54 protein-coding genes are annotated in these 55,747 nt (G+C 59.9%); 24 read left to right on the forward strand and 30 right to left on the reverse strand.

What is annotated here, in order from left to right; translation table 11 throughout:
• Nucleotides 1–66 precede the first annotated feature (66 nt).
• Both tnpB and tnpA read right to left on the reverse strand, forming a co-directional pair.
• Nucleotides 67–240: an IS66 family insertion sequence element accessory protein TnpB gene (gene tnpB / locus OE747_RS19155; RefSeq protein WP_263830113.1), complete on the reverse strand. Its 174-nt coding sequence runs from the start codon at nt 238–240 to the stop codon at nt 67–69.
• Complete coding sequence (gene tnpA / locus OE747_RS19160) at nt 237–605, reverse strand: IS66-like element accessory protein TnpA (RefSeq protein WP_263830114.1); 369 nt, start codon at nt 603–605, stop codon at nt 237–239. The genes tnpB and tnpA overlap by 4 nt, the downstream gene beginning before the upstream one ends.
• Before the next feature lie 20 nt (nt 606–625).
• Between tnpA and OE747_RS19165 the strand changes: the two genes are divergently transcribed.
• Nucleotides 626–1,114 carry an efflux RND transporter permease subunit gene (locus OE747_RS19165; protein WP_263830115.1) on the forward strand — a complete coding sequence of 163 codons (489 nt, stop codon included), beginning with the start codon at nt 626–628 and terminating at the stop codon, nt 1,112–1,114.
• A gap of 150 nt (nt 1,115–1,264) precedes the next feature.
• Here the strand turns inward: OE747_RS19165 and OE747_RS19170 are convergent, their stop codons facing one another.
• Genes OE747_RS19170 through OE747_RS19220 form a run of 11 tightly spaced genes read right to left on the reverse strand, consistent with a single transcriptional unit; the run spans nt 1,265 to nt 14,133 of the window.
• Entirely contained in the window at nt 1,265–2,104 is an 840-nt protein-coding gene (locus OE747_RS19170) for an FAS1-like dehydratase domain-containing protein (RefSeq protein ID WP_263830116.1), read from the reverse strand.
• Nucleotides 2,105–2,114: 10 nt separating this feature from the next.
• Nucleotides 2,115–3,278: an acyl-CoA dehydrogenase family protein gene (locus tag OE747_RS19175; protein WP_263830117.1), complete on the reverse strand. Its 1,164-nt coding sequence runs from the start codon at nt 3,276–3,278 to the stop codon at nt 2,115–2,117.
• A 4-nt stretch (nt 3,279–3,282) separates the two neighbouring features.
• Nucleotides 3,283–4,077 (reverse strand): citryl-CoA lyase, encoded by a 795-nt coding sequence (locus tag OE747_RS19180; protein WP_263830118.1) that lies wholly within the window; start codon nt 4,075–4,077, stop codon nt 3,283–3,285.
• Nucleotides 4,077–4,991 carry an SDR family NAD(P)-dependent oxidoreductase gene (locus tag OE747_RS19185; RefSeq protein WP_263830119.1) on the reverse strand — a complete coding sequence of 305 codons (915 nt, stop codon included), beginning with the start codon at nt 4,989–4,991 and terminating at the stop codon, nt 4,077–4,079. The genes OE747_RS19180 and OE747_RS19185 overlap by 1 nt, the downstream gene beginning before the upstream one ends.
• Before the next feature lie 12 nt (nt 4,992–5,003).
• Entirely contained in the window at nt 5,004–5,963 is a 960-nt protein-coding gene (locus tag OE747_RS19190; RefSeq protein ID WP_263830120.1) for a hydroxymethylglutaryl-CoA lyase, read from the reverse strand.
• Between the two features lie 4 nt (nt 5,964–5,967).
• A complete protein-coding gene (locus OE747_RS19195) occupies nt 5,968–7,974 on the reverse strand; it encodes an acetyl/propionyl/methylcrotonyl-CoA carboxylase subunit alpha (protein ID WP_263830121.1) in 2,007 nt (668 codons plus the stop codon).
• A 9-nt stretch (nt 7,975–7,983) separates the two neighbouring features.
• On the reverse strand, nt 7,984–9,591 hold the full coding sequence (locus OE747_RS19200; RefSeq protein WP_404818341.1) for an acyl-CoA carboxylase subunit beta: 1,608 nt from the start codon (nt 9,589–9,591) through the stop codon (nt 7,984–7,986).
• Nucleotides 9,588–10,979, reverse strand: coding sequence for a phenylacetate--CoA ligase family protein (locus OE747_RS19205; RefSeq protein WP_263830123.1), 1,392 nt, complete (start codon nt 10,977–10,979; stop codon nt 9,588–9,590). Before OE747_RS19205 ends, OE747_RS19200 begins: the two co-directional genes overlap by 4 nt.
• A 26-nt stretch (nt 10,980–11,005) precedes the next feature.
• Nucleotides 11,006–12,166: an acyl-CoA dehydrogenase family protein gene (locus tag OE747_RS19210; RefSeq protein ID WP_263830124.1), complete on the reverse strand. Its 1,161-nt coding sequence runs from the start codon at nt 12,164–12,166 to the stop codon at nt 11,006–11,008.
• Between the two features lie 9 nt (nt 12,167–12,175).
• Nucleotides 12,176–12,955, reverse strand: coding sequence for an enoyl-CoA hydratase/isomerase family protein (locus OE747_RS19215; protein WP_263830125.1), 780 nt, complete (start codon nt 12,953–12,955; stop codon nt 12,176–12,178).
• Nucleotides 12,952–14,133 carry an acyl-CoA dehydrogenase family protein gene (locus OE747_RS19220; protein WP_263830126.1) on the reverse strand — a complete coding sequence of 394 codons (1,182 nt, stop codon included), beginning with the start codon at nt 14,131–14,133 and terminating at the stop codon, nt 12,952–12,954. The genes OE747_RS19215 and OE747_RS19220 overlap by 4 nt, the downstream gene beginning before the upstream one ends.
• Nucleotides 14,134–14,259: 126 nt before the next feature.
• Between OE747_RS19220 and OE747_RS19225 the strand changes: the two genes are divergently transcribed.
• Together OE747_RS19225 and OE747_RS19230 are read left to right on the forward strand one after the other, a co-directional pair.
• Entirely contained in the window at nt 14,260–16,260 is a 2,001-nt protein-coding gene (locus OE747_RS19225; RefSeq protein ID WP_263830127.1) for an FAD-dependent oxidoreductase, read from the forward strand.
• Nucleotides 16,261–16,282: 22 nt separating this feature from the next.
• Nucleotides 16,283–17,803, forward strand: a complete 1,521-nt coding sequence (locus OE747_RS19230) for a class I adenylate-forming enzyme family protein (protein ID WP_263830128.1) — start codon at nt 16,283–16,285, stop codon at nt 17,801–17,803.
• Nucleotides 17,804–18,266: 463 nt separating this feature from the next.
• Here the strand turns inward: OE747_RS19230 and OE747_RS19235 are convergent, their stop codons facing one another.
• Nucleotides 18,267–18,971 carry a glutathione S-transferase family protein gene (locus tag OE747_RS19235; RefSeq protein WP_263830129.1) on the reverse strand — a complete coding sequence of 235 codons (705 nt, stop codon included), beginning with the start codon at nt 18,969–18,971 and terminating at the stop codon, nt 18,267–18,269.
• On the reverse strand, nt 18,968–19,402 hold the full coding sequence (locus tag OE747_RS19240) for a DoxX family protein (RefSeq protein WP_263830130.1): 435 nt from the start codon (nt 19,400–19,402) through the stop codon (nt 18,968–18,970). Before OE747_RS19240 ends, OE747_RS19235 begins: the two co-directional genes overlap by 4 nt.
• A gap of 98 nt (nt 19,403–19,500) precedes the next feature.
• On the opposite strand from OE747_RS19240, the gene OE747_RS19245 reads away from it, so the two are divergent.
• A complete protein-coding gene (locus tag OE747_RS19245) occupies nt 19,501–19,929 on the forward strand; it encodes a MarR family winged helix-turn-helix transcriptional regulator (RefSeq protein WP_084658444.1) in 429 nt (142 codons plus the stop codon).
• Nucleotides 19,930–20,016: 87 nt separating this feature from the next.
• Here the strand turns inward: OE747_RS19245 and OE747_RS19250 are convergent, their stop codons facing one another.
• The 6 genes from OE747_RS19250 to OE747_RS19275 all read right to left on the reverse strand — a co-directional run bounded on the left by OE747_RS19250 (nt 20,017) and on the right by OE747_RS19275 (nt 25,671).
• Complete coding sequence (locus tag OE747_RS19250) at nt 20,017–20,517, reverse strand: DNA-3-methyladenine glycosylase I (RefSeq protein WP_263830188.1); 501 nt, start codon at nt 20,515–20,517, stop codon at nt 20,017–20,019.
• A gap of 305 nt (nt 20,518–20,822) precedes the next feature.
• Complete coding sequence (locus tag OE747_RS19255; protein ID WP_088652155.1) at nt 20,823–21,278, reverse strand: PaaI family thioesterase; 456 nt, start codon at nt 21,276–21,278, stop codon at nt 20,823–20,825.
• Nucleotides 21,279–21,299: 21 nt separating this feature from the next.
• Complete coding sequence (locus tag OE747_RS19260; protein ID WP_028288568.1) at nt 21,300–22,025, reverse strand: AraC family transcriptional regulator; 726 nt, start codon at nt 22,023–22,025, stop codon at nt 21,300–21,302.
• Entirely contained in the window at nt 22,009–22,863 is an 855-nt protein-coding gene (locus OE747_RS19265; protein ID WP_263830131.1) for an SDR family oxidoreductase, read from the reverse strand. Before OE747_RS19265 ends, OE747_RS19260 begins: the two co-directional genes overlap by 17 nt.
• The gene (locus tag OE747_RS19270) at nt 22,860–24,797 is read right to left on the reverse strand and encodes an AMP-binding protein (protein ID WP_263830132.1); all 1,938 of its coding nucleotides are present in this window, start codon (nt 24,795–24,797) and stop codon (nt 22,860–22,862) included. The genes OE747_RS19265 and OE747_RS19270 overlap by 4 nt, the downstream gene beginning before the upstream one ends.
• Nucleotides 24,798–24,909: 112 nt before the next feature.
• Nucleotides 24,910–25,671: a glucose 1-dehydrogenase gene (locus OE747_RS19275; protein ID WP_263830133.1), complete on the reverse strand. Its 762-nt coding sequence runs from the start codon at nt 25,669–25,671 to the stop codon at nt 24,910–24,912.
• 125 nt (nt 25,672–25,796) lie between these two features.
• Between OE747_RS19275 and OE747_RS19280 the strand changes: the two genes are divergently transcribed.
• Nucleotides 25,797–27,161: a TetR/AcrR family transcriptional regulator gene (locus OE747_RS19280; protein WP_263830134.1), complete on the forward strand. Its 1,365-nt coding sequence runs from the start codon at nt 25,797–25,799 to the stop codon at nt 27,159–27,161.
• Here OE747_RS19280 and OE747_RS19285 read toward each other — a convergent pair.
• The 6 genes from OE747_RS19285 to OE747_RS19310 are packed head-to-tail and all read right to left on the reverse strand — an operon-like array spanning nt 27,143 to nt 32,132.
• The gene (locus tag OE747_RS19285; protein WP_028093915.1) at nt 27,143–27,544 is read right to left on the reverse strand and encodes a PaaI family thioesterase; all 402 of its coding nucleotides are present in this window, start codon (nt 27,542–27,544) and stop codon (nt 27,143–27,145) included. The two genes, OE747_RS19280 and OE747_RS19285, sit on opposite strands and share 19 nt — an antisense overlap.
• Nucleotides 27,544–28,026, reverse strand: a complete 483-nt coding sequence (locus OE747_RS19290; protein WP_263830135.1) for a PaaI family thioesterase — start codon at nt 28,024–28,026, stop codon at nt 27,544–27,546. The genes OE747_RS19285 and OE747_RS19290 overlap by 1 nt, the downstream gene beginning before the upstream one ends.
• Nucleotides 28,027–28,038: 12 nt before the next feature.
• Nucleotides 28,039–28,842 carry an enoyl-CoA hydratase-related protein gene (locus OE747_RS19295; protein ID WP_263830136.1) on the reverse strand — a complete coding sequence of 268 codons (804 nt, stop codon included), beginning with the start codon at nt 28,840–28,842 and terminating at the stop codon, nt 28,039–28,041.
• On the reverse strand, nt 28,835–29,695 hold the full coding sequence (locus tag OE747_RS19300) for an SDR family NAD(P)-dependent oxidoreductase (RefSeq protein WP_263830137.1): 861 nt from the start codon (nt 29,693–29,695) through the stop codon (nt 28,835–28,837). Before OE747_RS19300 ends, OE747_RS19295 begins: the two co-directional genes overlap by 8 nt.
• 9 nt (nt 29,696–29,704) lie before the next feature.
• Nucleotides 29,705–30,904: an acyl-CoA dehydrogenase family protein gene (locus OE747_RS19305; protein WP_263830138.1), complete on the reverse strand. Its 1,200-nt coding sequence runs from the start codon at nt 30,902–30,904 to the stop codon at nt 29,705–29,707.
• Between the two features lie 13 nt (nt 30,905–30,917).
• Nucleotides 30,918–32,132, reverse strand: coding sequence for an acyl-CoA dehydrogenase family protein (locus tag OE747_RS19310; protein ID WP_263830139.1), 1,215 nt, complete (start codon nt 32,130–32,132; stop codon nt 30,918–30,920).
• A 135-nt stretch (nt 32,133–32,267) separates the two neighbouring features.
• Here OE747_RS19310 and OE747_RS19315 point away from each other — a divergent pair, with 135 nt between their 5' ends.
• From OE747_RS19315 to OE747_RS19365, 11 genes are all read left to right on the forward strand, one after another.
• A complete protein-coding gene (locus tag OE747_RS19315; RefSeq protein ID WP_263830140.1) occupies nt 32,268–33,053 on the forward strand; it encodes an enoyl-CoA hydratase-related protein in 786 nt (261 codons plus the stop codon).
• Between the two features lie 21 nt (nt 33,054–33,074).
• A complete protein-coding gene (locus OE747_RS19320; RefSeq protein ID WP_263830141.1) occupies nt 33,075–34,874 on the forward strand; it encodes an acyclic terpene utilization AtuA family protein in 1,800 nt (599 codons plus the stop codon).
• Between the two features lie 12 nt (nt 34,875–34,886).
• Entirely contained in the window at nt 34,887–36,356 is a 1,470-nt protein-coding gene (locus tag OE747_RS19325; protein ID WP_263830142.1) for an acetyl-CoA carboxylase biotin carboxylase subunit, read from the forward strand.
• Nucleotides 36,356–36,859, forward strand: a complete 504-nt coding sequence (locus OE747_RS19330) for an acetyl-CoA carboxylase biotin carboxyl carrier protein subunit (protein WP_263830143.1) — start codon at nt 36,356–36,358, stop codon at nt 36,857–36,859. The genes OE747_RS19325 and OE747_RS19330 overlap by 1 nt, the downstream gene beginning before the upstream one ends.
• Nucleotides 36,860–36,861: 2 nt before the next feature.
• A complete protein-coding gene (locus tag OE747_RS19335; RefSeq protein ID WP_263830144.1) occupies nt 36,862–38,469 on the forward strand; it encodes an acyl-CoA carboxylase subunit beta in 1,608 nt (535 codons plus the stop codon).
• Between the two features lie 154 nt (nt 38,470–38,623).
• Nucleotides 38,624–39,352, forward strand: a complete 729-nt coding sequence (locus OE747_RS19340) for a TetR/AcrR family transcriptional regulator (RefSeq protein WP_263830145.1) — start codon at nt 38,624–38,626, stop codon at nt 39,350–39,352.
• Nucleotides 39,349–39,777 (forward strand): cobalamin B12-binding domain-containing protein, encoded by a 429-nt coding sequence (locus OE747_RS19345; protein WP_263830146.1) that lies wholly within the window; start codon nt 39,349–39,351, stop codon nt 39,775–39,777. The genes OE747_RS19340 and OE747_RS19345 overlap by 4 nt, the downstream gene beginning before the upstream one ends.
• A gap of 15 nt (nt 39,778–39,792) precedes the next feature.
• Nucleotides 39,793–41,481: an acyl-CoA mutase large subunit family protein gene (locus OE747_RS19350; protein ID WP_263830147.1), complete on the forward strand. Its 1,689-nt coding sequence runs from the start codon at nt 39,793–39,795 to the stop codon at nt 41,479–41,481.
• 4 nt (nt 41,482–41,485) lie between these two features.
• Nucleotides 41,486–42,454: a methylmalonyl Co-A mutase-associated GTPase MeaB gene (meaB, locus tag OE747_RS19355; protein ID WP_263830148.1), complete on the forward strand. Its 969-nt coding sequence runs from the start codon at nt 41,486–41,488 to the stop codon at nt 42,452–42,454.
• Entirely contained in the window at nt 42,444–42,872 is a 429-nt protein-coding gene (locus OE747_RS19360; RefSeq protein ID WP_263830149.1) for a PaaI family thioesterase, read from the forward strand. The genes meaB and OE747_RS19360 overlap by 11 nt, the downstream gene beginning before the upstream one ends.
• 72 nt (nt 42,873–42,944) lie before the next feature.
• Nucleotides 42,945–43,784, forward strand: a complete 840-nt coding sequence (locus OE747_RS19365; protein WP_263830150.1) for a TauD/TfdA dioxygenase family protein — start codon at nt 42,945–42,947, stop codon at nt 43,782–43,784.
• Between the two features lie 24 nt (nt 43,785–43,808).
• Here OE747_RS19365 and OE747_RS19370 read toward each other — a convergent pair whose 3' ends face one another.
• The 3 genes from OE747_RS19370 to OE747_RS19380 all read right to left on the reverse strand — a co-directional run bounded on the left by OE747_RS19370 (nt 43,809) and on the right by OE747_RS19380 (nt 46,152).
• Nucleotides 43,809–44,210, reverse strand: coding sequence for a PaaI family thioesterase (locus OE747_RS19370; protein ID WP_263830151.1), 402 nt, complete (start codon nt 44,208–44,210; stop codon nt 43,809–43,811).
• Nucleotides 44,207–44,710, reverse strand: a complete 504-nt coding sequence (locus tag OE747_RS19375) for a PaaI family thioesterase (protein WP_263830152.1) — start codon at nt 44,708–44,710, stop codon at nt 44,207–44,209. Before OE747_RS19375 ends, OE747_RS19370 begins: the two co-directional genes overlap by 4 nt.
• A 330-nt stretch (nt 44,711–45,040) precedes the next feature.
• Nucleotides 45,041–46,152, reverse strand: a protein-coding gene (locus OE747_RS19380; RefSeq protein ID WP_263830153.1) for an IS3 family transposase whose coding sequence is annotated in 2 segments (ribosomal slippage) — nt 45,041–45,897 and nt 45,897–46,152 — 1,113 coding nt in all. Because the reading frame shifts where the segments join, the coding sequence is not laid out codon by codon here.
• A 190-nt stretch (nt 46,153–46,342) separates the two neighbouring features.
• Between OE747_RS19380 and OE747_RS19385 the strand changes: the two genes are divergently transcribed.
• The 8 genes from OE747_RS19385 to OE747_RS19420 all read left to right on the forward strand — a co-directional run bounded on the left by OE747_RS19385 (nt 46,343) and on the right by OE747_RS19420 (nt 55,348).
• Nucleotides 46,343–47,533: a lipid-transfer protein gene (locus OE747_RS19385; RefSeq protein ID WP_263830154.1), complete on the forward strand. Its 1,191-nt coding sequence runs from the start codon at nt 46,343–46,345 to the stop codon at nt 47,531–47,533.
• A gap of 24 nt (nt 47,534–47,557) precedes the next feature.
• Entirely contained in the window at nt 47,558–48,388 is an 831-nt protein-coding gene (locus OE747_RS19390; RefSeq protein WP_263830155.1) for an SDR family NAD(P)-dependent oxidoreductase, read from the forward strand.
• A 147-nt stretch (nt 48,389–48,535) separates the two neighbouring features.
• Nucleotides 48,536–49,165, forward strand: coding sequence for a TetR/AcrR family transcriptional regulator (locus OE747_RS19395; RefSeq protein WP_263830156.1), 630 nt, complete (start codon nt 48,536–48,538; stop codon nt 49,163–49,165).
• A 3-nt stretch (nt 49,166–49,168) separates the two neighbouring features.
• The gene (locus tag OE747_RS19400) at nt 49,169–50,767 is read left to right on the forward strand and encodes an acyl-CoA carboxylase subunit beta (RefSeq protein ID WP_263830157.1); all 1,599 of its coding nucleotides are present in this window, start codon (nt 49,169–49,171) and stop codon (nt 50,765–50,767) included.
• Nucleotides 50,768–50,776: 9 nt separating this feature from the next.
• Nucleotides 50,777–51,571: a crotonase/enoyl-CoA hydratase family protein gene (locus OE747_RS19405; RefSeq protein WP_263830158.1), complete on the forward strand. Its 795-nt coding sequence runs from the start codon at nt 50,777–50,779 to the stop codon at nt 51,569–51,571.
• Entirely contained in the window at nt 51,568–53,571 is a 2,004-nt protein-coding gene (locus OE747_RS19410; RefSeq protein ID WP_263830159.1) for an acetyl/propionyl/methylcrotonyl-CoA carboxylase subunit alpha, read from the forward strand. Before OE747_RS19405 ends, OE747_RS19410 begins: the two co-directional genes overlap by 4 nt.
• Nucleotides 53,568–54,734 carry an acyl-CoA dehydrogenase family protein gene (locus OE747_RS19415; protein WP_263830160.1) on the forward strand — a complete coding sequence of 389 codons (1,167 nt, stop codon included), beginning with the start codon at nt 53,568–53,570 and terminating at the stop codon, nt 54,732–54,734. Before OE747_RS19410 ends, OE747_RS19415 begins: the two co-directional genes overlap by 4 nt.
• Before the next feature lie 47 nt (nt 54,735–54,781).
• Nucleotides 54,782–55,348, forward strand: coding sequence for a biotin transporter BioY (locus tag OE747_RS19420; RefSeq protein WP_263830161.1), 567 nt, complete (start codon nt 54,782–54,784; stop codon nt 55,346–55,348).
• Nucleotides 55,349–55,747: the final 399 nt, after the last annotated feature.

The raw sequence follows: 55,747 nt of genomic DNA on the forward strand, positions 1-55,747 counted from the left end.
CCGGTTCGCAAACCAGGCTGCATCGAGCTCCTGCTCAAGGGAAACCCTTCCTCACTGCAGACTTTTTCAGCGGCCTGTTAGCCGATCACCTTTGCGCCCCCGGAACGCGAAGACCGCGCCGCTCGCGGGCTTCTGGCGCAGCACGTCCTGCGCTAGAGCGGATAGCCCTGCAATCCCCTTCCTCATGTCGGTCGCGCCACAAGCAAGGTAGACGCGGACCCCGGTGCCTGGGCCGATCATGCGGCATCCACCGCCCGGATCAGCCGGGTCAGGGCCTCGCCATCCATGCTGCTGTCGAAACGGAGGCAGCGACCATTGGCAAGTCGTAGTTCCACAAGGACCGGCCGAGACGGCGTAGGGGATTGTGCGGGTTCGGACATTGCGCCGAAATCAACCGGTAGGAAAACCGCCCCGCGATCCGGTGACCACAGCCCCTTCTTCCTCAGGTCACGGCGCCAGCCGTAGATCTGCGACCGCGTGAGCTCGTATCTTTGGGCAACCTGCGTGACCGAGGCCCCGCCAACACCCACCTCAAGCAAGATCTCGAGCTTCTCATCGTCACTCCACCGCCGGCGTCGCTCAACGCCCAGAACTTCGCCCAGCATGGCCTCTCCCGCTAAGACACGTGCATAATACGTCTTTATGCACGTGTCTTAGCGCGCCCTGCCTTCGTCAGGCAGGCGGCCTCAATCGGGCCGTTACTTATCAGTCGTTCATGACGCCGCTTGTGGCGATGGCCGCTGTTCCTTTGGGGATGATCGGCGTATTCCCCGGCCACTGGATCATGGGGGCCGATTTTTCAGCCACCTCGATGGTTGGGATCATTGCGTTGGCCGGGGTGGCGATCCGCAGCTCGCTTCTGATCATCGACTTTATCCGTGAAAACCAGAGCCAGGGCATGGCGCTGCAGGAGGCGGCCTATCAGGCCGGAGTCGTCCGGGCGCGCCCGATCCTTCTGACCACGCTTGCCGTCATCCTCGGCTCGGCCATCATGCTGACCGACCCGGTGTTTGGCGGGCTTGCGATCAGCCTGATCTTTGGAACCGGCGTGTCTTCGGCGCTCACGATCATCATCGTGCCAGTGCTTTATTATCGGGTAAAAAAGAACGGTTGAAAACTGAAACCCTTGATCGGTCCGAAGCCGCCGCAGGACCCGCAACGCAAGGTCGATCTGACCCGCAGCCAGTGGTATCTGTGCAATCGAGCAAGAGGGGATAGCCCTCATTCCCGACCCGACGCCTTCAGATGGCCCAACCAAGTCCGACTACATATCTGAAAAGTCAGCCGAGAAACTGCGCAGGCCTGTTTGGTCCTGGCACCAGACCGTTCCACCGGCGTCGGTTTTGAGGCTGTGCAGTTGCAATTCGCAGGGCAGGGTGAGCGGCGCGAGTCCGCGGAACGAAAACCGGTTGGGCGATGTTTTCAACGCATCCGCCGCCAGATTCAGAAGCAGCGTGGCCTGCAAGGGGCCATGCACAACAAGCCCGGAATAGGCTTCGGTTTCGGTGGCGTAGATGTGGTCATAGTGAATGCGATGGGCATTGAACGTCAGTGCCGAATAGCGAAACAGCAGAACAGGATCCGGGGTCAGGATCGATCTGAGCGTGGCGGGGTCACCCGCGTCAGGTGCGCTCTCGACCGTCCGAGGGGCGGAAATTTCACGATAAACGATCGTTTGCTGCTCCCGGATACAAAGCCGGTTGCCACTCAGATACTCATGTTCGACGATCACAAAGACCAATGGTCCACTGCGGCCCTGCTTGGCCACAGTATCCCTGATCGACGAGCGGCGGGTGATGGTTTCGCCGGTTTTCAGCGGCGCGATATGCGTAACATCGCCGCCAGCCCACATGCGGGCGGGCAGCGGAACAGGGGGCAGAAATCCACCTCTCGCGGCATGGCCGTCTTCTGACAGGGCGGCAGCTGGCACGGTATCAAGGGCAATGCACCAATGAATCCCCAGCGGGACATCGCCCGCTCCGTCCCAAAGATGCGGACCGAGCGTGGCGCGGAATTTGTCGATCAACCCCTGCGTCAGAACATCTTCCTTGGTCTCGGTGCGTCCCAGCCAGGGCGCCAGCGCGTCAAGGTCGATCTCACCCATGTTTCTGGCCTCAGAAGGATCGTGGCATGCCGAGGATATGCTCGCCGACATAGGACAGGATCAGGTTAGTCGAGATCGGGGCCACCTGATACAGCCGGGCCTCGCGGAATTTGCGCTCGACATCGTATTCCCGCGCGAACCCGAAGCCGCCATGGGTCTGGATGCAGGCATTGGCCGCTTCCCAGCTGGCCTCCGAAGCCAGCAGCTTGGCCATATTCGCCTGCGCTCCGCAATCCAGCCCGGCATCGAACCGCCTGCAGGCTTCAAAGCGCATCAGATTGGCGGCCTCGATGTTCACATAGGACCTGGCGATAGGAAATTGCACGCCCTGGTTCTGGCCGATGGGACGGTCAAAGACCACGCGGTCGCCGGCATAGGCGCGGGCCTTGTCAACGAACCAGTATCCATCACCGATACATTCCGCCGCAATCAGGGTCCGTTCGGCATTCAGCCCGTCGAGGATATGGTAGAACCCGCGCCCTTCGGTGCCGATCAGGTTTTCCGCCGGAATCTCCAGATTGTCAAAGAACAGCTCGTTGGTCTCGTGCCCGGGCATATTGGCGATGGGGCGAACCTCCATGCCGTTGCCGACGGCCTCTTTCAGATCGACCATGAAGATCGACAGGCCCTGCGACTTTTTCTTGACCTCGCTCAGCGGCGTGGTGCGGGCCAGAAGGATCATCAGGTCAGAATGCTGGATACGGCTGATCCAGACCTTCTGGCCATTGATCTCATACCGGTCACCCTTCTTGACCGCGGTGGTCTTCAGTTTGGTGGTGTCCGTGCCGGTTGTGGGTTCGGTCACGGCCATGGATTGCAGGCGCAGATCGCCGCTGGCGATACCGGGCAGGTATTTCTGCTTCTGCTCGTCCGACCCATGCCGTAGAAGCGTGCCCATGTTGTACATCTGCCCGTGGCAATGGCCGGCATTGCCGCCGCCGCGATTGACCTCTTCCATGATGATCGAGGCCTCGGTCAGGCCAAGGCCCGAGCCGCCATATTCCTCGGGGATCATCGCGGCAAGCCAGCCCTCGCGGGTCAGGGCCTCGACAAACTCTTCAGGATAGGTTTCGTCCGCGCCATGCTGGCGGTGGTATTCAGGCGGGAACTGCGCGCAAAGTGCGCGCAGCGCGTCGCGCAGATCGTTATGGGTGTCGGGTGCCGAGGTTTGCATATTCTCAAGGCGTCCCCGGCCCGCTGGTTTCCAGGATTTCCTCTTCAACCCTCTGCCAGATGTCATAGGAAATCGGATTTTCGCTTTCCTCCAGGATATGACCGACCAGCCCGATGGACCGGGCCATCACGCCAAAGCCGCGCACGATCTTCCAAGGGAAGCCGAATTCACAGCAGATCGCGCCAATCGCGCCGGTGGCGTTGATCGGCAGCATCTTGCCCGATTTCGCCTCGGCCACCTCCTGAATTTTCTGGATCAGCGCGATATATTCGCCCAATTTGCCGTTTTCGGCCGCGATCTGAAACAGTCGCGGAGTGCGCGGATCAACCGGTTTGTGCACCGGATGGCCCAGACCGGGCACGATGGCGCGGCGGGCGCGGAACTTCTCGACCGTTTCCAGCGCGATCGCATCCAAATCCGCGCCGGTGTCCAGCTTGTCCTGCGGCAGCGCCGCGTAAAGCATCTTCGACGCGCCCTCCATCGAGCCGACAAAGACCGTGCCCAGCCCACAAAGCCCGGCAGCCACAGCGGCCTGGAGCGATTCCGGCGCGCCCATATAGGTCATGCGCGCCGCGATAGCCGACGGCGTGATGCCATGTTCGACCAGCGTGATGACGATGGCGTTGAACACCCGGCTTTCCTCGGGCGTGGCTTTGCGACCGGTCAGTTGCAGAAACGCCAGATCGCCCAGGTTCATGTGGCCCAGGATCTCGCTCGGCAGGTCCAGCCCTCGCACGCTGATCCTGTCGGCGGTGCTCCAGGCGATGTCGGAGGTCAGTTTGTCCTTGCGTTTTCCCATCAGACCGGATCCCACGAAAAGACGTCCGCCGATACTTCGAGCGGCGTGAATTGCGATTTGATCGCAGGAATAGCGCGCTCGGCGATTTCATCGGCGGTCCAGCCGTCGCCGGAATGGACCGAGCGCACCGGGCGGGGCTGGTTAAACAGGAAAATCTCGTTGTTGCGCACCGCAAAGATCTGTCCGCTGACACCCTCGGCCTTGTCGGACATCAGGAAACAGGCCATCGGCGCCACCTTGGCCGGTGTCATCTGTTTCAGCTTTTCGACCCGGGCCACCTGTTCCGGGGTGTCAGTCTTGATAGACGAGATCATCCGGCTCCAGGCGAAGGGTGCGATGCAGTTCGAACGCACGTTCCAACGCTTGAGGTCCAGCGCCACCGATTTCGAGAAGGCCGCGATGCCCAGCTTTGCCGCCGCATAGTTGGCCTGGGCCAAGTTGCCGATCAGTCCCGAGGTCGAGGTCATGTGCACCAGAGCGCCGCCTTCCTGTTCGCGGAAATAATCCGCCGCAGCACGGCTGGTGTTGAAGGCGCCGTAAAGATGAACCTTCACGACTGCGTCGAAATCCTCGTAGGTCATCTTGTGGAAGAACCCGTCGCGCAGGATGCCGGCGTTGTTCACAACGGCGTCGATGCGGCCGAATTCCTTGACCCCGGCTTCGATCATCGCGCGGGCGGCATCGGGATCAGTGACCGAGCCGCCATCAGCAATAGCATCGCCCCCTGCGGCCCTGATTTCTTCGACGACTTTCTGCGCCGCAGTTTCGGTCTGACCGGTGCCTTTCAGCGATGCGCCCAGATCATTGACAACCACCGCAGCGCCTTCCGCCGCAGCCATCAGCGCAATATCACGCCCGATACCGCCACCCGCGCCGGTGACAAGAACAACCTTGCCGTCAAGTGCTTTTGTCATCTTCTTCCCTCCTCAGCTTGCGTTACGGTATTTGTCCAACCCGCCGGTATGCATGACCCGGCCCATGAGCGGCACGCCGATGATCTCTTCCGCTTTGACCGCCGCTGCGATCAGCTTGTCCAGATCAATGCCGGTTTCGATGCCGAGCTCGTGACACAGGAACACCGCATCCTCGGTGCAGACATTTCCTGCGGCCCGCGCGTGGCCGTGGCCCGCGAAAGGACAGCCACCAAGACCGGCGACCGAGCTTTCGAACATGTCAACACCCATCGACAGGGCCGCATGGACATTTGCGATGCCAAGTCCACGCGTGTCATGGATGTGCATACCGATGCGCGCCTCGGGCGCCATCTCGCGCAGCGCGCCGATCATGCGTTTGACTGCCTCGGGGTTCCCCCAGCCCATTGTGTCGGCGACCACGAGGATCGGCACGGGGATGTCCTCTTCCTCGCACAATTGCAGAATGAACCGGAAATCGTCCAGAATGCGCTCTTGCGGGATTTCGCCCTCGTAGTTGCAGCCGAAGGCGGTCATCACATAGGCTGCATCGACGGTATAGCCCTCTTCCTTGTAAAGGCGCACCCAGTCGCGTTGTTTTTCCCGCATTTCGGCGGACGAGCAGTTGTTGTTGGCTTGGGCAAACTTTTCGGAAGGATAGAACAACAAGCGCGGGTCGATATCGACCTCATGCGCCGTCAGCGCCTTGCGAAACCCTTTGTCGTTCAGCCACAGAGAGGTGTAATTCACGCCCGGCTTGCGCTTGATACGCTGGAACAACTCTCCGGTGTCTGCCATCTGCGGCACGTATTTCGGGCTGACGAAACTGCCGACCTGAATGCGCTTCAGACCGGTTTCGCTGAGCATGTCGATCAGTTCGATCCGCTCTTCGATCGGATAGATCTTTTTTTCGATCTGGAATCCCTCGCGCGGGCCTTCCTCGCGGAATTCGACGAATTTGGGAAAGTCGCTCATTTGGTCACTCCTCAAATGGCAGAATCTCGGCGATGACCTGGCCGCGGTCGACCATGTCCCCATTCGAGACGGTGATATTGGTGGCGATGCCGGCAGCTGCTGCGCGGATCGAGATTTCAAGTTTCATGGATTCCATGACGGCGACGATGTCGCCTTCGGAAACGGATTGTCCCTCAGTGACCTTGACCTCGACAATCATACCGGTGAGCGGGGATGCCACGGCGCGATCCGCCACCGCGTCTGCGCCCGCGAAATCAAGCGGTGCGGCCGGATGAAAGACCAGGCGGCCTTCGGGCGTATCCATTTCGATCACACCGGCATGCAGCCGGGCGTCGATCACGAAGACTGCATCGCCTTCGCCAAAGCGCCAGCGGCCTGGTGCGATTTCCCGTGCACTCAGGGTGATAGCGGCACCATCTTCCGCCAAAACGGTGTATCGGTGTCCGGGTTTGACTGGGCCCACACGCAGTTCTTCCGAGACACCATCCGCGCCCGTCAGCGTCACGCGCTGTCCCGCTTCGAGAGCGTCGCCGCCAAGACCCAACCGCCAGCCCGTGAAGGTGTCGCGATTGGCCCATGGTTCGGCCGCCGCATCCTGCCGTCCCGCAGCCACGAACAGCGTCGCGGCCGCTGATTTCCACAGCGCGGGCCGGGCAGGGGGGACAGGTTGCGTCAGCGCGTCGATGCGGCCGTCGATCCAGCGGGTGTGCACCTGCATCTTTTCAAAATCGGGGTCGCGGGCCAGCGCGCTCAGAAAGGACCGGTTGGTTTCGACACCTTCGACCGCGACATGGTCAAGCGCGGTGGCCAGACGTGCCAGTGCAGTTTCCCGATCGGACGCGTGTACGATCAGCTTAGCGATCATCGGGTCGTAGTAGGGCGTGACGGCATCGCCTTCCTCGACGCCGCTGTCGATACGCAGGCCCGACGGCAGGCTGAGCGTTGTCAAGGTGCCGGTCGAGGGGGCGAAATGCATCGCTGGATCTTCGGCATAGAGCCGCGCTTCGACCGCGTGTCCGTTGATCTTGAGGTCGTCCTGCACCAGCCCGAGGCCCGCGCCTTCGGCAATGCGCAGGTGAAGCGCGACAAGGTCCAGCCCGGTGATCGCTTCGGTGACGGGATGTTCTACCTGAATGCGCGGGTTCACCTCAAGAAAGAAATATTCGTCCCCCGCGACCAGAAATTCGACCGTACCCAGCCCGCGATAATCCAGCGTTTCGCCCAAGCGCACCGCGTCATGCGCGATCTCGTCCAGCAGTGTCCGGGGCAGGCCCCAGGCCGGTGCCTCTTCGATGACCTTCTGGTGACGACGCTGAAGCGTGCAATCGCGTTCGAACAGATGCACCACATGGCCCTTGCCGTCGCCTGCGATCTGCACTTCGACATGGCGCGCCTCGGGTAGGAAACGTTCCAGCAAGAGCCCTTCGGAACCGAAGGTTGATTTCGCCTCGCGCAGCGCGCCCTCGATGTCTTCTGTCAGCGTGGCTTCGTCGGTCACCAGCCGCTGGCCGCGCCCGCCACCGCCACCGACCGCCTTCAAAAGGACCGGCAGGCCCATCTTGCGCACCTCGGTGGCAATTTCGGTCGGGTCGGACCGTGCGCCTTCGGCGCCCGAGATCACCGGCACGCCAGCGGCCACAGCCGCGTCCTTGGCGCTGGCCTTGTCACCGAAACGTTCCAGCGTTTCCGGTGTCGGCCCCATGAAGGTCATGCCAGCGGCCTCGACGGCGCGGGCAAAGTCGGGGTTCTCGGCCAGGAATCCGTAGCCGGGATGAATTGCATCCGCGCCCACCGAGCGCGCGGCATCGATCACCGCGTCGGTCTTCAGGTAACTTTCGGAGGCCGGTCCGCCGCCGATACAGACGGATTGGCCGATCTCACGGACATGAAGGGCATTGGCGTCCGCCACGGAATGTACGCCCACAGGAGCAATGCCACTGGCCCGCGCGGTGCGCGCGATCCGGCAGGCAATTTCGCCGCGGTTGGCAATGAGAAGCGTCTTGATCTTCATGGCTCGCCCTCACATCCTGAACACGCCAAAGTTGGTTTCGTCTTTGGGCCTGCGGGAGGTGACATCCAGCATCAACGCCATCACGTCGCGGGTTTCACAAGGCTCGATCACACTGTCGATCCAGAGGTTCGATGCGAAATTATAGGCGCCTTGGAAGTCTTCGTATTCCTTACGGATAGGAGCCTTGAATGCCTCCTCCTCCTCAGGCGTCCAGCTCTTGCCTTCGCGTTCGTTGATCTGCGCACGGACCTGCGCCAACACACTGGCGGCTTGTTCCGGCCCCATGATGGCTGCCCGGCCCGTAGGCCAGGCGAACATCGCGTCAGGCTGGAACGGGCGGCCCAGCATGGCCAGATACCCCGCCCCGTAAGAACCGCCGGTTATGATCGTGAACTTTGGCACCCGGGCCGAGGACATAGCGGTGATCATCTTGGCACCCGCCTTGGCGATGCCCATCTGCTCGACTTCACGGCCCACCATGAAGCCATTCACGTCGGCTAGGAACAGCAAGGGAATGTCACGCTGCACGCAGAGATTAATGAAATGTGTGGCCTTCAGTGCGGCCTCGACGAAAAGCACGCCGGTATTGGCAAGGATGCCGACCTCGTGGCCATGGATGCGGCCCCAACCGGTCATGAGCGTGTCGCCGTAAAGCGGCTTGAACTCGTGAAAATTGCTCTCATCGACCAACCGAGCCACGATTTCGCGGTTGTCGGTCGGTACCTTGGGGTCGCGGCTGATGAGTCCATAAATCTCTTCGACCGGGTAGGCGGGCGCACGGGGCGCTTCGGGCGTCTTGCGGGGTTGGGGTTTTTCGCCAAGATGGCTGACAATTTCGCGCGTGATGGCCAGAGCATGGGCGTCATCTTCAGCCAAATGGTCGGTCACGCCGGAGACGGACGAATGCATCTTGCCGCCACCCAGTGTCTCGGCGTCAACCTTTTCGCCTGTCGCGGCAAAAGTCAGTTCCGGCCCGCCCAGATACATGAAGCCTTGGCCGCGCACGATCACAATCTCATCGCAGAGCGCGGGAATATAGGCACCGCCAGCGGTGCAGGGGCCCATGACCACGGCGATCTGCGGGATACCATCGCCTGACATCCCAACCTGCTGGTGAAAGATCGAACCGAACTGGCCTTCATCGGGAAAGATGTTTTCTTGGTCCGGAAGGAAAGCACCGCCGGAATCGACGAGCGTGATGACCGGAAGGCGGTTTTTCCAGGCGAACTTCTGGGCGCGCACATGTTTGCGAGATGTCATGCCGAAATAGGTGCCACCCTTAACGGTGGCATCATTGGCGATGATCATGCACTGGCGGCCCTCGATCACGCCAATTCCGGTGATGATGCCGGCACCCGGGGGCACACCATCATATTGGTTCAGCCCGGCAAGCTCTCCGACTTCAAGAAAGGGCGTGCCGGGATCGATCAGCCGTTCGATCCTTTCACGCGGCAGGATCTTGCCTTTCTTCACATGCCGTTCGCGTGCCTTTTCGGGGCCCCCGACGCGTTGGGTCAAGCGAAGGGCGTGCAGTTCGGCAATCTTTGCGCGATACTGCGCGTCGTTTTCCCGGAAGTCATTAGACCCGGTGTCAAGAAGGGATTTCATTCGTGTCATGGCAGGTCGGGATATTCTCTCAGAACGAAGGCGACTTTAGCAGCACCGGGTTTTTCGAAAGTGTCGGGCGCGACCAGGTGAACGTCAGCCTTGAAGACAAGGGAATCGCGCAGGCGCTGCTCGATTTTTTTCTTCAGCGCGGGATCATCGACCGGATCGCGACCGGGACCGCGTTCGACGATCACGATCAGCGCGCCCTGTGTCGTGTGGCCTTCGAAATCGGCCACGATGCGCATGACACCGTTGGTTTCAGGCACCATCTCGGTGATCACGCTGTTGATTGCGGACGGAAAGACATTGGCCCCGCGAACGATCAGCATGTCATCCGTGCGCCCGGTGCAACGGATCTTGGGGCCGGTGCGGCCGCAGGAACATTCAGTGTCGATGACCTCGATGTAGTCGCCTGACCGGAACCGCACCAACGGGCTGGCCTGGCGGCCAAGCGCGGTATAGATCATCTCGCCCTCGGCACCCTTTTCCCAGGGGATGATCTTGCCGGTCTCGGGATCAAGAAGCTCGGTGATGATATAGTCCATGTTGACCATGTGCATTCCCGTCTGGGTGTCGCATTCGGCCCAGTAGGTTACGCCCAGATCGGTGCCACCCAGCATCTCGGTGCATTTTGCGCCCCAGGCCTTTTCGATCTTGGCGCGGATCGAGGGGATGCCGCCGCCCGGTTCACCGCCCACGATCACGCGTTCGACTCCCAGTTCGCTGGCCTTGCAGCCCAGCACTTCGGGCGCTATCTCTGCCAGGTGCAGCACGAAATTCGGGGCACCGACGATGCAGCGCGGACGGGTGTCGGCGCAGGCGCGCAGCAGCCGCTCGGCACCACCATCGGCCCCGACCGGCACGTCGATCGCGCCCATGTATTGCAGGCCTTGGACAACGGGAATGCCGCCAACAAAACCCTTGGCCAGCGAAAACGCATGCAGGGCCATATCGCCTGGCCGCACACCGTTGGCAAAGAAACAGCGTGCCGTCATCTCGTGCCACATCTCGGCGTCGCTTTCGGTCAGGGCCACATAGGACGGGCTGCCTGTCGTACCAGACGATGCCTGCATCTGGATGATATCGGCCATCGCTGCGGCCCGGTGCTTGCCGAAGGGCGGTTCCGCAGCCAAGCTCTCGCGGATCTCGGTCTTGTAGGTATAGGGCAGTTTCTGCAGGTCCTCGATGGTGCGGGTATCGTCGAATTCCACACCGGCCTCGGCGAACTTTTCCTGATAGAAGGTCGAGTTCGCCTTGAGATAGGCCATCTGATCGCGCAGCCGCTCTTCCTGAATGCGGCGCACCTCGTCGAGCGGTGTGCCCTCGATCGTGTGCCAGAAGCGATCATTTACCTTGTCGGCGGCATCCTCCCGCCGGAAGCGCATTCCGAATTGCATGTCGTTCTCCATGTCGGGCAGAGCGATCAATAAGACCGCGGCAGACCCATGACCTTTTCGCCGATGAAGCTGAGGCACAGCTCGCGGTTCACGGGCGCCGTGCGCAACAAGCGCACCAGCGGGTACATCTCGTATAGTCCCGTATCCTCGGTGAATCCCGATCCGCCATGCGCCTGAAGCGCGGCGTCCACGGCTTCGATCCCGGCTTCGGCGGCGGCATATTTGGCCATGTTTGACGACGCCCCTGCCGGCAGTTTGTTGTCAAACTCCCATGCCGCACGCCGGGTCATGAGGCTGGCCATTTCGATGGCTGTATGAGCCTTGGCCATCGGGTGCTGCACGCCTTGGTGCGCACCGATGGGTTGGCCGAAAACATTGCGCTCAGACGCGTAACTCACGCCCTTGTTCAGCGCGAAGCGGCCGATACCGCAGCACAAGGCGGCAAGGATGATGCGCTCGGGATTGAGACTGTCGAAAAGGATCGAAAAGCCTTCGTCCACTTCGCCGACGATATCCTCGGGGCCCAGATCGACCTCGTCGAAGAACAGGGTCCACTGTTCCTCGGGCAGGGGGATCGAAATCTTCACCCGCTGCTTGTCGACGCCCTTTTTCTTCAGATCCACGGCGAACAGGGTAAAGCCGTCAGTCTTGCGGCTGACTTCGGTGTGCGGCTTGGTGCGTGCGACCACGAGGCAGTAATCGGACACTTCAGCCCCGGTGATAAAGGTCTTTTCCCCCGACAGGCTGAACCGGTTGCCATTACGCTTGGCCAGTGTCGTGGCTTTCATCGTATTCGATCCGGCGCCCGGTTCTGTGATAGCAAAACAGAACTGGATATCACCGCGGCAGGCGGCCGGCAGCAGTTCTTTCTTGTGGAATTCGCTCCCGTGGCTGGCGATATGGGCCAGCGACATGGTCGGGCCGACCACCATCATCAAAAGCGGAATGCCGTGATTGGCGGTGCCTTCCATGAACAGGGCCATTTCGGTCATGCCAAGGCCCGCACCACCGAATTCTTCGGGCACCATGATCCCGAGGAAGCCGTCATCGGCGATCTGGCGGAACATTTCGTGCGGAAACTCGTGCTTGCGCGCGTGTCTCAGCCAGTAATCGTTGTCGAACTTTTGCGCCAGCTGGCCGCCATACTCGTAAATCTGGCGTTGTTCGTCGTTCAAAGTGAAATCCATGTTCTGTCCTCAGGCCTTGAATCTGGGGGCGCGCCGGTTCTCGAATGCGTCGAGGCCCTCGGCCACGTCATCGCTGGGCAGTGCACGCACCGCGGCATCGCGCTCAAGCCGCATCTGCTGGTCGATACCAAGGTCCGCGCCTTCGCGCGCCAACCGCTTCATCTCGGCAACGCCGGGACGTGAACGGGTGGCGATTTTCTCGCAGTATTCCAGGGCCACCTTGTGCAGATCTGCATCCGGCACGATGTAGTTGACCAGCCCGGCCTCTTTGGCTTCATCAGCCTTGAGCCAGCGGGCCGAGAACATCAGGTCGAGCGCCCGTCGCAGACCCATCAACCGTGTCAGCCGCTGCGAGCCACCCCAACCGGGAATCAGCCCGAATTGCGCGTGCTGATCGCCAAACTGGGCGCTTTCGGCCGCGAAACATACATCGCATGCCAGCATCAGTTCGATCCCGCCGGCCAGACACAACCCCTGCACTGCCACCACGACAGGGAGGGAGGAGGTTTCGAGCGCACGCAGGTTTTCCATGCCAAAGGCGATGAAATGGTCCAGCGCGACGGGATCGTTCAATTTACCTTTCACTTCCACCAGATCGGCGCCGGTGCAAAAGTTCTTGCCTTGCGCCCGGATCAGGATCGCCCGAATATCCGGGTTCGCCTCGAATTCCGACCGCGCAGCAGAAATGCGCTCATGCACGTCAAGTGACAGGCAATTGAATTTCTCGGGGCGGGCAAGTTCGATGATGCCGGTGTTGCCCTCGGAAGTGACGAGGATGGGGCCGCTCATTTGGCGGCTCCCTTCGCCTTCTTGTCATACTGCAGCGCCATGCGACCGACCTTCTCGCGGGCGATCACCAGCTTCTGGATCTGCGCGGTGCCGTCACCGATCTGCAAGCCGAGCACATCGTTGTAGCGCTGGTGGTGGGGCAGGTCGGTGGTGTAGCCGTAATGTCCGTGCAGGATCAGGCACTGGTGCAGGATCTCGCAGGCGGTTTTGGGCAGGTACCATTTGCACATGGCGGCCTGAGAGGTGTGGGGCAGGCCACGGTCGCGCAGGTCCAGCGTGTAATAGCAAAGCTGGCGCATCATGGTCAGTTGGGTCTCGGCCTCGGCCAGGGGAAAGCTGACACCCTGATACTGCACGATCGGGGCTCCGAATGCCTCGCGCTCCTGAACGTAGGCCCAGGTTTCATCCACCGACGCTTGCGCGGCCCCCAGACACTCCAGCCCGATCAGTGCGCGGGAATAGTCAAAGCCCGCCATGATCGTGCCAAAGGCACGATCCTGTTCCGCCATCATGTTTTCGGCCGGTACGAAAACATCGTCAAAGAACACCGACCCGCGCCCGACAGGCTTGGTGCCGATGTCGTCAAAATGGGTGCGCTTGATGCCTTCCTGGTTCAGGTCGACGAAAAAGGCGCTGACCCCGCGTGAGCCGCCGTCAGGATCGCCGGTACGGGCAAAGACTACCGCCGCATCCGCCTGACTGGCAAAACTCATGGATGTCTTCTCGCCGTTCAGCCGCCAGCCGTTGCCGGATTTCTCGGCCTTGAGAATCAGGTTCGCCGCATCCGAACCGCCACGCGGCTCGGTCAGGCCCAGACCGATGACGGCATCGCCGGATACGACCTTGGGCACCCATTCGGAGGCAATTTCTCTGGAGGCGTGCTTGGCAACCATCCCCCCCATGAGTGAGCCTAGAAGCTGCACATAGCTTGCGTTGAAATCGGCATAGGCGATCTCTTCGACAATAAGGCCTGCGGTGACAGAGCTCTCGCCGAGCCCGCCGAACTCTTCCGGCAAATCAGGCGCGATTAGGCCCAGTTCGCCCATCTCCTTGATCAGCGCACGGTCGAATGTATGGCCACTGGCGCGTTTTTGATATGTGGGCGCAAGCTTTTCAGTTGCGAAGCGCTTTGCGGTTTCGCGAAACGCTTTTTGATCGTCTGTAGGCTGGAATTGCACGGGTACTCCTCCCCATGAGCGAAAATTTTCTTTCCAAAAATCTAACAAATGTTAGAATGCAGATCAAGCGTAGTTTTGAGGAGGATGCCCACAGTGGGAAATAAGCCAACGGAGAGCTTTGGGACCATGCTCTCGCCCATCCGCGCAGGCCAGCATACATTGCGAAATCGTGTCATCATGGGGTCGATGCACACGCGATTGGAAACCGAGCCTGACGGCATAGCTAAACAGATCGCTTTTTACTCTGAGCGGGCGCGGGGGGAGGCGGCGATTCTGGTCACCGGCGGGTTTTCGCCCAATGCCGAGGGCATATTCGATCCCGAAGGTCCGCGAATCGATGACCCGGAAGAAGCGCTTAGCCTGCGCCCGATCTGCGAGGCGGTGCAGGCCGAAGGCAGCCTGATCTGTGCCCAGATTTTGCATGCTGGCCGGTATGCAAAGATCGAAGGTTGCGTCGCGCCGTCACCGATTCGGTCTCCGATCAACCGGTTCATCCCGCGTGAAATGACCGAAGCCGACATTCTCCGTACCATCGAGGATTTTGCCGTGGCGGCCGCCAATGCGCAGGCCGCAGGCTTTGATGGCGTCGAGATTATGGGGTCCGAAGGGTATCTTCTCAACGAATTCACTGTCACACATACCAACAAGCGTGACGATGCGTGGGGCGGCAGCGCCGAAAACCGGCACCGCTTCCCGGTCGAGATCGTGCGTGCCGTACGCGACCGCTGCGGGCCGGATTTTCTGATTATCTACCGGATCTCGGCCGCCGATCTTGTCGAGGGCGGCGCACCTGCGGACGAAATCGCCGCGCTGGCCTGCAAGATCGAGGCGGCGGGTGCGGATATTCTGAACACCGGCATTGGCTGGCACGAGGCGCGCGTGCCGACGATTGCCTATCCGGTGCCGCGCGGTGCCTGGCGTAAGGCGGCAGCCAACGTGAAAGCGGCCGTGTCGATCCCGGTGGTCGCCTCGAACCGGATCAACACACCCCAGATTGCCGAAGACATACTTGCCTCTGGCGATGCGGACATGATCTCGATGGCGCGCCCGTTTCTGGCCGATCCGCATTTCGTGAAAAAGGCGCGCGAGGGCCGCGCGGACGACATCAACACCTGCATTGCCTGCAACCAGGCCTGTCTGGATTTCATCTTTTCGGACCGGCCGGTGGGATGCCTGGTCAATCCAAGGGCCGGGCGCGAAACAGAATTCCGGGACACGCCAACCGACGCGCCAAGGAAAGTGGCCGTCGTTGGCGGTGGTGCAGCTGGCATGGCGACAGCCGCCGAGGCGGCGCGGTTGGGCCACGCCGTCACGCTGTTCGAAGCGCAGGACAAGTTGGGCGGTCAGCTGAATCTGGCCCGCGCCGCACCAGGCAAGGGCGAATTCGACGAAACCTTGCGGTATTATGCCGGTCAGATGCAGAAACACGGGGTCACACAGTGTCTGGGACAGCAGGCAGAGGCGAGCGATCTTGACGGATTTGACCATGTGGTCATCGCCACCGGGGTCACGCCGCGCATTCCCGACCTGCCTGGTATCGACCATCCCAGCGTCGCGACCTACGCCGAAATTCTTTCCGGTGAACGCGTGGCGGGCGACCGTGTCGTCGTGATGGGGGCGGGGGGCATCGGTCATGATGTGGCCGAGTTCCTAGTGACCGAACCCGCCGAGACCGCCAACGCCGACGTCTTTTGCGAAACCTGGGGTGTGGATCCCGAGTTTGTCTCCTCGGGTGCCCTGGCGGGCGACCCTCTGGCACCGAAACCGTCGCGTCGCAAAGTTGTCATGCTGCAGCGCAAGACCGGGAAACCGGGCGCAGGGCTTGGTGTTTCGACAGGGTGGATCCTGCGCAACGCGCTGCGCAAACATGGGGTCGAGGCCATGGGCGGGGTGACCTATGAACGTATCGATTATGAGGGGCTGCACATCGTCGCGGACGGAAAGCCGACGGTCATGGCAGCCGATACAATTGTGCTGTGTACCGGTCAGGAACCGGAACGGGCCCTGGCCCAAGAGCTTGCCGCGCGCGGCGTCCCGGTTACGATGATCGGCGGGGCAAAGGAGGCCGCCGAACTCGATGCATTGCGCGCTATTGATGAGGGTGTGCGATTGGCGCAAAGTTTCTGAGAACCCAAGGAAGGAGGCCGCCATGCTTCCCGAGGTCATGCGCGCGGGGCGCGCCGATCTGTATTCCATTTTTCGAACCCGCGCGCAGGATTGCGCCGAGGCCCTGGCCATCGAGGATGGCTGCAAGACACTGACCTATGCGGAATTGCTGGGACGCGTTGATCGGCTGGCCTCGGTCTTTTTGGCAAAGGGGGTTGCGCCCGGGGACAGGGTCGCGATCCTCTCGCACAACCGGTCAGAGTATCTGGAGGTCGAACTTGCCGCGGCGGGAATCGGCGCGATCGTCGCCTGTCTGAACTGGCGGCTTGCTCCCGATGAACTGCGACACTGCATAGATCTGGTCGCGCCGGTTCTCGCGGTCGTCGAACAGGATCTTTCAGAAGCTTACCGGGCCGCCGCGGCAACGCCCTGTCTGATTATCGGGCCGGATCTGGAAACGGCCATTGCCGGGGCCGGACCGGACCCGCGCATCGGAACCATGGTCGACGACCCCGAGGCTGGTCTGACGATCCTTTATACCTCGGGGACCACGGGCCTGCCCAAGGGGGCGCTCATCAGCCACCGCGCGCATATCACCCGATCCATGGCTTTTGCGGCGCAGCTGGCGCTGGACCCCGGCGACGGGTTTATCGCCTGGGCGCCGATGTTCCACATGGCGTCCACGGATCATGCGTTGGCGACGGTCCTGCGGGGCGGAACCGTGGTGATGGTTGACGGTTTGCAGCCTGCGGTCATCAACAAGGCTTTGTCGCGCCACCGGATCGGCTGGTTCGTGATGATGCCCGGTGCGCTGGACGCCTTTATCGCAGAACGGCGCGCCAACCCTTTGCCGCTGAAGGGGATCAAAGTTTGCGGCGCGATGGCCGATCTGGTGCCGCCGCATCAGATCGCGGAACTGACAGCCCTTCTCGACACGCCCTATCTGAATTCCTTCGGCGCAACTGAAACCGGCCTGCCGCCGGGCACCGCCGATCTGATTGCGCCGGGTGTGACTCCGGACCGGCTTTCCAAGCGCATAAGCGCATTTTGCGAGGTTCGGCTGGTCGATCCAGACGACCGCGAAGTGCCGGATGGAACGCCGGGCGAATTGGCCGTACGCGGCCCGACGCTGTTTTCAGGGTACTGGAACGCGAACGACTCCAATGCCCGCGATTTTCGCAACGGCTTTTTCCACATGGGCGACTTGTTCCGGCGCAATGCGGACCGCACCATCGACTTTGTGGACCGGGCGAAATACCTGATCAAGACCGGTGGCGAGAACGTCTATCCGGCGGAAATCGAACGTGTGCTTCTATCTCATCCCGGTGTGGTCGATGCCGCGGTAGTGCGGGCATTCGACGTGAAATGGGGGGAAAGCCCGGTGGCCTTTGTCGCCTGCAGCAAGGGCGGGCCGGATGCCGAGGCGCTGATGAATTTGTGCCGCGAAAACCTCGCTGGCTACAAACGGCCGCGCGAGTTTCTGTTCATCGCGTTCGAGGATTTTCCCAGATCGACCAGCGGAAAGGTCCAGCGGCATATCCTCGAAGCCCGGCTCGTAGATTAATTTTTGCTCCGACCCGATCGTCACCCCGCCACGCCCGTTCGCCCCACTAGCGATCTAAGCGTTCCTGTCATCGTTGCGACGAGCTTCTCATCCCCGCCCTTTGGAGTAGCCCCCTGAAAGTGGTCCACCAACCGGGATAGATTGACCCGCGATTGACGTGCTGCCCTCTGTCGGACCACACGGCTGGGGGTTTCCCGGGGGTTTGAGCTCAGGCGGATTCTTCGATCCCTGAGCCATTCATCAGCGCGATCGGTGGTTTGTTCCCGGTTGCGCTGTGGGGGCAGCAGGTCACCCGGCGCTTCGCACGGACGGGCATGGAATGCCGGCAAGTGCCGGTTGGGGCTGCTGCGGGCCTTCAAGGGAAAGTCGGCGACTATCCGATGTGCGGGACAGAGCGGGTATTCACCAAGCGAACTCAAACGTCCGGTTCTGCACTGCGGCCCGACAAAACGATATCAAGTGATCAGCGGTCAGCCGATTGCACCTGTGTAACAGTCTTCTTCGGCCCTCCTGTCTGCATGATCTGGGACAGGTAAGAATTGCGCCGTCTGATGAAGTCACGCAGAAGAGTCGGGTAGTCTTCACTGACGGCACTCTTCACAGAAACCCGACGCTCCAGTTCATATCGCCAGGCCCTTACACGGGCAAGCCCTGTGAAGACGCCAAACTCTCCGATGGCGTCAAAAACGTCGAAATAGCGGAAGACCGGGCCGAATACGACATCGACGAGGCTGAACTGGTGGCCGTCGAACCATGGTCCCTCCCCAAGCTCCGCGTCCAGCCGAAGGAACTTTGCGCGGAGCGCCGCGACTTTTGCTTCCAACGCTTTATCGTTCGGCGCCGAGTAGAACCCCGCAATGTCGTTCAAGACAGCAGATCCAAATTCAATCCAGGCACGGTGGCGGGCGCGATCGAGAACGTCGTGCGGATGAAGCGCGTGGGGTTGTGTATCCTCAAGATATTCGAGGATAACCGCAGATTCGAAAATCGGCGTCCCGTCCACAACCAGGACAGGCGTCTTGCCCAGCGGAGATATGGCAAGAAACCAGTCGGGCTTGTTCGAAAGATCGATGTGAGTTCTCTCGAACGTGACACCTTTCTCAGTGAGCGAGATCGCTGCGCGCTGCACATATGGGCAGAGCGCATGGCTAATGAGGTGGAGGCTCATGTTGTCTCTCCCTCCATCTGCACGTTGCCGGGCGCGAAGGAGGGGCTGAGGGCGAAACGGCCGTCGCCCAGAAGTCCTTGCACGACGGCAAGCAGCGTCAGATAGGCCGGGTATTCCCACCCGCCGTTCTCGTATCCGAACATCCAGCCGTTTCCTGAGTGAGCCCAGGTCGCTCCGGCCAAGATGGGCACGGTCGCCGACGCGACCCACCGAGCCTGTACGCCGAGGACCAAAAGGGCACCGGCAATCGCCTCGACTGCAAAGATCATATAGGCAAATGAGCCGGGCAGCCCGATCGAAACGAAGAACTGCGCCGTTCCGGGAAGTGTGAAAATGAAGAGCTTGAGAAACAGGCTGTGCGCCAGGAACATGATACCGAGTGCTATACGGAGCAGGAATATCCCAAATTCTGTGAGGTGCGATTGTGACATGATATGATCCCATATGTCGATGCATTTGCATCTATATATAACGCATCACATGCGACGTCAAGGTTGATGCACTTACATGTATATGATAGGTGCTGGATATGAACGAGATTGACCATGCTACTGAGGCCGCCTGGACAGCCCTCATGACTAAAAGCCGCGTTTTGCTTGAGGCTGTCGAATCGTCTCTGAAATCGGCAGGATACCCGCCACTTGCATGGTATGACGCGCTTCTCGAACTCGAGAAGGCAGGCCCGGACGGACTCCGTCCATTCGAACTCAAAGACCGGATTTTGTTACCCCAATACGGTACATCGCGGTTGCTGGACCGCATGGTGAAAGCAGGGCTGGTGGACCGACGGAACTGCTCGGAAGATGGGCGAGGTCAAAACATTTCTATCTCTGAAAAGGGTAAATCTGTCAGGAGGGCGATGTGGCCGATCTATGAACGGGTTCTGTCGGAAAGGATCGGCGCAAAGCTGAAACCCAAAGACGCCGCTCAATTGGCCACGCTACTCTCAAGGCTCTGAAGTCTCGGTCGACTGACGCGAAACCTGTCTGTGACTTTCCACGCTAAGTGGCCCTGATTTTTTTCACGTTAATTGGCCGACAGTTGCCTATGTCGGTGTGCGAAGGGTGTTTCGGGCTGTTCCGACGTCCTTTCGCATCCAACAGACTTCTGCGTGATCGTTGATAAATCCCATGGCCTGCATGAATGCATATACGGTGGTCGGTCCCACGAATTTGAAGCCAAGCTTTCGTAGATCTTTGGACAGGGTCTCGGACGCTGGTGATTTGGACCGCATTTGTGGCAGTGCGTCGTCCTTGGCAGGTTCATATAGCCAGATGAATGCAGCGAAGGAGCCTTCCTCTTGGACGACCTCGAAAGTACGGTGAGCGTTGTTGATCACGGCTTCGATCTTGCCTCGATAGCGAACAATTCCTTCATCGGCAAGTAGGCGCTCAATGTCGTTGTCGTCAAAGTTCGCAACTCCCCGAAAGTCGAACCCGGCGAAGGCAGCACGAAAGTTCTCGCGCTTGGCCAGAATGGTGCGCCAGCTCAGCCCTGACTGGAAACTCCGGCGTGACGGCAGCCCATCGGCACCGTGGGCGTCCATCCGTTCCAATTACGGTTGCAGCATCAGGCCGCTGCAGCATAAACTTGAACAGAAACCGAACCAGATCCTCCGTTACGATACAGTCTCAGCTCTCCGAAAAACCCTGACGACGGACAATCGGCGACCGCACTGCTAAAGGCTAACATTACCGCTTGGCAGGTCTGAACCTGCTGGCGGCGATCTGGATACCGCGCGCGCCTACGGGAAACGGTTGGCCGAGGTCGCGAGCCGCTGGAACAGCTGATCCAGCTGTCTGAATAATCGGCCCGGCCGCCCGGATCGGATGTGCTGCGGCCGGGTTGCGCTCAGTCCGCGACCCCCGCCCGCCCGATCAGCGCCATGAGCGTTCCGGTCATCGTTGCGACGAGCTTTTCATCCTGGCCCTTCACGGCATAGGCACGCGCCTCGCATATGGTCAGCGTCCTGCCTGGTTTCACCACGTCAGCGACGAAGCGAAACCGTGCGCCGTCCGCGGGATTGAGTAGGTTGATCTTGAATTCGGCCGTCAACACTGCCGCGTCCGCTGGCATCAGCGAAAAGGCCGCGTATCCGCAGGCGCTGTCCAGCGCTGTCGACACGATTCCGGCATGCAAAAACCCATGCTGCTGGGTCAGTGCAACCTGATGTGCCATTTCCAGAACGATGCGGCCGGGTAACAACTCGGCAATGCTGATCCCCAACGTGTTCATTGCCTTCTGGCGATCGAAACTGTTGCGCACGCGTGCGTCATAGTCGGGGTTTTTCGGTTTGAATTGTGTCATGGCGGGTCTTCCTCTTCGATTTCATTCGTCAATGACCAATCTTAGGCGGTCTTTGAGGCGCGTATCTTGTAGCGAAAGGTCAAAACGACGCGGAATAGACAGAGCGCGCAACGCGCCGGGCGGTTTGCCGGCGAAGATCCGGCAAGCGGCGGACAAGTGAGATTGATCGTAATATCCGGCGTCCAGCGCCAGATCGCTCAGCGGCAGGGTCTTTGACGCAAGCTGCCCGAGAGCCCGGCGAAAGCGTCGCAAGGTCGCAAGCCGCCGCCGCGACACGCCGGTTTCCGCCCGCACCTTTCGACGTTTGGTCCGGTCGCTGTAAGCTCCGGGTGGTGCGGCAAAGCGCAGGTCTCTCGCAAGGCCGTCAAGCACCGCGATGAGCGCAGGCAGGTCATCGTCCCCGGTCTGAACCCGGGCCAGTTCGGAGGCCAGCATGTCCAGCCCTTTGGAGTCGGGAAATCGCTGCGGTCGTGACGACAGTCGCAGCCCGGCCACGACACCCTGGAATGGCCTTGGGCGGGGTGAAAAATAGGGGCGCGGTTCTGCCAGCGATACGCGCCCGCCGCCGCTGTCGTCGCGCGTTACCGAAAGGGTAAAGAGGTCGGTTGCGAACCGCCCGCGTCCACCACCGCTCAGCACACCGGTATCGCGGAACACGAACAAATGGTCGATCTGTTTGGCCGCTTCCTCAGGCGGCGCCAGTTCGAGATAAAGCGGCGCCGCCATCAGGTTACTTGACGAAAGCATCCCGGTTCTCGGCGACGAAATCGGCAAACCGGCGCGCCGGGCGTCCCAGCACGTCGCTGACCGTAGTTTCTATGCCAGCAAGATAGCCCTTAGGCGCGATGGAGGCCAGTTCGACCATGGCCCCGGCGACCTCGTCCTGCATTCCGCCTGCGATCATACCCGCCTTGGCATCCTCGGCCGACAGGGGTGCGCAGGTGACAGTCCGACCTGTCACCTCGAACAGAAGCGCCGCGATATCCTCTCCGACAAGAGCTTCGGGTCCGGTCAGACCAAGACCCTTGCCTTCGTACCCCGGAGCGGTCAGCGCCTCGGCGGCGACATCCGCGATGTCGCGGGCGTCGATCCAGGCCACAGGGCCGCCCAGATCGTCGTAATAGACCCCATCTTTTGCAATATTGCCGGCCTGCCAGAGCAGGTTCTGCATGAAATAGGTCGGCTGGACGAAGGTCCAGTCAAGGCCGCTTTGCTTCAGCAGTTCCTGGGTTTCGGAATGCCATTTCCCAAATGTCAGCCCCGCCTTGGGCGAGGCGCCAAGCCCGGTGGCCACGACAACATGGCGCACCCCCGCGGTCTTGGCCGCCGCGATCACATTCGCCTTCCACTGACGCATGTCCAGATGGGCAGGCGTGACCAGGTATATCTTTTCTGCCCCGTCACAGGCCCGCGCCAGCGCGGCAGGGTCCGTGAAATTCGCAACGACCGCCTCGCATCCTTTGGCTTTTAGCGCATCGAGCCTGGAAGGGTCGCTGGTGACAGCACGCACGGTCGCGCCTTTTGCCATAAGCGTATCGACAAGAGGGGCGCCGGTGGTGCCCGTGGCTCCGAAAACAGTGATCATGGCTTTTCCTTTTGCAGGTCTGCGATGGGTTGAATGGTTTCCGGGTTGCTGATCGACGACAGATCGCCCGGATCTTCGCCCAGAAAGGCCGCGCGCACGATCCGGCGCATGGTTTTCATGCTGCGGGTCTTGGGCAGGGCCTCGACAAAGTGGATCTCGCGCGGGCGGAAGGGTTTCGAGACGATCTCTCCGACCCGATCCTTGAGCCGCTCCACAAGCTCTGCGTCAGGCGTGACGCCCTGGGCTGCCACACAGACGCAGACGACGGCCACGCCTTTGATATCGTCGGGTGCGGCGATGGCAGCGGCGTCCACCACCTCTCCGGTTTCGGTCAGGGCCGCCTCAATCTCGGGCGGGCCGATGCGTTTGCCGGCGATGTTCAGTGTGTCGTCGGACCGGCCCAGGATATACCATGTCCCGTCCGGATCGCAGCGCACCCAGTCGCCGTGCCGCCAGAGGCCGGGGAAAGTGGACCAATAGGTTTCAAGATAGCGATCGCGGTCCCCCCAGATGGCCGGGGTCAGACCCAGTGGCGGTTGAGTCACGACCAGTTCGCCGACCTCGCCCGGCGCGGCTTCGCTGCCGTCCTGGCGCAGCACCTTGGCGCCGACACCCAAGGCCTGGGCCGAAAATCCGCCGGGCTTGATTTCATGCAGCACGGTCGAGGTCAGGATCGCGCCAAAAAGCTCGGTCCCGCCCGAGATGTTCAGCGGCACCGCGCGGCGGCGGCAGATATGATCGAGCTGCCAGAGCCAGGCGTCGTCGGTCCAGGGTTCACCGGTCGAGGCGACAATGCGCAGGGGCGACAGGTCGTAGCCCGACAAAGGTTCAGTATCCTGCGTCATGAACTGCCGGACCAGAGTCGGGGCCACGCCAAGATGCGTGACCTCCATTTCGGATGCAAGGCGCAGAAGTCTGAAGGGATCGCCGGGCATTGAAGGTGCGCCTTCGGCCAGCACCAGCGTCGAACCGGACAAGAGCACCGACAACAGCGTGAGCGGCCCCATAACCCACCCCATGTCGGTCATCCAGAGGTGCCGGTCGTCCCGTTTCATGTCGAGACAAAGCAGGAAATCGGCGGTGGCCTTGGCCTGTACCCCCAGATGGGTATGCACCACCCCCTTGGGCCGCCCGGTGGTGCCCGATGTATAGGCGATCAGAAAGGTGTCGTCGGCACTGACGGGAACGGCGGCAAACTCCGGACTGGCGCGGCCCACGGTTTCGGTCCAGTCCAGATCGCGGGCCGGATCGGCCACCGCACCGCCGAACCGTCGCAGGCTGATCACGGTATGAACCGATGGCACGTCGGTCAAAGCCTGGGCAAGGGTCGCTTCCATCCAGACCGGCTTGCCTCGCCGGGGTGTGGCATCCGCCGTCAACACCGCCACGGCATCCGCGTCGTTCAGACGCGATACGATGGCATGGGGCGCAAAACCGGAAAACAGCGGCACCGCAACCGCGCCCAGCCGGGCAATACCCAGAAGCGCGGCCTCGATTTCGGGGATCATCGGCATATAGATGCCCACCGCCTGACCGGGCCTTACACCGCGCGCGGCAAGGGCCGAGGCGACGCGGGAGGCTTCGGCGGTAAGGTCGGAATAGGTCCAGCGACGGCGGCTTCCGTCTTCGCCGACCCAGTCGATTGCGACCTTGTCGCCCAAGCCATCGGCAATTCGGGCGTCAAGACAGGTTTCCGTCAGATTCAAAGTACTCCCGACGGCCCACCGGATCGATTCGGGCCCTTCGGAGATATCTCGCAACCGGCTGTAGGGCCGCGCGAACCGTATCCCGGCATGGTCAATGATCTGGCCCCAGAACCAGTCTGGGTCTTCATTCGAACGGCGGACGAGATCCTCGTAACTGTCAATGCCGCAGCCCCTCAGAAATGCGGTCAGCGTGCTTGTCCGCTGGATGTCAGAGCCTGGCTGAAACATTCGCAACCTTTGTAGAATGAAAAGGGCCGCACATAAGGCGCGGCCAGTCGGGGAGGTAACTCTTGGCACGGTTTGGCAGCAGCGCCTTGAGTCCGGCGCTGCCGCCAGCGTTTTAACCGTGCATGGACAGGCCGCCCGAAACCGAAATCACCTGGCCGGTAATGAACCCTGCGTCGTCCGACGACAGGAAGCAGATGATGCCAGGGTAATCCGTCGGCTGCGCAAGACGCTTCATCGGAATCGCCCGCTTGAGACCTTCGGCGATCTTTTGACCGGCCTCGCCTTCGGCAACCTGAGCGAACAGAGGCGTATCGGTCGGGCCGGGGGCGACCGCATTCAATTGAATACCTTTACGCGCCAGTTCGCGCGCTACGGTTTTGGTGAACGAGATGATGCCACCCTTGCAGGCAGAATACACGGCTTCGCCGGATGATCCGACGCGTCCGGCGTCGGACGCGATGTTGACCACACGGCCGCCGCCGTTCTTGACCATGCCCGGAAGCACCGCGTGATGCATATTCAGCGGACCGTAAAGATTGATGTCGATGACCTTCTTCCAAAGGTCGGGATCGGTGTCGAGGAACGGTTTGATCACGTCCCAGCCCGCGTTGTTCACCAGCACATCAATCGGTCCGCCGGATTCGAACTCGGCAACGGCGCTGTCGACCTGGGCACGATCGGAAATATCCACCTGAAATGCCGTCGCTTTTCCGCCGGATTCAGTGATTAGTTTGGCGGTTTCATCCGCTCCGGCTTTGTTCAGATCGAAAACGGCGACTTCGGCACCCTCCGCGCCGAACCGTTCGCAAACCGCTCGGCCAATGCCGCTCCCACCGCCGGTCACAACGACCCGTTTTCCACTCAACCCTCGCATGTGGAGGTCCTCCTCTTCCGTTGCACCTTGAAAAGAGCTTGATTCGACACTCTCTCCGATGCATTCTAACAGTTGTTAGATTTATTGCAATGGACAGCCTCATCTACGACAAGTATCGATAATGGATGGCACGACAGATTGAAGATACCAGGATAGTGAATGACGATCTAAGCAAGTCGGAGAGGACCCGCGAAGCCATACTCGCTGCGGCCGCGCGACTTTTTCGGTATGAAGGCTATCACGCAACGACTATGCGCGACATCGCGCAGGAAGCTGGCATTGAGGCCGGCAGCATTTATTATCATTTTCAATCCAAGGACCAGATTCTGAGCGAAGTTCTCGATTTTGGCGTCCGTCAACTATATGAGGCGGTCAGTGAAATCGTTCGGTCGGCACCGACAAGTTCGGAGGATTTTCGCAAGACTTTCGGACTGCTGATTGAAACACACCTTACCTACCTATTGACCGACAGCGACTTTACGTCAGCCAATATTCGGAACTATCCGATGTTGTCGGACGAAACACGCGCCCCGCATCGCGAATTGCGTGCATCATATGCGGGTGTCTGGGGCAAATTCCTGAATGACGCCAAACGCGCCGGCCACCTTCGAAGCGACATATCCACTGCTGTGATCCGCCAGTTCATCCTAAGTGCCATGAACTGGACCGTAGAATGGTACGATGTCGACAAGTATCCGGTGCGCATCCTCGCGGAACGAATGAGTAAGCTGATACTTGACGGAATGTGTCCACATCGCAAGGCGGATACCGAAGGCTTGAAGCTGTGCCCCGCCACTCCCGCCAAAACCCCGGATCCCGACAGCAAGGCGGCTAAGACCCGTGCAGAAATTCTAAAGGCCGCAGCGCGCTTTCTGAGGGACAATGGCTACAAGGCGACCACGCTGAGAAAGATCGCGGAAGAAGCGGACATGAAAGCGGGCAGCGTCTATTACCATTTCAACTCCAAAGAAGCGATCGTTGACGAAGTTCTAAACGCCGGACTGAGGGACTTGCTATCAGGTGTCGAAGCCGCCGTTCGGAAATTCGATGCCCCGTACGATCATCACGCCAAGATCGCGACTGCAATCTGGGCGCACCTGGATTTCCTCTTCAAGGCAAGCGAATTCACCTCGGCGAATATCAGAAGCTATGGAATGCTCCCCAATCATTTCAGGGAGAGGCACAGGGGTATTCGCCATGAGTATGGAAAACTCTGGGATCGGATACTCCTTGAAGCTCAGGACGACGGTGCCATACGGTCGGATATCAAGATCGTCCCCTTGCGCCAGGTGATGTTGGGTGCCTTAAACTGGACGGTGGAATGGTTCGACCCGAACAAGGCAGGAGTGGAAGGATATCTATCACTGCCTGAATTCTCCAGCATGCTCATCAATCTGTTACTGGAAGGCATTTGTAACCGGGAAGCGGCCCCGTCCACAGGACAAGGTAGCCCTGAAAGCGGTTGCCCCGGTCAGACCAGAAGGAAGTGATACAGCCCTTCGGCAACCGCCTTTTCCCGATCCGTCTGCCAGCTGAGCACGCTGACGCTTGCCATCCGCTTGCCTTTGCGCGTGACGTTAGCGCGCGCAAAAAGCGGTCCCTTCACACCGGGTCTGAGGTAATCGACGGTCAGGTTGATCGGCTTGGCCGGAACGTCGGCGAAATCGGGCTGTACCGCGATGGCGGCAGTGGCCTCCATAAAACTCGCGATTATGCCGCCATGGTAGTACTCCATGATCGGGTTACCGATATGGCGGTCATCAAAGGTCATTTCCGCCTCAGCATGGAGACTGTCTAGACTTCTGACCTCAAAGTTGAGAAATCGGAAGAACGGCACCCGGGATACATTGGCATTGACAGTTTGCACGTCCATCACGAGGTTTTTCCTTTTGTCATTGCGTCAAACAGGCTGGTTTCGCCGCGCGTCAATGCAAACGAGGCGGTTCCCCTGGCTATTTCAGCATCCTCATGGCCCGCGAACCAGACGCTGCCGGAATTGAAGGCGATGTGGCGGGTCTTGCGAAAACAATGCGCTTGAACGATGACATCCGCGCGCGAACGGGCCGGGCGCAGGTAATCAACTCTGAGGTCAAGAGTGGCCATGGTACTGACGCCTTCGATGGCAACAAAGTTCGCCAGTCCAAAGACACTGTCCAGAAGTGCCGTCAGGATACCACCGTGGAGCATCGATTGTTCCGCATCGACGCAAAAGTCCGGATTGAACGGCATCCGAACCCGAACACTTTCGGTCGAGACCTCTTCGATCTCAAGCGCCATATGCGTTATCAGACCCTTGCCGCGCGCATTCCACATCTGCGCGATTTGCTCCATCTTCTTTTGGGTGATGTCTGACATGCGATCTTTCCTTTAACGCCCCGTGAAATTGGGTTTTCGTTTTTCGACGAACGCAGCAACCGCCTCGTGGTGGTCTTCGGTCTGATGCATGAGCGCCTGATAGGCCGCCGCGGAATTCAGGAAATCCGGCAGGTCCATCCGTTCGGCATTGCGCATCAGACGCTTGGCGACCCGCACCGCGCGCGGCGGTTTCGCGGCGATGACAGCGGCCCGTTCGCGGGCCCGTTCCATCAATTTTTCATGAGGCACAAGTTCAAGCACCATACCAAGCTCCAGCGCTTCCTTGGCCTCGACCATGCGCCCTGAGAAGGTCAGATCGGCGGCCTTCTGGTGGCCCAGACGACGCAACAGGAACCAGCTGCCCGCATCGCCCGGAATGATTCCGAGATTCAGAAACACCTCGCCGAACCTTGCTTTTTCCGACGCGATGCGCATGTCGCACATCATGGTCAGGTCGCACCCCGCGCCTACCGCCGGGCCGTTGACTGCGGCGATGGTCGGAATATCCATGTTGTAGAGCGCAAGCGGCAGCCGCTGGACCCCATCAACATAGCTCTGCGCCGCCGCCAGCGGCTCCTTGCGGAACACGCTGTCGGGATCGTTCATTTCCTTGATGTCGCCGCCCGCACAAAAGGCCGGGTCGGCGCCGGTCAGGATCATCACGCTGACCTGAGGATCGGCCTGCACCTTGGCGAAGGTCTCAAGAAGGGCAGCGATCATGTCGTTTCCGGTGACCGGGTTGCGCCGCTCGGGATCGTTCAGCGTAACCGTGGCGATCCTGTTGGAAATTTCCAGAAGGACTGGGTTTTTACTCATTCTTGCCATCTCCCCGTTCGCGTTTCTCGAACATCGCGGGGTTGATCATGTCCCGCGCGTCATGACCCATATGCAAGGTCTCACCGCCGTCTACATAAATGTCTTCTCCGGTGATGAAACCGCCAAGTTTCGAGGCCAGGAAAATGATCGTGCCTGCGATGTCCTCGGCCGCCCCCATCCGGTTTAGCACCGAGCGGTTCAGCTTTTTCCACAGTTCCGGGGGAATCGGATAGCGGCCAAGCGCATCGGTCTTGATCGTGCCCGGCGCGACACAGTTCAGCCGGATGCCGTACTCGCCCCATTCGGCGGCCAGCGTTTTCATCATGCCCGTCACACCGGCGCGGGCGGCGACGGTGTGTGTAAAGCCGGTAAGCGCGGTGCGCGCCGAGATGGCGGTGACAAACACAACCGATCCACCATTGTCGTACATGAAGTGATCCGCCGCTGCCCGGGTCATTTGCCAAGATCCGATCAGGTTGTTTCGGATCACGGCTTCGAAGCCCTTGTTGGTGATATCGCGGGCGGCCGCGATATACTGACCGCCGGCATTGTTCACCAAAACATCCAACTGCCCATAGTGGTCCTTGATCCGCCCCATCGCAGTTTCGATACTGTCTTCGTCGCGGGTGTCTCCGGGCACGACAAAGGCCTCGCCCCCCGCCGCCCGGATCATTTCGGCGGTCTCTTCCAGCGGCTCTTCGCGGCGCGCGAACAGCGCAAGCCTGGCCCCGCAAGCGGCCATTTCGATCGCCGTCGCCCGGCCCATTCCAGATCCGGATCCGGATCCCGTAACCAGGGCAACCTGGCCCGCCATGAGATCCGACGCGTAACGCCTTGATTTCGCTTCGCTCATGTTCCGCCCCTAGTTCTTCAGCAATTCGCCAGAGATGATGAGTTTGCGAACCTCTTGGGTGCCTGCGCCGACCTCAAGTACGCGACCGGTCCGGTACAGCCGGTTCACTTCTGTATCACGCATGTAACCCGAGCCGCCGTGGATCTGCACTGCCTTGTCCAGCACGAACGACGTCGCCTCGGCCGCTTTGAAAATCGCCGCTGCCGTGAGTTTGTGGATTTCACCACGCCCGCCTTCGCCTTCTTCCAGGCCCTCGCACATGGCAGCCGTTTTTAGCGACAAGCTGCGCGCGGCCTCGATTTGCGTGTACATGTCGGCCAGCATCGCCTGCACCATCTGGAAACTGGCGATCGGCTTGCCAAACTGCTGGCGTGTCTTGGCGTAATCGATGGAAATATCCAACGCCCGCTGCGCAATGCCCAGAGCGTTGAAACAGACGATGGCACGTTCCAGATCAAGTCCGGACATGGTAACGGCAACCCCGCCATCCAGCTTGCCGACCATGTTTCTGGCCGGAACGCGGCAATCTTCGAACACCAGTTCGCCGGTGGGCGAGCCGCGAAAGCCCATCTTGTTCAGCTTCTGCGCCACCTTGAAACCCGGCGTGTCGGTTTCCACGATAAAGGCGGAAATGCCCTTGGCGCCCTTTTCCGGCGAAGTCTTCGCATAGACAAGGACCAGATCGGCAATCGGCCCATTGGTGATGTAGATCTTGGCGCCGTTCAGGATGTAGTCGTCACCATCTTGTTTGGCCGTGGTCCGCATCGAGCCAAGCGCATCAGACCCCGCGCCGGGTTCGGTCAGACCCAGGGCGCCGATCAGCGTGCCATTGCAAAGCCCCGGCAGATACTTGCGGCGCAGATCGTCATTGGCGTTGCGGTAGATATTGTTGACGCACAAGTTGTCATGGGCCACATGGGTCAGCCCGATGGCCGCCGAGGCGCGCGACATCTCTTCGGTGATGATGCAGGCCGAGGTGAAATCCAGCCCCGCGCCGCCGAATTCCGGCGGCACGTTCAGGCCCAGATAGCCCATTTCGCCCAGCTTTGGAAAAACCGAAGGGGGTAAATCGTCGGTGTCGTCCATTTCCGCGTTCAGATGGTGGAACTCGGACATGAAGAACTTACCAGCCTGATCGGCCAGCGCCTGCTGTTCGTCCGTCATGAAATGGCTCGGCAGAGCGGTATCGTTGCGCAGTTGCTTGTTCATGGTCTCGTCTCCCTCAGGCGCGCAAAAGTTCTTCGGCAATGATGATCTTGCGGACTTCGCTTGTTCCAGCGCCGATCTCCAACAGCTTGTTGGCGCGGTAGAGCCGGTTGATTTCGGTGTCCTGCATGTAGCCGGAGCCACCATGTATATGGCAGGCTTCGGTGACCGCCTTGTTGAATGCCTCGCCTGCGTAAAGACAGGCCGCCGCGGTCAGCTTGTGGATTTCGCCACGGCCCCCGGCGCCTTTCGGCAGGCCCGTACAGGCGGCCAGCGCCCGATACCCGAAGGCGCGTGCCGTTTCGACCTCGGTGTAGATCTCGGCCAGTTTCGACTGCATCATCTGGAAACTTGCAATTGGCTTGCCGAACTGTTCGCGAATCTTGGCGTATTCCAGCCCCAGTTCCAGCGCGCGTTCGGCCATGCCGACACAGACCGATGCGACCATGGCGCGTTCCAGATCCAGTCCGCTCATTACCACCGAAACGCCGGTGTTTTCCTGTCCAACCATGGCGGATGCGGGTACGCGGCAATCCTCAAACACCAGTTCTCCGGTTGGCGAGCCGCGGAAGCCCATCTTGTCAAGCTTTTGCGCCACCTTGAAACCAGGATTGTCCGTCTCGATGATGAAAGCAGAAATGCCCTTGGCGCCCTTCGATTTGTCGGTCTTGGCATAAAGCAGGATCACATCGGCAATCGGCCCGTTGGTGATGTAGATCTTCGAGCCGTTGATGACATAGTCGTCGCCGTCGCGGCGCGCGGTGGTCGCCATGGACCCAAGCGCATCGGACCCCGCGCCCGGCTCTGTCAGACCCAGAGCACCAACCAAGTCGCCCGAGCATAGGCCCGGCACATATTTCTTCACCTGCTCTTGCGAGCCATTGCGCAGCAGGTTGTTCAGGCACAGGTTGTCATGCGCGCCATGCGACAGACCTACCGCCGGATTCCATTTGGCAATCAATTCGGAAACCAGCGCCTGGGTGAACTCGTTCTGCCCGGATCCGCCCAGCTCCTCGGGCGCGGTGATCCCCAGCAGGCCCAGCTCACCCATTTGCTTGAACAGATCGTCGGGCCACCATTCCTCTTCGTCCATGCGCGCCTGTAGCGGATGCAGAACCTCGCGCGATACCCGATCCACGTGATCGACGATCTGGCGTTGCTCATCGGTCAACGAATAGTTTGCCCTGATGGCCTCCAGATCAGCCGCGATAGCCTCACTTTGAGTCGTCATATCATCCTCCCGAAAAATGTCGTCTGTAGTGTTGACCAAAATCAAACACATGTTAGAAAATAGATCAAGCCAAGCTTTTTACGACCTGACGTTAGAAAGCCTGGAGGTCATAAAATGCGGGGGGGAGCTGTGGAAATGATTGAGAGCGTTGTCCAATCGCATGCGCGCGGCGGCGAATTACGTATTACGATTCGACGGCCCGACAGTCGAAATGCCCTCAACCGTGAGGTCGCGGACGGGATCATTGCCGCCATCCATGCTGCCGAGGGTGACAGCGATTGCCGAGTGATCGTTCTAACTGGCGAGGGCGAGCGAGCCTTCTGTGCCGGGGGCGACATCAAGGCGGGGGCGGATGGCGGCCCGTTTGTTCAGGATCCGGCGGACCCGGATCATTTTGCCGGAAGGTTGTTCGAGACGATACAGGCGTGCCGAAAGCCAACGATCGCGCGCATCAATGGCATCGCGATGGGGGCGGGGGCGGGCATCATCTGTGCCTGCGATCTGGCAGTGATGGCGGATCATGCCCGCATCGGAACGCCCGAAGTCAAGGTGGGCCTGTTTCCTATGACGATCGTACCACCCATGATGCGCGTGCTGCCCCGGCGGAGGCTGATGGAAATGTTCATCACCGGCGTTCCCCTGACTGCCGAAGAAGCCCTGCAATTCAATCTGGTCAACTATGTGACCGATGCCGCGGGGCTGGACGACAAGGTTGCAGAACTGGTTGCCCAGATTGCCGCGCAGTCGCCGAGCGCGATCCGGCTGGGAAAATACGCCTGTCACGCGATGGAGGACATGACCTATCCGCAGCAAATGCGGTTTGCAGAAACGTTATTACCCCGCGTTGCACAGACAGAAGACGCGCGCGAGGGCTTTGATGCCTTTATTGAGAAGCGCAAACCTGAATGGACGGGCCGCTGATCAAACGGGGAGGAGAGGAATATGTCGGATCAAAAGCTGCGCATCGGATGCGCATCGGGATTTTGGGGCGATACGCCCGAAGCGGTCGGGCAGTTGGTTTCCCTCGGCGAGATCGACTATCTCGTCTTCGATTACCTGGCCGAAGTGACGATGTCCTTGATGGCGCGTGCGCGCGCCAAGTCGCCCGAGGCAGGGTTCGCCCCGGATTTTGTCAAGGCGCTGACCCCCTGGCTGGCAGAGATCAAGCGCAAGAGGATCAAGGTGGTGGCCAATGCCGGCGGCGTGAACCCGCGCGGCTGCCGCGAAGCGCTGGCCAAGGCGGCTGAAGCCGCGGGCATCGACATATCAATCGGCGTCGTACTGGGGGACGACCTGCTGGACCAGGGCGACAAGATTCGCGACCGCGGCGTAACCGAAATGTTTTCGGGTGTGGATTTCCCCGACGATATCTGGAGTATGAACGCCTATCTCGGCGCCCGCCCAATCGCCGCAGCGCTGGATGCCGGGGCCGAGATCGTGATCACCGGCCGCTGCGCCGACAGCGCCGTGGCGCTCGGCCCCTTGATGCACGAATTCGGCTGGGGTGATGAAGATTGGGACAAGCTCAGCCAGGGATCGCTGGCGGGCCACCTGATCGAATGCGGGCCGCAGGGCACGGGCGGCAATTTCACCGACTGGCAGGAGGTGCCGGGCTGGGACGACATGGGCATGCCCATTGTCGAGGTCTTCGCTGATGGCAGCTTTGTCATGACCAAAACGCCTGATACCGGCGGACTGGTCGTGCCCGGATCTGTCGGCGAACAGATGCTCTATGAAATAGGCAATCCGCGCGCCTACCTGCTGCCCGATGTCATCTGTGACTGGTCTGGCGTTACGCTGGAACAGGTTGGCCCCGACCGGGTGCTGGTGAAGGGTGGCAAAGGCCTTGGACGTACAGGCAGCTACAAAGTGTCGGCGACCCATGCAGACGGCTGGCGCGCCGTTACCACTCTGACGCTGGCCGCCATCGACGCGCCTGCCAAGGCCGAGCGCGTCGCCGAGGCGATACTGAAGCGCTGTCGCCGAATCTTCCGAGACCGCAACCTGGGCGATTTCCGCGAGGTCAGCGTCGAGGTGCTCGGCGCCGAGGCCGCCTATGGCGCGAACGCTCGGGCCCAGACGCGCGAGGTGGTTTTGAAAGTCGGCGTGACGCATGACGATCGAAGCGCGCTCAATATTTTCGCGGGAGAGATCGCGCCAATGGCCATTTCCACCGCGCAGGGCCTGACCGGGTTCTTCGCCGGGCGGCCCAAGGTGCAGCCGGTGGTGAGGTTGTTCTCTTTTCTACAGGACAAGGCAGAAACGCCGGTCGCGGTCGAGGTTGACGGCAAGGCCGTACCGGTTACCCTCGCCAACGACGCCGTGCAGCTCGATGCGCCAGCTGCACCGGCGTTGGAAAGCCGTGAGGCCGGTCCGTACGCGGTCAAGGTGCGGCTGGTGGATCTGGCGTGGGGACGTTCCGGTGACAAAGGTGATATCGCCAATATTGGCATCCTCGCCCGCAAGCCGGACTACCTGCCTTACATCCGCTCGACGCTAACCGAGACGGTGGTCAAGGATTACTTCGCCCACCTGTGCAAGGGCCCGGTGGAACGCTTCGATCTGCCCGGAACAAACGCGCTGAATTTCCTGCTGCACGAATCCCTCGGAGGCGGCGGCATCGCCTCGGTCCGGATCGATCCGCAGGGCAAGGGCTTTGCGCAGATGCTACTAGACATCGAAATCCCCGTGCCGGCTGAACTGGCCGCGAGGGATGGACTGAACGCCGCGAACCGGAACTAAGAGGATAACGACATGACCATTTCGAAACTTCTGGTCGCAAATCGGGGCGAGATCGCGGCGCGCGTGTTGCGCACCGCCAAGGCCCGCGGGCTTGCGACGGCCGTGTTGCGCCACGCCACGGAACAAGAGGGGCCTGCCCATCTGATCGCGGATGAGGTTGTGACCATCGACGGCCCGACACCGGTGGCAGCCTATCTCGATATTTCGCAGATCGTCGCGGCGGCAACAAAGATCGGCGCGGATGCGGTGCATCCCGGCTATGGCTTTCTGTCCGAGAACGCGGCCTTCGTCGCGGCGCTGGAAGAGGCCGGCGTGACATTTGTCGGCCCCACCTCCCAGACCATCGACCTGATGGGCGACAAGGTCCGCGCCCGCGCCTTTGTCGAGGAACGCGGTTTTCCCGTCGCCCCCTCGGCGATCGAGGATGATGATCCGGCGAGCTTTGTCGAACGCGCCCGCGCCGTTGGCTATCCGCTGCTCATCAAGCCCTCGGCCGGCGGTGGCGGCAAGGGCATGCGCGTCGTGCGCGAGGACAGCACGCTGGAGACCGAAATCGAAACCGCGCGCCGCGAAGGCGAACGGTATTTCGGTGACGGCCGTCTGTTTGTCGAACGCTATATCGAACGCCCGCGCCATATCGAGGTGCAGGTGATGGGCGACGGGCAGGGCAATGTCGTGCACTTCTGGGAACGTGAATGTTCGATCCAGCGCCGGTTCCAGAAGATTATCGAGGAAACGCCCTCACCGGCGCTGACCCCCGAACAACGGGACGAAATCTGCGAAACCGCGGCCGGGATTGCCCGCGCCGTCAAATACCGCGGGGCGGGGACGGTCGAATTCATCTATGCGCAGGATGGGGCCTTTTATTTCCTGGAAATGAACACCCGCCTTCAGGTCGAACATCCGGTGACCGAACTGGTGACCGGCTTCGATCTGGTTGCCGAGCAGCTGCGTGTCGCGGCGGGCAAGGGCTTGAGCGCCGTGCAGGCGGATATTCCCCAAACCGGACACTCGATCGAACTGCGCATCTGTGCCGAGGATGCGACGGCCGATTTTCGCCCCGCGATCGGCGATATCCGGCTGCTGGACGAACCCCAGGGCGAGGGTGTCCGCGTAGACAGCGGCATTCTGGATGGCGGCAAGGTAACGACCGACTTCGACCCGATGTTGTCCAAGCTGATCGTGCATGGCCCGGATCGCGCGCAGGCCATCGCCCGTGCCCGGAACGCGGTGCAGAACTATGTGATTCTCGGGGTGACGACCAATACCGGTTACCTGGATGCAATCCTTGCACATCCGGATTTCGCCTCTGGTGACGTTTCAACTGGCTTCCTGGCTGAACAATCCGAAACGCTGACCGCGCCGGGCGAAGATGTCTCTGACTTGCTGATGGCGGCGGCGGCCCTATCGGACGCGCGGCTGGTGAGTGACGTAATGCAGATACCGGAAATGTACCGCAAGATGGGCGGGTGGAGAAACTGATGCAACGGATTTTTCAGATCGACGGAGAAGAGACTGATTGCTGGCTGGGTCATGATGGCAGCCGGTTCGTGCTCAATACCCCCACTGGCGCTGTTGCCTGCCAATTGGACCCGACGGGTCTGCCGGGCGGGTATACGTTGCGGGCCAAGGGTGTTGTGCGCGAATTGCGACTGGTCGTGGGGCCGGAAGCAACTTTTGTGCATATGGACGGGCGAACCTATGAAGTCGGGCGGGTTGATCCCGCCGAACGCCTGGCCGGAAGCGACGGTGGCGCGAGCGATGACCGATTGGTGGCGCCCATGCCGGGTGTCGTGGTGTCGGTTGCGGTTAAACCCGGCGATGCGGTTGAAGAAGGCCAGCCGCTTCTGGTGATCGAAAGCATGAAGTTGGAAACCACACTGACGGCGCCGCGCGACGGGGTCGTTGCCGAAATGCCATTCGCCGAAGGCGACAGTTTTGGTCTGAAAGACATCCTGGCCCAATTGGCCCCGGAGGAGGAGTGACAATGCGCAGGATTGAAAGTCAGATCGACACCAATGCCGCCGACTACAAGGCAAATTATGCCGCCATGTCTGAACGGCTGAAGGAATTCCACGCCCGCCAGCACGCGGCGCGTTTCGAACGCCCGCAACGCGATATCGACCGCCTTGCCCGCCAGAACAAACTGGGCGTGCGCGAGCGGTTGAAACTGCTGCTGGACCCCGGCACTCCGTTTTTGGAGTTTTCCACACTTGCCGCCTGTCGCGAATACGACGGCACCGTGCCCGGCGCCGCTGTGGTGACGGGCATCGGTATTGTGCAGGGCCGCGAGGTCGCCATCCACGCCAACGATGCCAGCGTCAAGGGCGGGGCCTGGTATCCACATACGGTAAAAAAGGTTGTGCGTCTTCTGGATGTCGCGCTGGAAAACCGTCTGCCGGTCATCCATATCTGCGACAGCGCGGGCGGTTTCCTGCCGCTGCAGCACGGGGTGTTTCCCGACCGGTATCTGGGCGGGCGGGTGTTCCGCAACCAGGTCAAGCTGAGCCAGGCCAATATCCCGCAGATTGCTGTGGTCGGCGGACACTGCACGGCTGGTGGCGCCTATGTGCCGACACTGAGCGACTACAACATCATCATCGAAGGCACAGGGGCGATTTTCCTTGGCGGTCCGCCGCTGGTCAAGGCAGCCACCGGCGAGGAGGTCGGCGTTCAGGAACTGGGCGGGGCGGTAATGCACACCTCGGTTTCGGGCACGGGCGACTATCGCGCCGCGACCGAACAACACGCCTTTTCACTGGCCCGCGAGATTGTCGGCCAGTGGAAGCGTACGCCAAAAACAATCATCGAAACCGCGACCTTTGAAGAGCCTTACTATGACCCCAAAGAACTTTACGGGATCATTCCAAAGGACCGGAAAACCCAGTTCGACATGCGCGAGGTTCTGGCCCGGATCGTAGACGGTTCACGCTTTCACGAGTATCAGCCCGACTATGGCACCACGATGCTGTGCGGCTTTGCCCATATCTGGGGTTACAAGGTCGGCATTCTTGCCAACAACGGGGTGCTGTTCAACGACAGCTCGCTCAAGGCCGCGCATTTCATGCAGCTTTGCAACCAGAACCGGACGCCTCTGGTCTTCTTCCAGAACATCACCGGTTACATGGTGGGCCGCGAATACGAAGAACGCGGCATCGCCAAGGACGGCGCCAAGATGCTGATGGCGCAGGGCGGCTCGGTCGTGCCGAAGTTCACCGTGATCGCCAATGCGTCTTACGGGGCCGGCAATTACGGCATGTGTGGGCGGGCCTGGGATGCGCGCACGCTGTTCATGTGGCCACAGGCCGAAATCGGCGTCATGGGGGCGGAGCAGGCCGCCAATACCATGGCTGATGTCAAAATCCGTCAGCTTCAGCGCGAAGGCAAAAAACTGTCGGAAGAGGAAATTGCCGCGATCCGCGAGCCAGTGCTGGAAAAGTACAGCCGGGACGTCGAAGCCTACACCTCGACGTCAGAGATATGGGACGATGGCATCCTCGACCCGGCGGATACGCGCAATGCGCTCGGCATGTCCATCTCGGCATCGCTAAATGCACCGATCGACGATCCGCATTATGGAATATTCCGCCTGTAAAGGCGTGGTGCTGGCGGTGCACCGGCTTGCGCCAATCGCCAAGGTTCGAAGAACGGATCGAGGACCGGAATGCCCATGTCTGAAAGGGTCTTGGGACCCGTGCCAGATTTACGGATGGCGTCTAGTGAAATGAGTTCGCTCAGATGTTTATGGCGTGTTCCTCGTCGCCAATCAACGAGCTGAACAGACCTCCAAGCCCAAGAGGTTACAATTTGACAGAATACAGATTTCCCACTATAACCAAACAATCGTTTGCTTTTATGTGTACGCTATGCCAACTCTCGCCACCCACAAGCCGCAGGCCAACAACCGCCGGGAAATCGTTCTTGAGATCGCCGCCGGGTTCTTTGTCCGCAAGGGTTTCAACGGCACGTCCATCCGCGACATCGCCAAGGAAGCGGGCATGTTGCCGGGGTCGCTTTACTATCATTTTCCTTCCAAAGAGGCCTTGCTGGTCGCTGTCTTTGAGGAAGGGGTCCAACGAATTAGCGCCGCCGCCGAAGCGGCGCTTGCGGCCTGTCAGGGCAACGCATGGGAGCGGTTGCAGGCTGCGTGCGAGGCGCATCTTGTTACCCTTCTGGAAGGGAGCGACTTCGCGAGTGTGATCGTGCGCGTCCTCCCACAGGATGTACCCGGGGCTGCGGAAGAACTGATCTCCCTGCGTAACGACTACGAAAAAACTTTCATTGCTCTGGTCGATGCCTTGCCCTTGCCGGCCGGAACTGATCGGAGCCTGTTTCGGCTTATGCTCATAGGGGCTCTCAACCATGTGCCGCTTTGGTATCGCCCCGGGAGAGAGACCCCGTCAAATCTTGCAAGGCAAATCGTGGCCAACCTGCGATTTGCGCAAGACAACACCAAGACAGAAGGGAAAAGAACATGACACTGGATACTGTCATTCCCGCGCGCGTTCTGGTCACCAAAATAGGCCTCGACGGCCATGATCGCGGCAGCCGGATCGTGGCGGCATATCTCCGCGATGCCGGAATGGAGGTAATCTATACTGATCCCTGGCAGAAGCTTGAGGCGGTCGTGGCGCTGGCCTTGCAAGAGGATGTGGACGTGATCGGGATAAGCTCGCTGGCGACAGATCACCTGTTGGTACCGAAGCTGATGAAAGCGCTTGATGAAGCTGGCTTGGGCCATATTCGCGTGATTGTCGGTGGCATCGTGCCTGCAGAGGAAGAAGCGGATCTTTTGAAGGCCGGGGTATCGCGGGTGTTCCACCCCGGTTCTGGCCGCGAAGAGATTGTTGAAGCGGTGGCGAAGCTGGCGGTCGATGCCGCCGACGATCGCACAGATGACTGACAAGGGGTGCATGCGATGAACAAGATTGACGCCAAGGTGCATTCGGGCGGCTCCGACCGGGAAACGGCCGCGCGGGATTGGAAGTCAGGCTATCAGGCACAGGTCAGAGAGGGAAAAACCGTCCGCAACCGGTCCGGGCTGGAAATCCAACCTCTCTATTGGCCCGACGAAGAGGTCGATGCCACCTATGACGCAAAGCTAGGGTTCCCAGGTTCGGGACCGATGACGCGCGGTATCTATCCATCGATGCACCGCGGACGCACCTGGACCCAACGCCAACTGATCGGTCTGGGTCGCCCGGAAGATTTCAACGGCCGGATCAAGAAGATCCTGAAATCCGGGGCCTCGGCCCTTAGCATAATTCCCTGCAATTCGGTTTATCGCGGCGTCGACGCCAACGAGGTCGAGCCCGAGTTGCTGGGCACCTGCGGCACGGTTATCAACACCGTCCAGGATATGGATATAAGCCTGGCCGATATTCCTATTGGCGATATTTCGATTGGTCTGAACGACCCCAATCCGTTCACCATGCTGGCACAGCTTCTTATCGTCGCCGAGCAACGCGGTGTACCCTGGAGCAAGATTACCGGAACATCGAACCAAAGTGATTACATTTCGCACTTCGTCGCAAACCACATGTTCTATCGCCTGTCACTGACCGGTGCGCGGCGGGTGCAGCTGGACGCGATCGAGTGGTTGGCCGAAAACGTGCCCAATTGGAACCCGTTGTCAGTGGTCGGACAGCACATGCAGCAGGCCGGCGCCACTCCGGCACAGGCAATGGGCCTTACCCTGTCCTCGGCAATCCAGTATGCCGAAGATTGCATGGCGCGCGGCCTCGAACCGAACAAGTTCCTGGAACGGTTCACCTTCTTCTTCGACATCTCGATCAGTTTCTTCGAAGAGGTGGCCAAATTCCGCGCGGGCAGGCGCATCTGGGCGCGACTGGTCGAAGAGCGGTTCGGCGTGTCAAACCTTAGAGCCAAACGATTCAAGTTTCACGCGCAAACGTCTGGTGTCGATCTGACCCGCCAGCAACCCCTGAACAACATTTCGCGCGTGGCGGTGCAGGCCATGGCCGGTATTCTTGGTGGATTGCAGTCGCTGCACACCGACGGATATGACGAAGTTTTCACGACCCCTACAGAAGGCCCCGCCAAGGTTGCCATCGCCACGCAGAACATCCTCAAGCACGAGGCTGGGCTGTGCGATGTGATCGATCCGCTTGGTGGCTCATACTATGTCGAAACGCTGACTGACCAGATGGAGGCGGAAATCCTGCGGGTCATTGCCGAGATCGACGAACAGGGCGGCATGTTCAAGGCGGTTGAGAATGGCTTCGTCCAGAAGGCAATCGGTGAAAGCGCTCTGGGGTTCCAAGAAGCCGTGGACACGGGTGAACAGATAGTGGTCGGCGTAAATGCCTATCAGGAGGAAGAGGAGGAAACCGTCCTTCCGGCCATCGACCGGCCCGATCCCGACTGGATGCAGGGCCAGATCGACCGGCTGGCCGCCTACAAGGCGAATCGCGATCAAGGAGGCGTCACGACGGCGCTGAGTGACATGCGCACCGCCGCGCGGTCCGAGAGCGAAAACACCTTCGCCGCGATTGTCGTGGCCACCCGCGCCGGGGCCACCCAAGGCGAGATCATCGCGGTATTGCGTGACGAATTGGGTTTTGGCCGACCTTTGGTGGTGGCCTGAACATATGAAGCAGGCAACACCCGAGATGCCCGCGCTAGCGCGGCGCCTGATAAACGGGGAAACGGCAGCGCTGGCACGTGCAATCAGCGTGGTGGAGCGAGACACTCCCCAAGCCATCGAAATCCTGCGCGCGATCCGTCCACATCTGGGTCAGGCGATCGTTGTCGGATTCACTGGCCCGCCCGGGGCCGGCAAATCAACTCTGGTCAACGCGTACGTCGCCGAATTGCGCCGACGTGGAAAGACGGTGGGCATAGTCGCGGTGGACCCGTCCAGCCCGATCACCGGGGGCGCGGTTCTGGGTGACCGGATCCGCATGGCGGAACACACCCTGGACGAAGGCGTTTTCATCCGCTCCCTGGCCTCGCGCGGGGCCTTAGGGGGCCTGTCGGCATCAGCAGCGCAAGTCGCCGATCTGATGGATGCCGCGGACCGCGATGTTGTCATCCTGGAAACCGTCGGAACCGGGCAGTCCGAGGTCGAGATGGCCACCATTGCCGACGTGCGTGTGGTCATCGCCGCCCCAGGGCTGGGCGATGACGTCCAGGCGATCAAGGCGGGTATTTTGGAAATTGCCGATGTCCTGGTGGTCAACAAGGCAGATCAACCACTAGCCTCGCAAACCCGTCGGCAACTCAACGCAATGCTTGGCCTGCGAGCGACTGCCGAACATCCGGTGCCCGTGCTGAGCACAGACGCCATCAATCGGGTTGGAGTTGCCGATTTGGCCGACGCCGTGACGGTTGTGGCCGACCGGCGCGACAGGCAAACGGACCGGTCGGCCCTGGCGGGACGCACCCGGCACCTTCTGGCGCAAGCGGTGTCCAAGGCGGCAGAGGCGCACGTCATGAACAGCAGATCGGAGAAAGTCGAAGATATTCTGCATGCGGTTCAGGATGCGCGGCTCGGTTTAACAGACGCGGCAAAACAAATCCTAGGTGGTATCCTGGGGTATAACGCCAATGAGCAATGACCAATCGCCTTCGCCGGCCGATCTGGGACGCGAGTTTTCGCGCCGGGACGGGTTCATGCGCCACTTGGGTATAGACCTTGTAAATATCGGGACGGGAACTTCGGAACTGCGTATGCAGGTTCAATCCTTTCATATCAATTTCAACAGAACCTGTCATGGCGGCGCGCTCTTTGCTTTGGCTGACAGCGCTTTTGGTCTGGCCTCGAACAGCCAGGGGGTTCTCTCTGCGGGGATTGACACACATATGACGTATCAGGCCGCAGTGTCCGAAGGTGAAACATTGACGGCAAAGGCTTGGGAAACGTCGCGGTCCCGCCGGATTGCCATGTACCGCGTCGATGTCAGCAATTCCCAAGGTAACTTGGTCGCTGGATTTACCGGAACAGTATATATCACAGGCAAAATCAACAACGGCTAAAAGCTCAAGCGGTCCATGGGGCGGACCCAGGACAATCCTCTAGGCCTTGGAGACAGATTGGAAGGGCAAGATATGAACTACGAGACTATTTCCGTTAGGCCGGTTGCAGGCGCTATCGGTGCAGAAATCCACGGGGTCGACCTGACGGGGGCCATCAGCGATCTGAACATTTCGGAAATTGCGCAGGCGCAACGCGATTTTCTTGTCGTGTTCTTCCGCAATCAGCATATTACAGCGGCCCAGCATCTGGCAGTTGCCGAGCGGTTCGGGACAGTACTGGAATATCCGATGGTCAAGGGTATTGAAGGTTTCCCGCAGATAGCACCGGTCGTCAAACTGGAGCATGAAACAACGAATTTCGGTGGCATCTGGCATTCGGATACGGCCTATCTGGATGCGCCCCCCAAGGCCACGATGTTGGTGGCCCGCGAATTGCCCCCTTATGGTGGCGATACGCTGTTTTCCAACATGTATCTGGCCTATGAAACACTGTCGGATGGGCTACAAATGATGCTGGACGGATTGCGGGCGGTGAACTCCTCGGCCAAAGCGGACGCCTCGGCCACGCGGGAGGACCGGTTGAAAACCGAGGCCAAACAGGATTCAGACACGGTTCTGGAAGCTGTGCATCCGGTTGTCAGAACGCATCCCGAGACCGGAAAAAAACTGTTGTACGTCAATATCGGCCACACCACGCATTTCGAAGGCATGACCGTCGAGGAAAGCGCGCCGCTGCTGCATTTTCTGTTCGCGCATCAATCCCGACCGGAATTTACATGCCGCTTCGCGTGGCAGCCCGGTTCCATCGCCTTTTGGGACAACCGTGCCTGTCATCACAATCCGATTAATGACTATCACGGATTCAAACGCGTCATGCACCGAATAACACTGGCCGGAGAACGCCCTGAATAAGCAGGGAAAAAGCCTGTTTTCGCGCTATACCAACAAAAAGTGGAACAACCCCTTCGCGACTGGTTTTGCCGGGTCTTTTTGCCATGCAACGGTTTCAATGCTGGACATTCGACGGCCCTTCTTCGAAATATCAGCACGAACAAACAGAGTGCCCGCCAAAGCCGGGCGTAAATAATCCACCGTCAGGTTAATTGGTTTTGGGCGCAGGATTTCCCAATTGTGCGACACTGCAGTCGACGCGATTGCCTCCATGAAACTGGCCGTGATGCCGCCATGATATGCTTTTAAGACAGGGTTACCGACATGACGGGCGGACTGTTCCATCCGTGCGTGGATACAGTCATCATCGACATCGGTGATTTCGAAACCGAGAAAGCGAAAAAACGGCACCCTGTCGCATTGCGCCTGGAGTTTATCCAACGTCATTGTCCGGGCCCCATCGTATTCAACTTGTCCAACAAGCTGTTCGTTCCCCGCGTAACCGAAAACGTGCCCATAGCACGGGCGACTTCGGGTTGCCCGTTTGTATCGAACCAGATACGGCCGCTGTTGAAAGCAACGTGCTGCGTCTGCCGGTAGCATTCCGTGAAAACCAGTATGTCGGCGCGCGACTGTGCGGGGCCCAGATATTCAACCCGCAGATCTATGGTCGCCATCGATTCGAGGTCCTCGACGGCAAGAAAATTGGCCAATCCAAAAGCGCTGTCGAGTAACGCGGTCAGTATCCCGCCGTGGAGCATGGTGCCTTCTTCATCGACGCAAAATTCCGGATTGTAGGGCATGCGAAGTTGAACGCCATCAAGTGCTGATCTTTCAATCTGCAAATTCATTTCGGTGATGAAACCAAGCGCGCGTTCGTTCCAGACTTCAGCAGCGCGCGCCAATAATTTGGACGAGTTTTCGTTTTTTGTTTGTTTTTTCACCATAGCTTACCTTACTTGACGGAAAAATCGGCTAGCGGGTGTTCTCAATCGCTCCCTAACCGGGTCCGTCCGCCCCCGAACCGATGATGACATGTCTTGGGTCAGGGTTGTTCAGTCCGCCGGCACCGTTTTGCACCCATGCCTCCATCAAGGGAAAATCGAAGCCCAAAACCGCTTCCCGAAAGAAATAATAGCCCGGCACCGCCAGTCAAACATATGTTAGATTTCCTGACAAGTCCAAGCGAAGGCCACTGATAGATCCGTGTTCGCCCAGCCATCGCCAAGAGGAGCCCGGTAATAATATCGATGACCTGCTCCCCTCAGAGTCCGCGTTTATAAGTTAGCTCTGTTCAGGTTTTGGTCCTCTTTCGACCGTTGATGATATTCCCACGGGGTGAGCCCGTCGAGGCTCGTATGGGGGCGGTGATAGTTATAGTCTTCGCGCCAGGCGTGGATCAGATGGCTGGCATGGCGCAGATTTGAGAACAGGTGCTCGTTCAGACATTCGTCGCGCAATCGGCCATTGAAGCTTTCCACGAAGCCGTTCTGCATCGGTTTGCCCGGTGCGATGTAGTGCCACTCGACCTGCCGGTCCTCCTGCCATTTCAGGATCGCATTGCTGGTCAGTTCGGTGCCGTTGTCCGAGACCACCATGCAGGGATAGCCTCGCAGCTCGGCAATCCGGTCCAGTTCACGTGCCACGCGGATACCGGAGAGCGATGTGTCAACAACCGTCGCAAGACATTCCCGGCTGAAGTCGTCAATCACGCACAGCACCCTGAACCTGCGCCCGCAGGACAAGCTGTCGGATACGAAGTCCAGGCTCCAGCGTTGGTTTAGCCCTTGCGGGATCGCCATGGGCGCTCTTGTCCCGATGGCGCGCTTGCGACCGCCCCGCTTACGAACTGTTAAGCCTTCTTCCCTGTAGATCCGATAGAGCTTCTTCCAATTCACCTGCCAGCCCTCGCGCTTGAGCAGGATGTGCAGACGGCGATAGCCAAACCGTCGCCGCTCGCCGGACAACTCCCGCAGCCGCTGGCGCAGTTCCCTGTCCTCCGGCCTGGTTGGCCGTCGCCGGTAGACACGCGGATCGATCCCGGCCAAAGCACAGGCTCGCCTTTGCGAATAACACCTTTCCTTCATGGCCCAGTCCACGGCTCTTCTCCGCGAGCCGGGCCTCAGAAGTTTTTTCCGAGCATTTCCTTGAGTGTCGCAACATCCATCATCTGCTCGGCCAGGAGCTTCTTCAGCTTCGCGTTCTCTGCTTCCAGTGTCTTCAGACGCTTGGCGTCGGACACTTCCATGCCGCCGTATTTAGAACGCCACTTGTAGAATGTTGCATCGCTGATCCCGTGCTTGCGGCACAGTTCCTTGGCTCCAAGCCCAGCCTGGTGCTCTTTCAGGATGCCGATAATCTGCTCTTCGCTGAAACGGCTTCTCTTCATCGTCTGTCTCCTTCGTCAGAGAACAGACTAACCTCAAACCGCGGACTTTTCAGGGGAGCAGGTCATCGAGGTTGAGGCGTCCGCTCTACTTGACCCCTGCGATGGCGACCCACCACGGCTAGCTTAAACATTGACAGCAAGAGAAGTCGCAAATAAAAATTCAAACACTTGTTAGAATAAGGAGCGCGAAGTGGAACGGAGAAACAAAGCTTATGTCACGGGCGTTGGGATGGTTCCATTCCAGAAGCCGGGTAAATCCGAAAGCTATGACATCATGGCTGCGGCGGCGACCCGCGCCGCGCTCGCGGACGCAGGGCTCGATTATGACAAAGTTCAGCAAGCGTATGTGGGTTATGTGTATGGCGACAGTACCTGTGGCCAGCGCTCCTTGTATCGCGTCGGCATGACCGGGATTCCGGTGCTGAACGTCAACAACAACTGCTCGACCGGATCATCTGCGCTGTTCCTGGCCCGTCAGGCCGTGGAAAGCGGCGCGGTAGAGTGTGCCCTGGCGCTTGGTTTCGAACAGATGCAGCCCGGCGCGATCGGGGCAATGTTCCACGATCGGATCAGCCCGTTTGCGGCGTTCGACGAAGAGACGGATGATCTGGTTGGTAATGCTGAGATCCCGCTGGCCCTTCGCTATTTCGGTGGTGCGGGCAAGGCCCATATGGAAGAGTTCGGAACCACGCTTGAAACCTTTGCCAAGATCCGGGCCAAGGCCAGCCGACATGCGGCCAAGAATCCGGTTGCCCTGTTCCGGCAGGAAGTGACAGCGGATGATGTTATGGCAGCGCAGGTCGTTTGGCCCGGCGTTATGACCAAGCTGATGGCCTGTCCTCCGACCTGCGGCGCTGCCGCGGCGATTATCTGTTCCAAGGAATTTGCCGACAAGCACGGTCTCGACAGTTCTGTCCGCATTGCGGCTCAGGCCATGACGACGGACGGGCCGGAAACCTTCGATGCCCATGACATGCGCGAAGTCGTCGGATTCTCCATGGCCAAACGTGCCGCCGATCAGGTCTATGAGGCTGCAGGCATCGGGCCCGAAGACGTGGACGTGGTCGAGCTGCACGACTGTTTTGCGCATAACGAATTGATCACCTACGAAGCCTTGGGCCTATGCGGTCGCGGAGATGCGGCGAAGTTTGTGGACGACGGCGACAATACCTATGGCGGAAAATACGTGACCAACCCATCGGGCGGACTGTTGTCCAAGGGGCATCCTCTCGGGGCAACCGGGCTTGCGCAGTGTACCGAACTGGTCCAGCAGCTTCGCGGGCAGGCCGATGCGCGGCAGGTCGATGGCGCGCGGCTCGCACTCCAGCACAACCTGGGTTTGGGTGGGGCCTGTGTAACCACGCTTTATGAAAAAGCCTGACATAGTCAAAAGGGAGGATCAGTCATGACTGCAAAACTCGACGGGCGCGTGGCGCTGGTATCCGGTTCTGGCCGGGGTATTGGCCGTGAAATTGCACTCAAGCTGGCGTCGGAGGGGGCCCGCGTTGTCGTTAACGATCTGGATGCCGATCCCGCCAATGAAACTGCGGAAGCGATCCGCGCAGTCGGAGGCGAGGCCGTGGTCTGCGCCGGCAGTGTAACCGAGGACGGTTTCGCCGAGCGATTTGTTCAGACCGGTGTGGACAGCTTTGGCGGTCTGGATATCATTGTGAACAACGCCGGCTATACTTGGGACAGTGTCGTCCAGAAAATGACGGACGAACAGTGGCAGGCGATTATCGACGTTCACCTGACCGCGCCTTTCAGGATCATGCGCGCTGCCCAGCCGGTGATCAGCGCCAAGGCCAAGGAAGAGGCTGCCGCCGGACAGGAGGTATTCCGCAAAGTTGTGAATATCTCGTCCATCGCGGGGACCGGCGGCAATGCCGGCCAGATCAACTATTCCGCCGCCAAGGCCGGTATCCTGGGGGTCACCCGGACAATGGCCAAGGAATGGGGCCGCTACAAGGTCAACGTCAACGCCGTGGCCTTCGGGCCGATCCGCACGCGATTGACCGAAGGCAGCGCGGACGGCGACAGCACGATCAAGGTCGAGGAAAAAGAGATCAAGGTCGGAGTGAACCCTGATCTTTTATCCCAGATGGAGCGCATGATTCCGCTGGGTCGTGTCGGCACCCCCGAAGAGGCAGCAGGCGCGGTCTATCTGTTCTGCGCGCCTGAATCGAACTTCATCTCGGGTCAGCATATAATTTGCGGCGGCGGCTTCACGATCTAAATCCAATCGGTCGTCGGCTGTATGGAAATAGCAGTCGGCGGCCGCACTGTATTTTTGCGAATGTCCAGTTGGTTTCTTACAAAGTGCTTGACATTCGTCACGCAACCTAACAAGTGTTAGTTATGTACGAAGTTGCAGAAATTTCCCATGTCTAATCTCGAAACGAACCAAGTAACTCAGCAAGCCCGCGGTCCGGTCGGGCGAGAGGGCGTGCTGGATGTTGCTGCACGGCTTTTTCGCGAGCAGGGCTATGGTTCTGTTTCCCTCAGGAAAATCGCACAGGTTGCGGGGATCAAGGCCGGCAGCATTTATTATCATTTTGGTTCAAAGGACGAAATAGTGCTGTCGATTCTCGACACCGGTATCATGGCCGTACACGATGAAATGCGCCTTGCCGTTTCATCGCAGGCGTCCGACGCAAGCGCAGAAGTCATCTTGCGCGCGGCGATCACGGCGCATTTGCGCGCCCTTCTGGATGTCAGTGATTATTCTTCGGCAAATGTGCGCATATTCGGACAGGTGCCGCAGTCAGTCCGGGATGCCAATCTGCCGACACGCCGTTCTTATGAAGCGGAGTGGGACAGCCTGCTGGCACGGCTAAAGGCGAACGGCGCATTGAAACAAGATGTGGATGTTCGTCACCTGCGGTTGATGCTGATCGGCGCACTCAACGCGACGCTTGAATGGTTCGACCCCAAGCGCGGCAGCGTCGAGGCGCTGGCGAAAAATTACGCTGACGTATTCGTTCACGGAATACTCGAAAAACAGGATAACTGAGAAATGGCGCAGCTTGAAACAACTGTAATCGCCTCTTCAGAAGTCTATGCACGCAACCATGCGGCGCAGAGCGCACGGGTTGAAACTTTGCGGGAGCGGATTGCAGCGGCCTCTGGTGGCGGGCGTCTAGAAATGGTCGAACGCCACCGCAATCGCGGCAAGCTTCTTGTTCGCGAGCGGATTGACCTGCTGGTGGATCCGGGCACTGCCTTTCTGGAGCTGTCGTCCCTGGCGGCCTATGGGCAATATGGCGGCGAAGTCCCTGGGGCAGGGATCGTTACGGGCATCGGGATCGTTCACGGCCTTCCGTGCATGATCATCGCAAACGATGCGACAGTGAAGGGCGGGTCATTCTACCATGAGACGGTGCAAAAACATATCCGTGCGCAAGAAATTGCAGCGGAAAACCGGATGCCTTGCCTTTACCTCGTGGATTGTGGCGGCGCCTATCTGCCCGAACAGGATCGGGTCTTTCCCGACGCGCGTCATTTCGGCAATTCCTTTTATCGCCAGACCAACATGTCGGCGTCAGGCCTGCCGCAAATCTCGGCAGTGTTCGGTGGCTGCACGGCAGGCGGGGCCTATATTCCCGCCCTGTCGGACGAAGTCATTATGGTGCGCGGCAACGCGCGCATCCATTTGGGCGGGCCATCAATCGTCAAGGTCGCCATCAACGAAGACGTAGATGGTGAAACATTAGGCGGGGCCGAGATGCATTCACATATCTCGGGCGTATCCGATCATCTGGCCGAGGATGAGTATCACGCGCTGGCCCTGATGCGTGATATCGTGGCTGAATTGGGCCAATCACGTCCGATGAAGCCCGACGCAGCCCCCGCACAGCCCGCGCATGACCCGGAGGAACTGCTGGGCGTCATCAGTGCCGATCGCAAACAGCCCTATGACATGCGCGAGGTTTTGCTGCGCATGATTGACGCGGGCGAGTTCCGCGAATTCAAGCCCGGCTGGGGTGAGACATTGGTCTGTGGTACGGCACGTATCCATGGCTATCGCGTGGGGATTCTCGCCAATAACGGGGCTCTTCTGTCCGAAAGCTCTCTCAAAGGGGCGCAGTTCGTGTCCATGTGCGACCAGCGAAACATCCCCCTGCTGTTCCTGCATAACATTTCGGGTTTCATGGTCGGAACAGATGCGGAGCGTGGCGGCATCGCCAAGGACAGTGCCAAACTGGTCTATGCCATGTCCGTTGCCAAGGTGCCGCGCCTGTCGGTGCTGCTGGGTGGGTCCTATGGAGCGGGCAATTACGGCATGTGCGGGCGCGGGTTTGCGCCGAATTTCTTGTTTGCCTGGCCGACTGCGGAACTGGCCACCATGTCCGCCGACATCGCCACCAACGTGATGCTGGAGCTGCGCCGCCAGAAGGGGGGCAATCCGGAGAGGATGCAGACCGACATGGCTAGGATCGAAGCCCAGGTGCGCGCCCAGTATGGCGAACAGTCCGATCCCTATTATGCCACCTCGCGGCTGTGGGACGACGGGCTAATCGAACCGGGCCAGACCCGCGATATTCTCGGGCTGTGCCTTTCTATTGTGACATCGGTGCCTGAAGCCGGGCGCCATACTCCCGTATTCAGAATGTGAGCTTCACACATGACCCAGACCTACAACACAATCCTGGTTGAAACCGATGATCGTGGCGTTGCGACGATCACGCTCAACCGGGCAGACAAACACAATGCCCTGAACGGCGATCTTATCGCCGAGCTTTATGACGCCGCGGAAAAAATGGCCACGGACGAGGCTGTCCGCATCATCATTCTGACCGGCAACGGCAAAAGCTTCTGCGCGGGCGGCGATTTTAATTGGTTTTCGTCGAATGTCGAAAAGACCCGCGCCGAACGGGTCGAGCAAAGCGCGACCCTTGCGCGGCTTCTGCGCCGACTCGATACAATGCCCAAGCCCCTGATCGGTCGGATCAACGGCCCGGCCTATGGCGGTGGGGTCGGCATGATTTCTGTCTGCGACTACACGATCGGCGCCGAAGGGGCGCGCTTCGGCCTGACCGAGGTAAAGCTGGGCCTTTTGCCGGCCAATATCTCGCCCTATGTCGTGGCCCGGATCGGCAAGGTGCATTCGCGCGAAACCATGTTGTCGGGTGCCTTGTTCGACTCTGCAAGGGCAGAGCGGATCGGGCTTTTGACCGAGGTTGTCGCGCCCGATGATCTGGATACCGCCGTGGAACGGGTGGTGCATGATCACCTTCAGGCAGCACCGGGCGCGGTTGCGGACACCAAGGCGCTGATTGCCTATGTGGCCAGCCATGACCTTGAAACAAACATGATCTATACCGCCGATCGACTGGCCGATGCTTGGGAAACCGAAGAAGGCATCAAAGGCATCAACAGCTTCCTGAACAAGGATATTCCCTCGTGGCGGGTCAAATGAGCTTTACCCGAGTCCTGATCGCAAACCGTGGCGAAATCGCCCGCCGCATCCAACGCGCCTGCCGCAAGCTGGGACTGGAAAGCGTCGCGGTCTTCTCCGAAGCGGACCGCGACGCACCCTTCGTGGCCGAGGCCGACCATGCCATTTGTATAGGTGGTGCCGCCCCGGCTGACAGCTACCTGAACATTCCGGCCATTCTTGAGGCCGCGCGCGCGACCGGCGCGGGCGCGGTGCATCCGGGCTATGGCTTCTTGTCGGAAAATGCGGATTTCGCGGCCGCGGTGGAAGCCGCAGGACTGGTGTTCGTCGGCCCCGAGGCCGATGCTATTTCGCGCATGGGTTCCAAGATCGAGGCCAAGGCCGCCGCCGAGGCCGCCGGCATGCCCGTTCTTCCCGGCTATCGCGGCGAAGATCAGTCCGATGTGAAATTGCTGGACGAGGCTCGGGCACTTGGTACCCCGTTTCTGGTCAAGGCCAGCGCAGGCGGCGGCGGGCGCGGGATGCGTCTTGTCACCGATTTGCAGGACGCGGCCGAAGCCATCGCCTCGGCCCGGTCCGAGGCAAAGGGCGCGTTTGGCGACGCGGCGGTGTTCCTGGAACGCTACGCCCCGCGCGCGCGCCATATCGAGGTGCAGGTTCTTGGCGACAGCCATGGTACTGCGCTGCATCTGGGCGACCGCGACTGTTCGCTGCAACGCAACCACCAGAAACTGATCGAAGAGGCCCCGGCCGCCGATCTGCCCGAAGCCCTGCGCGCAGACATGCGCGCGGCGGCGGTCCGGCTGGCTGAAGCCATTGGCTATCGCTCGGCCGGAACGGTGGAATACCTCTATGACCCGAAACGCGGCGAATACTATTTTCTTGAGATGAACACCCGCCTTCAGGTGGAGCATCCAGTGACCGAGGCCATTACCGGAATTGATCTGGTCGAATGGCAGTTGCGCATCGCGCGTGGCGAGGCGCTGACGCTGGAGCAATCCGATATCGGCTTTGACGGGCACGCGATCGAGATCCGTATCGCAGCCGAAGACCCGGCAGAGAATTTCCGGCCCGAAACAGGCCAGATCACCCTTTGGGCAACGCCTCCGGGTGTGCGGCTGGACAGCGGCGTCGAGACCGGTTCGGTCGTCAGCCACCACTACGATTCCATGCTGGCCAAGCTGATCGTACATGCGCCGGATCGAGCCGGAGCAATCCGTCAGGCGGTCGCGGCTATTGATACCTTCGCCGTCGGCGGCGTAGGCCTGAACCTAACCTATCAGCGCGCATTGCTGACACATCCCGAGTTTCAGGCATTCCGGCACCACACCTCGGGCTTGCCCGAGATGTTCCCCGATGGCTGGACCGAGCCCGAACCCGATGAGCAAAGCACTGCATTGGCCGCTATTGCCTTGCACCTACATCTTGCCCCATCGGATCAAAGCCCCTGGCAAAGCTTGGGAAGCTGGCGCCTGACCGGTGCTGCCGGACGGCTTGGCATGGCCTCATATTGGCACAACAGCAGTGATGGCCCCGTGCGAGTGAGCAGCGGCGCAGCACAGCTCGCGGCCATTCTGACGAATGATACGCATTGCGCGGTCGAGGCGCCCGGATTGAACGCCGGTCGGCTGAGTGGCCATGTTGATGGGGTTCCCTTCTCTCGTGTTGCCCATGTTGAACGCACAGGCGATTGCTGGACGGTGCATCTTCAGACCCCGACCGGCATGACAACACACCAGTTCCAGACGCTTCAGGACCGGCATCTGCGTCGCTCTTCGGGCGAGGCTGCTGGTGACGACACCCTGACCGCACCGATGCCCGGTGCCGTTGCCGAGATCCGCGTCGCCCCGGGCGACCGTGTCGCTGCCGGCGATACCCTGGTGGTGCTGGAAGCGATGAAACTTCTTCAAAGCCTGCCTGCGCCGGTCGCGGGCGTGGTGGCCGAAATCTATTGCGCCCCAGGTGACACCGTTGCCGGGAACGCCCCCCTCGTAAAACTTGATCCGGAGGACAAGACATGACCAGCCAAGACACGATCACCGCCGCAAACGGACCATTCAACGAAGATCTCGAGATGATCCGCGACCAGCTGCGCCGCTTCATCGAAACCGAGGTGACGGCCAAGGCCGACGCTTGGGAAGAGGACGGCATGGTGCCGCGCGACGTGCTGCGCCGGATGGGAGATCTGGGCGTTCTGGGGATGCGCTATGACGAACAATACGGCGGGGCAGGGATGGACGTGATGTCCAGCGTGATGCTGGCCGAAGAAGTCGGTCGTTCCACCTTCGGTGGCTTTTCGGCCACCGTTCTGGTGCATACCGATATGGCCTCGCCGCATCTCGAAAACGCGGGAACCCCGGAACAAAAGGCACGCTGGATGCCGTCAATCACCTCGGGTGAAAAGATCACCGCTGTTGCCGTGACCGAACCGGGCGCAGGCTCGGACGTGGCCGGTATGCGCACCCGCGCGGTGCGGGACGGGTCGGACTGGGTTCTGAACGGCACCAAGATGTTCATCACCAACGGCGTTCACGGCGACCTCTATTTTGTCGGGGCCAAGACCGACCCTGATGCCAAAGGATCGCGCGGGATCACGATGTTCGCTGTTGAAAAGGGCACGCCGGGCTTTTCGGTCGGCCGGGCGCTGAACAAGACCGGCTGGCTGTGCTCGGACACTGCCGAACTGATCTTCGAAGATGTCCGCATCCCGGCCGAAAACATCCTGGGCGAGGTCAACCGGGGTTTCTATTCGGTGATGAAGAACTTCCAGAACGAACGGATCGTCCTGGGTGCGATGGCCTGTGGCGAAGCGCAGTCGGCGCTGGACATGACCGTGGATTACGTCAAGCAACGTAAGGCCTTCGGCGGGGTTCTGTGGGACAAGCAGGCCGTGCGCCAGCGGCTGGCCGACTGTCAGACGCGGATCGCGGCAGGACGTCAGCTGGTCTATCACGCCGCCGGTCTGGATGCCGCAGGGCAGGACTGCGTAAAAGAGGTCTCGATGGTCAAGGCCTATTGCGGCGAACTCGTCAACTCCGTGCTCTATGACTGTGTGCAATTCCATGGTGGCATGGGCTACATGCGTGAAACACCTGTTGAGCGGATGTCACGCGATGCGCGTGTTCAGGCCATAGGCGGCGGCGCGACCGAGGTAATGCTCGAGGAAGTCGCGAAGCGCATGTGAAGATACCAATGAAAAAGCGCAAGTTTGAAATCAAAAGGGACATCTAAATGAACGCGGTACCTATTCAACAACGGTCAATCTACTTCACGACCCGAGAGGCCCTAATTCTACTTCTCGGCTCAATCTTACTGACAGTCTCTGCAAAAATCGTGGTACCTTTCTATCCGGTCCCAATGTCGACACAGACAGTAATAGTATTGGGCCTTGGTCTTTTTCTAGGACCCATTCGAGGCAGCCTTGTAGTCTTCGTTTACTTGCTAGAAGGTATTTTCGGATTGCCAGTATTCGCGGGTACGCCGCCCGCACCAGCCGGGCTGGCTTATGTATTTGGACCTACTGGTGGGTTCCTGGCGGGCTTCTTGCTCGCAGCCGCGGTCACCGGATGGATAGTCAGGAGAATCGACGGAATTCCGCTTGTCCTAACTACGGCACTGGCGGTGGTAGCAGGTTCGGTGGTCCTGTATATTCCTGGACTCATTTGGCTGGGCAACTTTGTCGGGTATGAAAAAAGGCTTCTTGAGGTCGGGCTTTATCCATTCATCCTCGGGGATGCGGTGAAAGCGGCGATTGCAATTACTCTGTACGTGATCGTTCGTGGTCGTCGCTCTATTTGAGAATTGCTGTTTTGAACTCCATCATCCGGTGCCCAAAAAATTTTGGGCATCGGCATTTCTGGGCGCGCACTTCACCATTGCAAAAAATGAAGCAACACCCAGAAAATGGTTTCGATTCTGATAATATGCTTCCGCCTGAAATCCTCAGCAGAGACAGGATTGGAAAAACATCGCCGATGAGGTCGCCGCTTTTGCGATCAGCCAGGCAAAAGCGGTGTCGTGCTTCTTGGTCGTGATGATCGTCGGGATCACAATCAACGTAAGACAGAACCTTGAATTCCCACGCAAGCATCCATTATTTAACATAATCTACATTCTGCGTGACTGACGCTGATTCGTGTCATGGTGTATTGACGGTCATCGCTACTCGCCCTAGTAGCATTTACAACACCAAGTACC

The organism is Ruegeria aquimaris, from assembly GCF_025751555.1.
Classification (GTDB): domain Bacteria; phylum Pseudomonadota; class Alphaproteobacteria; order Rhodobacterales; family Rhodobacteraceae; genus Ruegeria_B; species Ruegeria_B aquimaris.

What these genes read in the sequence shown, in the direction of transcription:
- OE747_RS19205 (WP_263830123.1), bottom strand. Translation starts at nt 10,979, where the DNA reads ATGCAATTCGGAATGCGCTTCCGGCGGGAGGATGCCGCCGACAAGGTA.
- OE747_RS19325 (WP_263830142.1), top strand. Translation starts at nt 34,887, where the DNA reads ATGACCATTTCGAAACTTCTGGTCGCAAATCGGGGCGAGATCGCGGCG.
- OE747_RS19370 (WP_263830151.1), bottom strand. Translation starts at nt 44,210, where the DNA reads ATGACGTTGGATAAACTCCAGGCGCAATGCGACAGGGTGCCGTTTTTT.
- OE747_RS19320 (WP_263830141.1), top strand. Translation starts at nt 33,075, where the DNA reads ATGTCGGATCAAAAGCTGCGCATCGGATGCGCATCGGGATTTTGGGGC.
- OE747_RS19395 (WP_263830156.1), top strand. Translation starts at nt 48,536, where the DNA reads ATGTCTAATCTCGAAACGAACCAAGTAACTCAGCAAGCCCGCGGTCCG.
- OE747_RS19255 (WP_088652155.1), bottom strand. Translation starts at nt 21,278, where the DNA reads ATGACACAATTCAAACCGAAAAACCCCGACTATGACGCACGCGTGCGC.
- OE747_RS19405 (WP_263830158.1), top strand. Translation starts at nt 50,777, where the DNA reads ATGACCCAGACCTACAACACAATCCTGGTTGAAACCGATGATCGTGGC.
- OE747_RS19410 (WP_263830159.1), top strand. Translation starts at nt 51,568, where the DNA reads ATGAGCTTTACCCGAGTCCTGATCGCAAACCGTGGCGAAATCGCCCGC.
- OE747_RS19180 (WP_263830118.1), bottom strand. Translation starts at nt 4,077, where the DNA reads ATGGGAAAACGCAAGGACAAACTGACCTCCGACATCGCCTGGAGCACC.
- OE747_RS19185 (WP_263830119.1), bottom strand. Translation starts at nt 4,991, where the DNA reads ATGACAAAAGCACTTGACGGCAAGGTTGTTCTTGTCACCGGCGCGGGT.
- OE747_RS19315 (WP_263830140.1), top strand. Translation starts at nt 32,268, where the DNA reads ATGATTGAGAGCGTTGTCCAATCGCATGCGCGCGGCGGCGAATTACGT.
- OE747_RS19290 (WP_263830135.1), bottom strand. Translation starts at nt 28,026, where the DNA reads ATGTCAGACATCACCCAAAAGAAGATGGAGCAAATCGCGCAGATGTGG.
- OE747_RS19245 (WP_084658444.1), top strand. Translation starts at nt 19,501, where the DNA reads ATGAACGAGATTGACCATGCTACTGAGGCCGCCTGGACAGCCCTCATG.
- OE747_RS19390 (WP_263830155.1), top strand. Translation starts at nt 47,558, where the DNA reads ATGACTGCAAAACTCGACGGGCGCGTGGCGCTGGTATCCGGTTCTGGC.
- OE747_RS19365 (WP_263830150.1), top strand. Translation starts at nt 42,945, where the DNA reads ATGAACTACGAGACTATTTCCGTTAGGCCGGTTGCAGGCGCTATCGGT.
- OE747_RS19265 (WP_263830131.1), bottom strand. Translation starts at nt 22,863, where the DNA reads ATGATCACTGTTTTCGGAGCCACGGGCACCACCGGCGCCCCTCTTGTC.
- OE747_RS19330 (WP_263830143.1), top strand. Translation starts at nt 36,356, where the DNA reads ATGCAACGGATTTTTCAGATCGACGGAGAAGAGACTGATTGCTGGCTG.
- OE747_RS19285 (WP_028093915.1), bottom strand. Translation starts at nt 27,544, where the DNA reads ATGGACGTGCAAACTGTCAATGCCAATGTATCCCGGGTGCCGTTCTTC.
- tnpB (WP_263830113.1), bottom strand. Translation starts at nt 240, where the DNA reads ATGATCGGCCCAGGCACCGGGGTCCGCGTCTACCTTGCTTGTGGCGCG.
- OE747_RS19375 (WP_263830152.1), bottom strand. Translation starts at nt 44,710, where the DNA reads ATGGTGAAAAAACAAACAAAAAACGAAAACTCGTCCAAATTATTGGCG.
- OE747_RS19305 (WP_263830138.1), bottom strand. Translation starts at nt 30,904, where the DNA reads ATGAACAAGCAACTGCGCAACGATACCGCTCTGCCGAGCCATTTCATG.
- OE747_RS19415 (WP_263830160.1), top strand. Translation starts at nt 53,568, where the DNA reads ATGACCAGCCAAGACACGATCACCGCCGCAAACGGACCATTCAACGAA.
- OE747_RS19400 (WP_263830157.1), top strand. Translation starts at nt 49,169, where the DNA reads ATGGCGCAGCTTGAAACAACTGTAATCGCCTCTTCAGAAGTCTATGCA.
- OE747_RS19250 (WP_263830188.1), bottom strand. Translation starts at nt 20,517, where the DNA reads ATGGACGCCCACGGTGCCGATGGGCTGCCGTCACGCCGGAGTTTCCAG.
- OE747_RS19225 (WP_263830127.1), top strand. Translation starts at nt 14,260, where the DNA reads ATGCTCTCGCCCATCCGCGCAGGCCAGCATACATTGCGAAATCGTGTC.
- OE747_RS19230 (WP_263830128.1), top strand. Translation starts at nt 16,283, where the DNA reads ATGCTTCCCGAGGTCATGCGCGCGGGGCGCGCCGATCTGTATTCCATT.
- OE747_RS19310 (WP_263830139.1), bottom strand. Translation starts at nt 32,132, where the DNA reads ATGACGACTCAAAGTGAGGCTATCGCGGCTGATCTGGAGGCCATCAGG.
- OE747_RS19350 (WP_263830147.1), top strand. Translation starts at nt 39,793, where the DNA reads ATGAACAAGATTGACGCCAAGGTGCATTCGGGCGGCTCCGACCGGGAA.
- OE747_RS19345 (WP_263830146.1), top strand. Translation starts at nt 39,349, where the DNA reads ATGACACTGGATACTGTCATTCCCGCGCGCGTTCTGGTCACCAAAATA.
- OE747_RS19295 (WP_263830136.1), bottom strand. Translation starts at nt 28,842, where the DNA reads ATGAGTAAAAACCCAGTCCTTCTGGAAATTTCCAACAGGATCGCCACG.
- OE747_RS19170 (WP_263830116.1), bottom strand. Translation starts at nt 2,104, where the DNA reads ATGGGTGAGATCGACCTTGACGCGCTGGCGCCCTGGCTGGGACGCACC.
- OE747_RS19420 (WP_263830161.1), top strand. Translation starts at nt 54,782, where the DNA reads ATGAACGCGGTACCTATTCAACAACGGTCAATCTACTTCACGACCCGA.
- OE747_RS19300 (WP_263830137.1), bottom strand. Translation starts at nt 29,695, where the DNA reads ATGAGCGAAGCGAAATCAAGGCGTTACGCGTCGGATCTCATGGCGGGC.
- OE747_RS19190 (WP_263830120.1), bottom strand. Translation starts at nt 5,963, where the DNA reads ATGAGCGACTTTCCCAAATTCGTCGAATTCCGCGAGGAAGGCCCGCGC.
- OE747_RS19175 (WP_263830117.1), bottom strand. Translation starts at nt 3,278, where the DNA reads ATGCAAACCTCGGCACCCGACACCCATAACGATCTGCGCGACGCGCTG.
- OE747_RS19270 (WP_263830132.1), bottom strand. Translation starts at nt 24,797, where the DNA reads ATGTTTCAGCCAGGCTCTGACATCCAGCGGACAAGCACGCTGACCGCA.
- OE747_RS19260 (WP_028288568.1), bottom strand. Translation starts at nt 22,025, where the DNA reads ATGCTTTCGTCAAGTAACCTGATGGCGGCGCCGCTTTATCTCGAACTG.
- OE747_RS19335 (WP_263830144.1), top strand. Translation starts at nt 36,862, where the DNA reads ATGCGCAGGATTGAAAGTCAGATCGACACCAATGCCGCCGACTACAAG.
- OE747_RS19235 (WP_263830129.1), bottom strand. Translation starts at nt 18,971, where the DNA reads ATGAGCCTCCACCTCATTAGCCATGCGCTCTGCCCATATGTGCAGCGC.
- tnpA (WP_263830114.1), bottom strand. Translation starts at nt 605, where the DNA reads ATGCTGGGCGAAGTTCTGGGCGTTGAGCGACGCCGGCGGTGGAGTGAC.
- OE747_RS19275 (WP_263830133.1), bottom strand. Translation starts at nt 25,671, where the DNA reads ATGCGAGGGTTGAGTGGAAAACGGGTCGTTGTGACCGGCGGTGGGAGC.
- OE747_RS19210 (WP_263830124.1), bottom strand. Translation starts at nt 12,166, where the DNA reads ATGGATTTCACTTTGAACGACGAACAACGCCAGATTTACGAGTATGGC.
- OE747_RS19280 (WP_263830134.1), top strand. Translation starts at nt 25,797, where the DNA reads ATGGCACGACAGATTGAAGATACCAGGATAGTGAATGACGATCTAAGC.
- OE747_RS19200 (WP_404818341.1), bottom strand. Translation starts at nt 9,591, where the DNA reads ATGACACGAATGAAATCCCTTCTTGACACCGGGTCTAATGACTTCCGG.
- meaB (WP_263830148.1), top strand. Translation starts at nt 41,486, where the DNA reads ATGAAGCAGGCAACACCCGAGATGCCCGCGCTAGCGCGGCGCCTGATA.
- OE747_RS19360 (WP_263830149.1), top strand. Translation starts at nt 42,444, where the DNA reads ATGAGCAATGACCAATCGCCTTCGCCGGCCGATCTGGGACGCGAGTTT.
- OE747_RS19240 (WP_263830130.1), bottom strand. Translation starts at nt 19,402, where the DNA reads ATGTCACAATCGCACCTCACAGAATTTGGGATATTCCTGCTCCGTATA.
- OE747_RS19195 (WP_263830121.1), bottom strand. Translation starts at nt 7,974, where the DNA reads ATGAAGATCAAGACGCTTCTCATTGCCAACCGCGGCGAAATTGCCTGC.
- OE747_RS19215 (WP_263830125.1), bottom strand. Translation starts at nt 12,955, where the DNA reads ATGAGCGGCCCCATCCTCGTCACTTCCGAGGGCAACACCGGCATCATC.